This window comes from Blautia sp. MSJ-36, assembly GCF_018917985.1.
GTDB lineage: Bacteria > Bacillota > Clostridia > Lachnospirales > Lachnospiraceae > Blautia_A.
This window is the reverse complement of record NZ_JAHLPQ010000015.1, coordinates 1-57,671: the sequence shown is the minus strand read 5'-3', so window position 1 is coordinate 57,671 and position 57,671 is coordinate 1. Positions and strand designations below refer to the sequence as shown.

Genomic DNA, 57,671 nt, shown 5'->3' with positions numbered 1-57,671 from the left:
CTTCTGCGATTTTTACATTTTTATAGTTCATTTTTTTTCTCCCTGAATCTGCTTAACCCATATTATATTTCGTCCGGATCACAATGTCCGTATACTGATATTCCTTCTCCGGTGTTTTGTTGTCAAAAAGGAGCTGGAACAGAATGGTCACCGGGGAATGCCCCTGTACAGCCGCATCCTGTCCGATAAGAAAATTGATGGTTCCTTCCTTCAGCCATTTCAAATTTTCTTCCAGGAAATCATTGGCGATCACATGCATGGTTTTGTCTTTTCCAAGCTTCTGTAGCGTCTGGCAGACACCCTTTACGCCATGACCCGTAATATAGATACCGGTCAGTTCCGGATAAAGTTCCAGAAGTTCTTCCACGATCTTGGATGCCACCCACTCATCATCATAGGAATATCTTGTATCCACAACCTCAATTCCCGGGAAACTTTCCTTGATCTCTGTTGAAAATCCCTTCTGCCTGCTGATCAGGCCAGGATTGGCAACCTGTCCGGAAATGATGGCAACCTGTCCGCTTCCTCCTGTCATTTCCCCCATCAGGCCTGCTGCTGTACGACCGGCCTGAAACGTATCCTGTCCCACAAAACATAATCGCTTCGTATCTTCCAGATCTGCATTAAAGGTAACTACCGGAATTCCATACTCTTCCTGATACTGATCGATCCTCGCTCTTAATAACTGATCTTCCGATGGTGTCAGCGCAATCCCGTTAAAACCTTCTTCCCGGAGTTCTTCCATTGCAGCCATTACTTTTTCCGGCTCCACACCCTCGATCTCATAGATCTTTACCGTTCCGCCAAAACTCTCCACTTCTTCTTTTGCTTCCAGAACTCCTTTTAAAACCTGCTGCATAAAAGGCGTCGTCATATACTGAAGGATCACACCGATACGGATCTTCCGCTTTGCCATAGCAAGGGCACGACCTGCACGGCTGGGTTGATACCCCATCTCCTGAGCGATCTTTTTGATCTTTTCCTCTACTTCCGGGCGGATACGGCCTCTGTTGTTCAGTGCCCTGTCCACGGTGCCCCTTGAAACCCCGGCCGCTTCCGCGATCTGCTGTAACGTTACTGCCATATTTTACCCTCCAAAACATCTCCTGTGCTTTTCGTGTTCACGTGCACATGTTTTTATTTCATTATACCCATTTACGTGTTCTCAGGCAATCCCTGATTTGATTATTTTTATAATTTACAGGCAAGTCCCCACCCACTGCTTATCTCTTTTCGCACCCCCACAAGAGACTTACTTGATTTTGTAAAAAAATGCTTCCGAAAATTTTTCCGGAAGCATTCTTATTTATCATTCTAAAACAAATTTCTGCGTCAGTCCAGAAGCTCCTGTACCATCTCCGGGGTAAAGGTCACGGCTTTCACATGATCCACCTCGATCTGATACAGCGCATTGGCCGCGATATGCTCCGCAGCCTGCTCCAGATCACGGATTCCTGTGGTGTCCTCAAATTTCCTGATCACTGCATCCAGCGCCTCATCGGTTACAATACATTCTTCCGGCTTCAGGCTCATACGTTTCAGAACCTTCGGAAGTGCAAATCTGGAGAAGATGATCTTCTTTTCCTCCGGTGTGTAATCCGGAATGTCGATCACTGCAAAACGTGACATCAGAGGAGCACTGATCTGTGCCTTGTCATTGGCTGTGGCAATCGGATAGACACCAACGGTCGGAACCATACATTCCATATAGTTATCTGTGAAACCAAGGTTATCCAGAAGTGTCAGAAGCACATCTGCCGGATTTCCGTTGCCTTTCCCTGATGCAGCCTTGTCAAGCTCGTTGATGATAAATACCAGATTGGATTCTCCTGCCATGGAAAAAGCCTCCATGATGATTCCAGGCTTGGCATTTGCGTAGACACGGGAACTTCCGGTCAGCTGTTCCGGATCGTTAATGGAACTCATATCCAGAGTTGTCCACGGCATTTTCAGGATCCTTGCAACTGCATAGGCGATCTGAGATTTACCGGTACCTGCCGGTCCTACAAGAAGCAGTCCGTAAGCAGGAAGTGTATGGGTACGGTTGATCTGGATGATCGTTTCAATGATTCTCTGTTTTACACGTTCCATTCCATAAAGTTCCTCATCCAGGATACGACGTGCTTCCTTGGGATCAATAGACTCAAAATAATTATGTTTCCACTGAATGTTCATCATAATGGAGAGTGCTCTCTGAGCATGGCGTCTTTCCTCCTGGGAAACTTCATGGGAGCGGGCAACTGCCAGGTTTCTTCTCGCCCAGAGACGGATATTATCCGGCATGGTCTTTCCGGCACAGGTCATAAAGTCGGTGATACTCTGAATGCTGGTGAGCTTCATGTCATCACCGTCTTCTTCCTCCTCATCGTCCTGATTTACTTCTGCCGGCGCACTGCTTGCAAACAGACGCTCGATCATGAACTGAAGAAATCCATCCTCTGCAGAAAGCTTGGTACCGCCGCCAAAAGCGATCTCACGGATCTTGTAAACTGCATATCCCTCTTCTGTATTCTGTCCTGAAAGACGGATGTTGATATGATTTTCTCCGAGCCATTTGATCAGACTTGTAAAACGAGAATCGATCTTCAGGATATCTGCCGGAAAAACACCGTCCTCTTCCTTGAACTCAAATGCTGTCTGCTTTGCAGGGTTGGAAAAATATCCGCAGGAATGATGTTTCCACTCTCTTTTGCTGTTATCCAGGATCAGCACCGGTTTCTCCGGTGTGGCTTTTGTCTCATTGGAACGAAACGTTGTATATGTGCACTGGCTCTTTGTCTCATTTTTGTCTGCCGGTGCTGCACTGAAATCAAAAACTGGCATGTGCTTTACTCCTCTTTCTCTGAAAATATCTTTCGCAAGGCGGATTTTTCTATTCCACTTCGCTGTATGTTCATGAACACGATTGTTTCACGGTTTGCATTCAGTGTATCACGGATTGGAAATCTCAACAACTGGTGATCTGATTTTTTATGCATTTTTTTGCATAAAATCATGATGTTTCCTCTGCGGACTTGGCTTCGTCATTTTCCCATAAGTTGTTTAAACAATTTCGCAGTTTGCCGATTGACACTGTCTGTAAACTGTGTTATCGTGCAATTATGTTTGCTTTATATTTTTTACAAAAGCTGACACAATTACAGTACCTGTGGATTTCCTGTTTGTAAAACATGCACTCCCATTACTGTAGTTGTATTTTTTTGGAGGAGGAAATGAGAAATCAACTTTCACAGCGGGATGACTTTTATCCGCAGATCGTTAAGCTTGTCATCCCTATTATCATTCAGAACCTGCTCAGTGCAGCGGTCAATTCTGCTGACGTTATCATGCTGAACTTTGTAGGTCAGTCATCCATCTCCGCAGTTTCCCTGGCAGCGAACTATTCCAATGTCCTGTTTATGGTATACTACGGTCTTGGTACAGGTGCTACCCTGCTTTGTGCCCAGTATTATGGAAAAGGGGATTACAAAGCCATTCAGATCATTGAGGGAATTGCACTTCGTTTTTCCATGATCATCTCTATTCTTGTGGCTCTGGTTGCATTTACCATGCCGCAGATGATGATGAAACTGTTCACCAACGATCCAGAACTTCTGGCCATAGGTTCTTCTTATATACGCATTATGGGTATCACCTATATCTGCTGGGGTATGACGGAGGTTTATCTGGCCGTCCTTCGAAGTATCGGGCGGGTAACTGTCAGCATGGCCATGAATATGCTGGCTTTTGGATTGAATATCCTTTTAAACGCCACTTTTATCTTTGGCCTTTTCGGAGTTCCAAAACTTGGAGCCACCGGTGTTGCCATTGCTACCGCGCTTTCCAGAACCGTGGAACTGATCGCATGTTTTATCGTTTCCGCCTTCAGTAAAAATGTACGGCTGGATCTTCGATATATGTTTATTAAAAATAAGCTATTGTTCAGCGATTTTGTACGGCTTTCCCTGCCGGCTCTTGGCAATGATATTTCCTGGAGTGTTGGCTTTTCCATGTATTCGGTAATCCTCGGGCATCTTGGTACGGATGCGGTTGCTGCCAATTCTCTGGTTGTAGTTGTCCGTAATATCGGTACGGTTTTCTGTTTTGGTATTGCAAGCGCAGGTGGTATCCTTCTTGGAAATGTGATGGGCCAGGGAGATCTGGAGCGTTCCAAGCGTTATGCTTCCAAAACTTTGAAACTTACAGTGATCGCCGGTGCTTTTGGCGGCCTGATCGTTCTTGCTATTACACCTTTTATTATGAAGTTTGCTTCTCTGACTCCTACGGCTATACATTATCTGAAGTATATGCTTCTGATCAACTGTTATTACGTTATGGGAACTGCAGTAAATACAACCTTGATCGCCGGTGTATTCCGTGCAGGCGGTGATACGAAGTTTGGCCTGATCTGTGATACGATCGATATGTGGGTATATGCAGTGCCCCTTGGATTCTTCGCCGCGTTTGTACTGAAGCTGCCGGTTATGTGGGTGTATTTTCTGCTCTGTACAGATGAGTTTGTGAAGTGGCCTTGGGTTATTAAGAGGTATCTTAGTGGAAAATGGGCTAAGAATATTACCCGTGAGGATATATTTGAGAATAATAAATAGAATATTGGGTGGATGTGGAATATTGACTTTTACTGACAAACGTACGCAGGAGAGCGCCCACGTTCGCCTCCGTCCCCTTCCAGTTTGAAATGCCAGCCCGGGAGACAGTATCTGGCTGGCTCTGCTTCTGCAGGAGGGGTGCGTTTCTTAGACGGTGGGAATCTGCGTTGTTTTTCAAAAGTTCGCTGTTTGAGCGAAGCGAGTTCGGACTTTTGGAAAACGGTTTTAGCAGATTTCCGGCGTCTTAGAAGCCAGCCCCCGACGAAGCCGCAGAGCCGGACAGATACTGTCTCCCGGGCGTCCGTTCATCCGCCAATACTACCGCAGCCGCCCAACTATCCGTTCCGTCAACTGCTCCACCGCCATCTGCACCTCCCGGATCTCCTCCGCAGAAATCCCATTTTTATGAAATCCCCCAGTACAAACCACTCTCTTTCCAAGCTCCTTCGAAATCTTCTCCGCCATCCACCGGCAGACAACCTCATCCTTATGCCCCGGAAAATTCAAAACCGAAGAAGTCGCACTCACACTACCATCTCCTGAAAGGGATTCCCTTGGTTCCGTCTGCACCACACACCCCAGATGCGGCCTCTCTCCGCCCTGCAGACAAAGAAGCACATCCTCACCGATCAATGCAGCACTGATCTCCAGCTGGCATCCAGCAGCCACCACACACTCCGTCACAATCCATTCCATCTACGATACTCCTTCGCTTCAATCCCAAACGGCTCCAGAAGCTTCGCCGCAATATGATAAACCATATCATCAATACACTCCGGCCTATGATAAAACGTCATCATCGGCGGAATGATCCTCACCCCCGGGAGCATAGAAAGCTCATAAAGATTCCGAAGATGAATTCCGCTTAAAGGCGTTTCCCTGGCAGCCAGTACCAGCGTTCTCTGTTCTTTGATCGTCACATCCGCCGCACGCAGGATCAGATTATCCGCATAACCACTGTGGATACCAGCAATCGTTTTCATACTGCAGGGCACGATCAGCATCCCCTCTGTTTTAAAAGAACCACTGGCCGGTTTTGCCCCGATCTCCTCCGGTGCACACACATGATCTGCCAGCCGTTTCACATCATCCACTTCCAGCTCTGTCTCCTGCCGGAGAGTCAGCTCTGCGCTGGAACTCATGATCAGATAAGACTCAAAATCCGGATCTTCCCGGATAATCTCCAGACATTTTACAAGGAGCGGCAGGCCACTTGCACCTGTCGCACCAACTATAATTCTCTTTTTCATTTTTTCAGCCATTTCTCCGGATCCAGTTCCATAAAACGTGCTCTGTGGAAACGATCTTTCAGATCATACGGCACAGTGCAGTCAAAGATTGTTTTGCACGCAATTCCATGATCCCGGATGCTTGGTGAAAACGCCGGATCATTGGACGGATCAAGGGGATGGCATCGAACACCCGGAATGGTGATCACATCCACATCCCCCTGGAATCTTGTGTTCATCGCCCAGAGCACATCATTCATATCAAAGCAATCCACATCTTCATCTACAAGGAACACATTTTTCAGCTCACTGAATGCGGAAAAGGCAAGAAGTGCAGCCTGCCGCTGTCTGCCCTCATCACTGGGTGAAAGCTTCTTAAACTGAAGAACAGCCATGTATTTTCCGCCACCGGCACTGCAGCAGTATACATTCTGAAGTCTTCCCGGCATCGCCTTTTCCACCATGCCATAGATGCTGGCCTCTGTAGGGATTCCTGCCATGGAAACATGTTCCTCACTTGGTCCGATACAGGTCTGCATGATCGGAGCCCCACGATGAGTTACAGCAGTTACTTTGATCAGCCAGCACTGGTCACTTGCAGGTCCGGTATATCCAGGAAACTCCGGCATAGCGTATCCGGTGTTGCTGTTCTGATCTTCTTTTACACGCACACCAGGGATCACTTCTCCCTCAATTACATATTCCGCATTGGCAATGGCTCTCTCATTAACTGTCACACATTTACAAAGTTCCACCGGCTCTCCACGCAGCGCACCGGCTACAGACAGTTCATCATATCCCAGTGGTGTTGTAGGCGGCTCAAAGCAGGAACCGATCTCAATAGCAGGATCAACTCCGATACTGATAGAGATCGGAAGCTTCTGTCCCAGTTCCTCAGCACGCTCCGCCATAGCTCCGATATGTCTTGCTCCCGGTGTAAAGAAAATGGAAAGCTCATCTTTTCCCTGAATGCAGAGACGGTGAATCGTTACATCATGAACTCCTGTATCCGGGTGTGTGGCATAGCACATGCCAAGTGTGATATACGGACCTGCATCATCCGGCGTATTGGTTGGTGCTGGAACCAGTTTATAAAGGTCAAAATCCGGATCTGTTGCCTTATGCACTACCTGCTGGCACGGTGCATCCCCTTTAAAATCTACCGGTGGAATAGGATTCTCCACACTTTTACAGAGCATCTTTCCAAGATTTTCCGGCCGGGTATCAAGCAAAGCGGCAACTCTCTTTCTACTTGCCAGAAGACCGATGGCCACCTTTGCATCCGGATGTCCTTTCACATGATTAAAGATCATGGCAGGACCTTCTTTTGTAGGACGCTTTACCGTTCCGCCGGCTCCTACATAGCGGTATACCCCTGCAAGTTCTGCCATCGGATCTACTTCCACATCTGTCTCGATCAGCTGATCCGGCATCTGTTCCAGAAGTGCCAGGGCACTTCTTAAATCTCTTACTTTCTCTGCCATAAAAAACCTCCTGCATTCTCTTTATTTTCTGAAGTTATTTTATCTCTTTTTCACATGGTGAATCAATTCTTTCTATGGTATAATTGTTTCCAATATGGAATGATTAATTAAAAGGCAGGTGTTATCATGACTCTTGAACAGATCGACTATTTTATCTGTGCAGCCCAGTCCCGGACTTTTTTTGATGCAGCGGAAACCATGCATATCTCCCAATCCTCCCTTTCCAAACAGATCATGAAACTGGAAAAAGAACTGGAACTTACCCTGTGGGACCGCAGCAAACGCACAGCTGTGCTTACTCCTGCAGGAGAGTTTTTTTACAAAGAAGCACTTAAAATTTCCAGACAGTACCATCGTTCCATGGAAGCAGTGTCCCATTTTAAGGACAGTGAATCCCTGACCCTTCATATCGGAACACTTCCTTTTCTCTCCCAGTACCATCTTACTTCTGTGATCCACAGTTTCTGCGCCGCACATCCGGAGCTTTCTTTCTCTCTGAAGGAGGTGGAAGATCAGGAACTTCTCTCCGGTCTTGAAAAAAATCTTTTCGATCTGATTTTTGTACGGAAGCACATGCTGGATCTGAAACTTTATACTTTTCACGTTCTCACAGAAGACCGGTTGGTTGCCGTACTTCCCAAAAATCATCCTTCTGCGTCCAAAAAAACGGTCTCTCTTACTGAACTGAAAAGGGAAATTTTTATCCTGATGCCCCCACACACTTCCATTTACCGTTTCTGCATGCAAAGTTTTCATGATGCAGGGATCCATCCTCAGATCCTGCGTACTGCCCGTGCAGAATCCATCGTCAGCGCAGTGGAAATTGGTGAAGGAATCAGTCTTCTTACAGAAAGCAGCTTTCAGCTTTTCCGTCAGCCTTCTCTTGCTGCAGTCCCGATTAACGGACTGGAAAAATTATCCGTTGGAGTTGCCCATAAAAAAAATATGGCTCTCACATCTTCCGCAGAATGTTTTCTGCAGTATGTGAAAAGCCATATATAAAATATTTTTTCTATAATCCAAGCATCATTCCCACACCATGTACAACAAATGCAACGATCCATGCAGTGGCACACTGCATCAGTGCAATACCTGCTGCGGCCCTTACGGTTCCCATCTCTCTCCGCACAGTTGCAATAGCTGCAACACAAGGTGTATAGAGCAAAGTAAAGATCAAAAATACATAAGCAGTAAACGGAGTAAACAAAGTCTGAAGCAATGCCGTCTTTCCGCCCAGAAGAACTGTCAGCGTTGACACAACACTCTCTTTTGCCATAAAGCCGGTAATCAATGCTGTGGATACTCTCCAGTCACCAAAGCCCAGTGGGGCAAAAAGTGGTGCCACAATACTTCCGATCTTTGCCAGAAGGCTCTGATCTGCACTGGAAACCAGATGCAGGCCTGCATCAAAGTTCTGCAGGAACCATACGATCAGCGTTGCCGCAAAAATAATGGTAAATGCTTTCTGAATGAAACCCTTTGCTTTCTCCCAGATCAGCTGTCCCACACTTTTTGCAGAGGGAAGACGATAGTTTGGGAGCTCCATGACAAATGGTACCGGCTCACCTTTATATTTGGTTTTCTTCAGGATCAGCGCATACAGAATACCACAAAGGATACCTGCAAAATAAAGACTGATCATCACAACGCCTCTCCACTGTTTCGGGAAAAAAGCACTGGTAAGAAGTCCGTAAATTGGAAGCTTGGCACTGCAGCTCATAAAAGGAGTCAGCAAAATCGTCATCTTCCGGTCACGTTCACTGGACAGTGTTCTTGTTGCCATAATAGCAGGTACGGAACATCCAAATCCGATCAGCATCGGCACAAAACTTCTTCCGGAAAGTCCGATCTTTCGAAGAAGTTTGTCCATAACAAAAGCCACCCTGGCCATATATCCGGTATCTTCCAAAATTGACAGGAAGAAAAACAAAGTAACAATGGTGGGAAGAAATCCAATTACACTTCCGATACCACTTAAAATTCCATCTACAACCAGGGACTGCAGTACTGAGCTGACACCTGCTGCTGCCAGTCCCTTGCCGATAAGAGCAATTACCCAGTCCACAGCCATGGTCATTCCATCCGAAAGCCAGGCTCCCAGATAATTAAACGTCATCACAAATACAAAAGCCATAATTCCCACGAAACAGGGAATCGCTGTATATTTTCCGGTGAGGATACGATCTATGGCTACACTTCGTTTATGTTCCCGGCTTTCTGCCGGTTTTACCACAGTTTTTTCACAGAGCTTTTCAATAAAATCAAAGCGCATGTTCGCAAGCGCTGCCTCACGGTCCAGGCCCCCATCTTTTTCCATGACATGTACCAGCTCACCAAGGACCTTTTTTTCCCCTTCAGGCAAAGCCAGACGTTCTTCGATGAGCGGATCTTTCTCCACGATCTTTGTAGCTGCAAAACGCACAGGGAGTCCTGCTTTTTTTACATAGGGTTCGATCAGATGAACGGTTGCATGGATACATCTGTGAAGCGCACCTACCGGATCCTTCGGTGACTGATTGTCCGTACAGAAATCAATTCTTCCCGGTGCTTCTCTATATCTTGCAACATGAATCGCATGATCGATCAGCTCATCGATTCCCTCATTCTTTACTGCTGAGATTGGAACAACCGGTATACCCAGGATCTCCTCCAACTCATTGATCCGGACAGAGCCTCCATTTGCCCTTACCTCATCCATCATATTTAACGCCAGCACCATTGGAATTCCGAGTTCCATCAGCTGCATGGTAAGATAAAGATTTCTTTCAATATTGGAAGCATCTACTATATTAATGATTCCTGTAGGTTTCTCATTCAGCAGAAAATCCCTTGTTACGATCTCCTCGCTGGAATACGGAGAAAGTGAATAAATTCCGGGAAGATCCGTCACTGTCGCCTCCGGATGTCTCCGGATACTGCCTTCTTTCTTGTCAACAGTTACACCTGGAAAGTTTCCAACATGCTGATTGGAACCAGTCAGCTGATTAAAAAGTGTTGTCTTTCCACAGTTCTGATTACCTGCCAGGGCAAACGTGATCGGTTCTCCCTTGGGGATCGTGTCCCCAATCCGGTTCTTACGGTAATCACGGGCCTTTCCAAGCTCTCCAACGCCAGGATGGGCAATTGGCTGATGCCGTTCGCTCTCTTTCTTCGTTTCTGTCATCGATTCGATCCCAACGATCTCAATCTTTGCAGCTTCTGCCAGCCGCAATGTCAGCTCATATCCACGCAGCACAAGCTGTACCGGATCTCCCATAGGAGCGGTTTTACGAAGGGACACCTCTGTCCCTGGTGTAAGCCCCATGTCCAGAAGATGATGTCTCAGCTCCCCCTCGCCACGAACACTGATAATTCTGCCACATTCTCCAGTCTTTAATTTGTCCAGTGTCATATCGTCACCTCATCATAAGTACAATTTATATGGTAATACAGCTGTCTGTATTATCCACTGGTATAAATGTAACACACTTCAAGTTGTTTGACAATAACTGATTAATCTGATAAGTTTTATATAAATAACATTAATTTATGAGTTATTTATCATTAACATTTTTATTTTTTCTCATTTTAATTTAATTTAAATTTAACAGACAAGAAACTGTATCTTTTCAGCAAACATCTTCTAACATATTCTCCTCACTAAAAAAGCACAAACGACATATTACCTGTCGTCTGTGCTCTCTTATTACTTTGAATTTGTTTCAAAAAATTCTTACTCACCGATCAGCCAGTTATACATCTCTTCATACTGACGTGCGGAATTATTCCAGGAGAAGTCTGCTGCCATGGCACGATCTACCAGTTTATTCCACTCGCGCTTCTTATCGTAATATACACTCTCCGCATAACGGATCGTAGCAAGCATCTCATGTGCATTGTAATTTACGAAGGAAAATCCGGTTCCTGTTCCCTCAAATTCATTGTACGGAACAACGGTATCTTTCAGACCGCCGGTCTCTCTGACGATCGGAAGGGTTCCATAACGAAGGCTCATCAGCTGGCTTAAACCGCATGGCTCAAACAGTGACGGCATCAGGAATGCATCAGATGCTGCATAAATTCTGTGAGACATTGCCTCATCATAGTAGATCTGTGCGGAAACCTTGCCATGGTATTTCCAGTCAAAGTGGCGGAACATATTCTCATAACGTTCCTCACCGGTACCAAGAGCAACGATCTGAACTGCATCCTGGCACAGCTCGTCCATGATATAAGCGATCAGGTCAAATCCCTTCTGGTCTGTAAGACGGGATACGATACCGATCATCATGGCCTTCGGATCCTGCTCAAGTCCAAGATCTTTCTGAAGCTGGATCTTGTTCTTGATCTTCTCCTTGCGGAAATTCTTGGCATTGTAATTTCTGGTGATGTTCGGATCTGTCTCCGGATTAAATTCATTGTAATCAATACCATTTACAATACCGCGCAGGCTGTTGGCTCTCGCATTGAGAAGACCATCCAGCTTCTCACCGTAGAACGGTGTCTTGATCTCTTCCGCATAAGTATTACTTACTGTGGTGATGGCATCTGCAAATACCATACCGCCTTTCAGGAAGTTTGCATCCTTGTATGCTTCCAGTTTATCCGGTGCAAAGTAGTAATCAGAAAGTCCTGTAATATCCTTAACAGTCTTAACATCCCATACACCCTGGAATTTCAGGTTATGTATTGTCATAACAGTCTTGATTCCGCGGAAGAATTCATTTTCCTGGAAAGAATCGTGAAGATAAACCGGAACAAGTCCTGTCTGCCAGTCATGACAGTGAATGATATCCGGTCTGAATCCGATCACCGGAAGAACGGATAACACAGCCTTGGAAAAGAAAGCAAATTTCTCAAGATCCCATGGTGCGCTGTCATATGGTTTCGGACCGCTGAAATAATATTCATTGTCAATAAAGTAGAACTGAATTCCGTCGTACTGCATCTGCATGATTCCCACATAGCAGTTCTTGAATCCCAGATCCATATAAAAATGGGTCACATACTCCATTTTATCTTTCCATTCCTGTTTCATGCAGGCATATTTCGGTAAGATTACGCGGATATCAAAATATTTTTTGTCAAAGCACTTAGGCAGTGAGCCGGCAACATCAGCAAGTCCTCCTGTTTTAATAAAAGGTACTGCTTCTGATGTAGCAAACAGAATTTTTTTCATCTGTATTCCCCTCCCTGGGTACACCCGTTTTTATTTATAATTATACTCCAAAATTCATTCAATTTAAAGACCGATTTTTATATTCCAGTCTGATTTTATCCGCGATCAGTGCTATGAATTCTGAATTCGTGGGTTTCCCTTTTCCGGTGCTTACGGTATATCCAAATAATTCATCAATTGTATCCATTTTTCCACGGCTCCACGCCACCTCAATTGCATGGCGGATAGCCCGTTCCACTCTGCTTGGCGTCGTCTGGTGACGCTTGGCAATGGTCGGATACAGTATTTTGGTAATGGAGTTCAGCATTTCCATATCATTTACAGATAAAATAATCGCATCTCTGAGATACTGATAACCTTTAATATGCGCCGGAACACCAATTTCGTGAATAATATTTGTCACATCGGTTTCCAGATTTCTCTCCGGTTTCCGTTCTCTCTTTTCTGCGATATTCGGTCTGCTGATCTCCCGAATTCTTCTGTCTCCAGCTCTCCGGATATGTTTAATCCGGTTCAGAAGCATGGTGTTATCAAAAGGCTTCAGCACGTAATAGTCTGCTCCCAGACTGAATGCATCCTCCGTGATCCTTTCCTGTCCAACTGCGGATACTACGATAAACACAGGAACTTTACTGCCACTGGTGTCATGGGAGAATTTCTCCATCACGGACAACCCGTCCATTTTCGGCATGATAATATCCAATATCACCACGTCCGGTTCCTTATCTTTTATAATGTTACAGATTTCTTCTCCGTTGTGTGCTTTTCCGACCAGTTCAAGGTCTTTATCTTCTTCGATCATCTGACCCAGCATATCTGCCATTTTTGTGTTATCGTCTGCAATTGCTACATTTAATTTGTCCATGAGGACATTCCCTCCTAACTTCTATCTCCTTCAATTTCCAGACCTACCCCGTATGACCGTCTGCAGAAATTAATATTCTACCCTTTTCACCCTTGTTTTCTGCCTACGGTTTCTTTTTCCCCTCTGCTGGCGACAAAATTATTATAGTGGAAATCCTATGCCGAAATCAAGATAAAAGTTGGTACTTTTCCTTATTTTCGTACGATATTTTTCGACATTTTATTTGGTTTATATCACAAAATTCACTTTACAGACACTTTTCCTCACAATGATCTACTTTTTTCTTACATAAAAAAGAGGCACTTTTCCTGTGTTTTTACAGCATTTTTCCGCGCCTCTTTTTCTGATTATGCCACATCCATCATATTTTCAATAAAAATTCCATACCCACTCGTGGAATCCTGTACAAAAACATGTGTTACCGCACCAAAGAGCTTTCCATTCTGAAGCACAGGGCTACCGGACATTCCCTGGACAATCCCGCCTGTTTTTTCCAGAAGTTCTTTGTCCGTAATCTGAATCACGAAGCTTTTGTTGGAATCTTCATGATTCAGATCGATCCTGGTGATCTCTGCCGCATACTCTTTTACCTCGCCATCTGTGCAGCAGAAAACAGATGCAGGTCCGGTTTTCAGATCCTGCTTGTACCCTATGGGAACTTTCTCCAGATTCATATTTTTCAGCTGACTGGCCTCCATCGTTCCAAAAATACCGTTTTTTCTGTTTTCAGAAATCTCTCCCAGGATATTGCCGGCTTCGTATCGAATCAACCCGGAAAGTTCTCCGGGATTTCCTTTTTCTCCTTTCCGGATTCCAAGGATCTGAGCATCATACAGATTTCCGTCTGCGATACTTAAGAGTTCGCCTGTGTCCACATCGCTGATCCCATGACCAAGAGCACCGAATCTTCCCTCTTCATCCACATAAGTTAATGTTCCGATTCCCTGCGTATCATCCCTCACCCAGATCCCCAATTTGTATTTCCCCTCCTCATCTTTCACCGGAGTTAAAGACAGAGGGATCGTTTCTTTTCCCCGACGAACCTTCAGTGTCACAGATTCCCCGTCAAGATCAGCCAGATCTTCCAGAAGATCCTGCTTACACTGGATCCGGTTCTGATTAAAAGCCACAATATAATCTCCCGGTTTTACAATGTCCCGGGCAGGTTCTTCCGTCTCGCCGCTTTCTGAGAGGATCTCACCTGTATCAATGATCAGAACGCCTTTTGTCTGCATATAAATGCCCACTGCAGTTCCACTTACGTATACTTCTTTTGCAGTTGTATGTTTTACTTTCACATCCTTAAAAGGAATCACTCCCAACACTCTGCAGTGCAAAGTATAGCTGTCTTTTCCTGAGACTGCAATGGCATCATCAAAGCTGACAAAAGGGCGCTTAAGAAGGCTGGCCACCTCCCGGCTGTTCTCGTGCTCCACCAGGATCTGATCCGGAATCTTCCGGTCCAGAATCCGGTAGCCCAGCCATCCCATCAGCATCAGATCCAGTGCAAGAAATGCCAGGATCAGATAACGGTACTTCCTTTTTCTGTTCATCATACGTCACATCCTTTGTATTTTTTTAACAAGGGGCTATTTGCAATCCACATTCGGTTAAAAAAGAGGACTGACCTTCCGGCCGTCCTCTCTTAGTATGTAACGTATGAATTATTTCAGTCTTGTATTTTTTTGTTGCTGTGCCAATTCCTTCATTTCTCTCGCATTTTCAAGAACAGCCGGTGTGATCTGGGCGCCACCCAGAAGTCTTGCAAGCTCACGAACAGATTCCTCTCCTTCAAGAGGATGGATCTGGGTGATGGTCTCTGTTCCTTCCACATGTTTCTCAATCTCAAAATGGGTATCCGCCATTGCCGCAATCTGTGGAAGATGGGTGATACAAAGCACCTGTCTGTGCTGTCCGATCACAGCCATTTTTTCGGATACTTTCTGTGCGGTACGGCCGCTGATTCCTGTATCGATCTCATCGAAGATCAGCGTATCAATCTGATCCTTATCTGCAAGGATCGCCTTGATGGCAAGCATAATCCTGGAAAGCTCTCCACCGGATACGATCTGCCCCAGCGGTTTTCTGCTCTCACCCGGGTTTGTGGAAATCTCGTATTCTACCGTATCATAACCATTGTCTGTATAATTTTTTCTGCGGTCAAAACGGATGGAAAAATCCACATCCTCAAAATTCAGCTCCTTCAGTCCGTCGATGATTTTTTCATCCAGCTGTTTACTGTATTCTTTCCGGATTTCTGAAAGTTCATGCGAAACTTCTTCGAGAACCTTTTCTGCCTGTACAAGTTTTTCTTTCAGAAACTGGAAATTTTCTTCAAATTTTTGAAGTTTTTCCAGTTTTTCCTGCTGTTCCTTCTGATAAGACAAAATTTCCGGGATCGTCTGGCCGTATTTTGTCTTCAGGCCATTGATCAAATCCAGACGTTTTTCTGTTTCAAAAAAAGTTTCTTCATCAAAAGTAAGGCTGTCCATATAAGAGGACAGATCCCGGCAGAAGTCACTGAGAAGAGAATCGATCTCTCCAAGGGCTTCCTGTAAAGGTGCAAGTTCCTTATCGTAATCCACAATTCTGGAAAACTCTTTCAATGCGTTTCCGGTCATGTCCGCGGCACCCTGTTCATATCCGGTCAGCCCGTGAACCATCTGTGCGGTTTCCATGATCCTTCTGGCATTGCTCAGTTTCCGGTAACGGTCTTCCAACATTTCATCCTCGCCCGGAACAAGAGCTGCTTCTTCGATCTCGTTGATCTCAAATTCCAGAAAGGCTTTTTCCCGGTTACGCTGTTCCTCATCCATGTCCAGCGCTTTCAGCTGATCCATACAGTTCCGATACTCCCGGTAAGCTTCCCGGACCTTCTCCCTAGCCGGAAGGATCCGTTCTTTTCCGTATACATCCAGGATCGCCAGCTGGCGGTCACCGTAAAGAAGGGACTGATGCTCATGCTGTCCGTGAATGTCCAGAAGGCAGGCTGCTGCCGCTTTCATCTGGCTGACTGTGCTTGTCTCTCCGTTGATCTTGTTGATACTTCTGCCGTCCATGATCTTACGGGACATCAGCACCTGTCCGTCCTCCGGATAGATGTCAAGCGCCGCAAGGGACTCTCTGGCTTTCGTGTTTTCAACCTGAAATAACAGCTCTACCAGGGCATAGGAAGCATTTTCGCGGATCATGCTTCTGGAAGTTTTTCCGCCCAGGATGAGCTGTATGGATCCTAACAGGATGGATTTTCCGGCTCCGGTCTCACCGGTTAAAATGTTTAATCCCGGTCCGAATTCCACCTCTGTTTCCTCTATCAGTGCAAGATTTTTTACATGCAGATGTACTAACATTGGTTTCCTTTCTGGTATAAAGTGTCTACATATTCTGTCATTTTATTTTCCACGGGATAAGATCCCGCCAAGCTTCTGTACTACTCCCGGTGCCTGCTCGGAAGTTTTTACCACACACATGATGGTATCATCTCCGGCAATGCACCCCAGAATCTCCGGCCATTTCATGGCATCAAGAGCTGCTGCCGCTGCCATGGCCATTCCGGGAATCGTTTTTACCACTACGATATTCTGTCCGATATTCATGGAAATTACTGCATCTTTCAGGACTCTGGAATATTTATCACTTAACACATCCGGTGTGTGTTCTTCCAGGATCGCATATCTGGATTTTCCGTTGCTGCCTGCAACTTTTGTCATCTTCAGAGCCCGGATGTCTCTGGATACGGTAGCCTGTGTAACCTTGAAACCGGCCTCATTCAGTCTTGCCGCAAGTTCTTCCTGTGTATCGATCTCGTACTGACGGATCAGTTCGATAATTTTTTCATGTCTTGCTACTTTCAAAATTGAACCTCCTGCATCAGCTGTTACTCATTTTCTGTCTCAGAACCTCCACAAAGCTCAGATGGTTCAGCTTGAGGATCTTTGTCCTGACTGTGGCTTTCCGGATGACGATCCGGTCACCGGTGACCATGGATATCTGCGTATCCCCGTCAAAAGATGCCACCGCTTTCTCAATGGTATTATGTCTTCCCTCGCCGATCTCCACAGTAACCGCCTCTTCCCCGGAGAGAATGATACTTCGGGTATTCATGGTGTGGGGTGCAATGGGTGTCATGATCATCATACTGGCACTTGGGGAAACCACCGGGCCTCCTGCTGACAGGCTGTATCCGGTGGAACCGGTTGGCGTGGAGATGATGATTCCATCCGCATTATAGGAATTCATATATGAATCATCGACATAATTTTTGAAACGAATCACACGGAGATGTCCCTCTCTTCCGATCACAATATCGTTTAACGCGATATCTTTTCCGATCAGCTCTTCTCCCCGATAGATCTTTCCTTCCAGCATCATTCGCTCTTCCAACTCATAATCGTCAGTCAGAAGTCGATCCAGCGCCGGATATACGGAATTTTTGTCCACCTCTGCAAGAAATCCCAGAGTTCCCAGATTGATTCCGAGAAGAGGGATATCCAGATGCACCACATCCCTTGCAGCCTGCAAAAGCGTTCCGTCTCCGCCCAGTACGATAATACACTGTGTATCCTGTGGGATCCCATCCGGATCTGTATAATGATACGGTCCTTCCATTTTTTCGGTAATTTTCTGCACGTGGCACCTGGCACCATGTTCTTCCAGATAGTCGATGATCATATTGGAAAATGTCAGTTCCGGATCCTTGGCACTGTTTGGAATTATATAAAATCTGTCCATATTGCTTCAGTCCTTTCCAAACATCAGTCCAGCTGTCCGTGGGCTTCCTTTACCACATCCTCTACGGATACGTCAAGACTCATAGGCACTTCGGTTCCTTCCGGATGTTTTTTGAGGTGAAGGAGATATTCAATATTTCCCTCCGGTCCCTTGATCGGGGAAAAAGAAAGATGACAGGGTTCCATGGCAATGCTCATGGCATAATCCCGTACCTTTTCAATGACTTCCTCATGGACTTTCGGATCACGGACAACACCTTTTTTTCCAACTTTTTCTCTGCCTGCCTCAAACTGCGGTTTGATGAGACATACGATCTCTCCGTCTTCTGTGAGAAGATTTCTTACAGGAAGAAGAACTTTTGTCAGGGAGATGAAAGAAACATCGATGGAAGAAAATGCTGCCGGTACCTCCAGATCTTCCGGTACCACATAACGGATGTTTGTCTTTTCCATGCATACGACTCTCGGATCATTCCGGAGTTTCCAGTCCAGCTGTCCGTATCCCACATCAATGGAATAGACTTTGACTGCTCCGTTCTGAAGCATACAGTCTGTGAAACCACCGGTGGATGCTCCTACATCCATACATACTTTATCATTCAGCGTTACGCCGAAATTTTTCATGGCTTTCTCAAGTTTCAGTCCGCCTCTGCTGACATAGGGAAGCGTTTTTCCTCTTACCTCCAGCTTGGCAGTTTCCGCAAACATGGAGCCTGCCTTGTCCTCTTTCTGGCCGTTAACGTATACTTCTCCGGCCATAATATAAGCTTTTGCTTTTTCCCGTGACGGTGCAAGTCCCTGTTCCACCATCATGATATCCAGTCTTTTTTTCATGTTATCCTCCAACAGCCCGGCTTTTTATGTGCCGGGCTGTAAAATGCCCCGCAGGTCCTTATTCCCCCACAAAGGCTGTCTCTTTTATTTTCTGTTATTCCCAAGATCTTCCCAGCTCTGCTCTATGGCATCCAGGATTCCCTGTACATTTAAACCGGTTTTTACCCGCTGGCTGTTTACGGTTCCGTGCTCGATAAAATGATCCGGGATCGCCAACGGAAGCACTCTTACTTCCGGATGACAGGCTTCCATATAAGCAGATACGTGTTCTCCAAATCCGCCGCTTTTTACATTCTCCTCTACAGTCACAAAAAGACTGTGATTCTGTGAAAGACGGTCAAGAAGGCTGGTATCCAGCGGTTTTACAAAACGTACATTGACAAATGTAGCTCTTGCAATTCTGTGATCTCTTATCTCCTCACAGACTTTCTGACAGACAGAAACCATACTTCCAACACCAAGGACAGCAATCTCACTGCCCGAGGTGATCACTTCACTTCTGCCCTTCTCAAGTGGCTCATCACGCTCTTCCATATCTGTACATGCTGTTCCCTTCGGATAACGGATCGCACAGGGACCATCCAGCTCTTCTACTGCAAATTTCAGCATCTGCTCCAGTTCTTTTCCATTCTTGGGAGCCATAACTGTCATATTAGGGATCATAGACAGATAGGAAAGATCAAAGCATCCATGATGGGTTTCTCCGTCTGCTCCCACAAAACCTGCCCGATCAATAGCAAAGATCACATGAAGATTCTGCATGCACACATCGTGGAGGATCTGATCAATTCCTCTCTGCAGGAACGAAGAATAGACCGCAAAAACCGGAATCATTCCTCCAAGAGCCAGCCCTGCCGCAAAGGTTACCGCATGCTCTTCTGCAATACCCACGTCAAAAAATCGTTCCGGGAATTTCTTACAGAACCGGTTCAGTCCGGTTCCATCGGGCATGGCAGCCGTAATGGCAACTACTTTCTGGTTCTTCTCTGCCACAGAACATATTGCGCTGGAAAAACAGTCCGTATATGTGGGCGCTGTTTTTTCTGCAAGAGGTCTGCCGCTTTTGATCTCAAAAGGACCGGTTCCATGAAAACGCTCCGGATGGGAAGATGCCGGTCCATAACCTCTGCCCTTTTCCGTAAGGACATGGACAACCACCGGTCCCTCCACTCTTTTTGCCTCATTAAAAAGCTTCATCATCTGACGCATATTATGGCCGTCTACTGGCCCCAGATAAGTCAGACCCATATTTTCAAAAAGCATTCCGGGAATGATCAGCTGCTTAATACTGCTCTTGGTTTTGCGGACCGTATCCACCACGGCTGTTCCAACATGTGGAATTTTTTTGAGCGTTTTTGTCACGCCGATTTTCATTCCCGTGTAAGTCTCCGCTGTACGCAAGGCACTTAAATAGGTGGACATTCCTCCAACATTCTTGGAAATGGACATGTTGTTATCATTGATGATGATAATAAAATTCGTCTTCAGCTCAGCTGCATTGTTTAATGCTTCATATGCCATTCCACCGGTAAGCGCACCATCTCCGATGACAGAAACCACATGATGTTTCTCTCCCCGCAGATCTCTGGCACGGACATAACCAAGTCCTGCGGAAATGGAATTGGAACTGTGTCCGGTATCAAAAGAATCACAGTCACTTTCATTTCTCTTCGGGAAGCCACTTAAGCCTCCCTCTTTACGAAGATCCTTAAAGCCGTCTTTCCTGCCTGTAAGAATCTTATGCGTATAAGCCTGATGTCCCACATCCCAGATCAGTTTATCCTGTGGAAAATCAAGCACATTATGCAGAGCAAGGGTCAGCTCCACCACACCCAGATTGGATGCCAGATGGCCGCCTGTCTCACTTACACTCTGGATCAAAAAGCTCCTGATTTCCTCGGCAAGGCGCGGAAAATCCTCCAATGAAACTTTATGAATATCATTTGGCTTTTTAATTTTTTCCAGAATCATTCGTATCCTTCCTTCGTTCTTTCTATTTCCTGCGGCTTACCAGACTTTCCACAAGAAGATCCAGAAATTCGTTCTTCCTGTCAAGACTGTTTAAAAGCTCTACCGCATGTTCAGAAAGTTCTTTAACCTTGCCGGCTGCTGCCGGGGCTCCCATGAGGCTTACATAGGTAACCTTATTGTTCTTCTCATCACTGTGGATCGGTTTTCCCAGTTCCTCCTGGGTACTGGTCACATCAAGGATATCATCCTGGATCTGAAAAGCCAGCCCGATGTTCTCTGCAGCCTGCTCCACAACTTCAAGTTCTTCCTCCGATGCCCCTACCAGCACGGCACCGGCCATCATGGAAGCCTCGATCAGTGCGGAGGTCTTGTTCTTGTAAATATAATCCAGCATCTCACGTTCCAGAGGTTTGCCGTCATTCTCCACGTCCACACTCTGTCCTCCAAGCATACCGTTGATGCCGGTCTTATCTGCCATAATCCTCATGGCAGATATCACACGTTCTTTATCTTCAGTCAGGTCGAAAGCGGAAAGCATCACCTCATAGGCTCTGTTCAAAAGTGCCACACCGCTTAAAACACCCATAGCCTCTCCATATACCTTATGTGTGGTCAGCCTTCCTCTCCTGTAATCGTCGTTATCCAGTGCCGGAAGATCGTCATGGATCAGCGAATGCGTATGGATCATCTCCATCGCCGCCATAAAAGGCTCACAGAGCGCGCCCTCTCCTCCGAATAAACGATATGTTTCCATAATCAGAATCGGGCGGAGTCTCTTTCCGCCTGCCGTCATACTGTAATTCATGGCCTCTGCCATGGTTTTTGCAAAACCGGATTCTTCCGGAAGATATTTCCGGATCACCCGTTCCGCTTCTTCTGTTCTTTTTTTCAGTTCTTCATTAAAATTCACGAAATGTCCCATCCTCATTCATTTGAAGCATCTTTTTTTCTACAGTATCCAGTCTTCCGTTTAAATCTTTAAGAAGCTCCATCCCCTGCCTGTAAAGGCAAAAGGATTCTTCCAGAGATGTTTCTCTGTCTTCCAGCTTCCGGGCAAGCAGATCAAGCTCTCCGAAAGTCTCCTCTATGGATTTTCCTTCTTTCTTTTCTTCTGTTTCTGCCATTATCGTTCTTCCTCCCTGATGCTGTCCACAACTGCTTCTATTACACCATCTGTTACTGCAACAGAAAGTCTTTCTCCTTTTTTAACCTGACTGATTTCCGTAACTGCATGTCCGTCTGTGTCGGACACAAACGCATATCCGCCATTCAGCTTCTTCAGTGGAGAAAGTCCTTCAAACCGTTGAATCCATACTGCCAGTTCATGACGTTTTTCTGTCAGTTTATGCTCCATGGAAGAGCGCAGACGTTCTTCCAGATCTGCGGCATGTTGTCTTTTCTCTCTCAGCACAGATTCCGGGTTTAAATATTTCAGCTTCGTTTCATATGCTTTCAGCCTTTCGGCAAAAAGTTCTGTTTTGCTGTTCATGGCACTCTGCAGACGTTCTCTGTATATTCGAAAACTCTCCATCACGCTGCGAAAATCATCTACCGCAAGCTCTGCCGCAGCCGAAGGTGTGGGAGCCCTCAGATCCGCCACAAAATCCGCGATAGTAAAATCGGTTTCATGGCCTACCGCCGAAATCACAGGTGTTTTACACTCAAAAATAGCACGGGCTACGATCTCCTCATTAAAAGCCCAGAGATCTTCAATAGAACCACCTCCACGGCCGACAATGATCACGTCCACCCCTGCTTCATCCAGCATTTGGATTCCTTTTACAATACTCTGTGCCGCACCTTCTCCCTGCACAAGTGCCGGATAAAGGATAATCTGCAGATAGGGATTTCTTCTTCCCGCAATATTTCGGATATCCTGCACAGCCGCACCGGTAGGCGCTGTCACCACACCAAGAGTATGAATAAAATGAGGTATGGGCTGCTTATATTCCCGGGCAAACATCCCCATATCCTCAAGTTCCTGTTTCAATGCCAGATACCGCTCATAGAGAGCACCGGCGCCCTCCAGAGTAATCTCTTTCGCATAAAGCTGATAACGCCCGTCTCGCTCATATACATCTACAGCGCCGCCTACAACCACCTTATCTCCGTCCTTCATGCGAAAGGCAAGGCCACGACGGTGTCCCGCAAACATCACACAGCTTAATGTACCCGTCTCATCCTTCAGGGAAAAATAGATATGTCCACTGGTATGATATTTACAGTTGGATACTTCTCCCTTTACATAGACTTTCCGGAGAAAGTAGTCCTGGGTAAACATATTTTTGACATAATGGTTTACCTGGCCGACAGAATAGACATTTCTCATGCGTTCTCTTCAGGAACTTCCGCTGCTTTCTCTTCTGTGTCAGCAGCTTTCTCCTCGTTCTTCTCTTCTTTTTCGGATGCGATCTTTCCGAGGACTCCGTTTACAAAAGAACCGGAAGCATCGCCGCCAAATCTCTTGGCAAGTTCTACAGCCTCATTGATGGCTACTCCTGTCGGTACATCCTCATCATATTCCATCTCGTATACTGCCAGGCGAAGTGCTGCGAGATCCACACGGCTCATACGTTTGGTCTTCCATCCACGGCTTGCACTGTTCAGCTGTGCATCGATATCTTCCAGATGCTCCCTTACATGTGCATATTTCTTCTTCATATATTCCTGGTCCTGCTCTGAAAGTTCTCCAAGACCTTCAAAATAAAGAGAGAGCTGTTCTGTCATCTCTTCTTCTGAATTAAACTCTGTCATAAACATAAGTTTAAATACATGTTCTCTCTGTTCTCTTCTTCTCATAATTTCCTCCTAAGACGGAAAAAAGGAAAGGTTTACTTTCCTTTTTCGTTCTCCATATCCACGCTGGCAATATGAATATTTACATCTGCAACCTCAAGTCCTGTCATATTCTCGATAGCGGATTTTACTTTTTCCTGGACCTTCTTGCTTGTCTCAAGAATGTTTCTGCCATACTCGATATTCAGTGACAGATCCACGGTAACGACGCCTTCCAGAATGGTTACTCGTACACCCTTGGACAGGTTCTTCTTTCCAAGTTTACTTACCAGCTCATTGGTGATATTTCCTGCCATGGAAGCAACTCCGTCCACATCTGTTGCTGCAAGTCCTGCAACGATTGCAACAACCTCATCTGCAATGTGAACTTCACCGATTCCGCCCAGATCCTGTATCTTATATGTTGTTCTTTTTTCTGCCATGGGAAACCCTCCTACGGATATAATATTTTTGTTCGTAATTTTATACTATTATACCAAAAAATGTTATGAAATAAAAGGGCTTATTTACTGAATTCTGTCAGTACCAGATCCGGGTTTCTGTCCTCAACCATGCCGACGCTCCATGCATTGACAAAAAGAAGCAGCGGATTTCCCTTAAGATCTGTAACTTTCTTCATATCTGAAGTTCCCACGATCTTGTCTACCTTCACAGCTTCCTTGTTGGCGATCCAGCGGATATGCTCATATGGAAGTGTTTCCAGACGGATATCCACATTATACTCATTCTCCAGACGATATTTAAGGACATCGAACTGCAGAATACCGACAACACCCACAATGATCTCTTCCATACCAGTATTAAACTCCTGGAAGATCTGGATTGCACCTTCCTGGGCGATCTGATTGATACCTTTTACGAACTGTTTTCTCTTCATGGTATCGATCTGACGCACACGTGCAAAATGCTCCGGTGCGAAAGTCGGGATTCCCTCAAAGGCAAATTTCTTTCCAGGTGCACAGATAGTATCTCCAATGGAAAAGATACCCGGGTCAAAGACACCGATGATATCCCCTGCATAAGCCTCATCCACAACATGACGGGACTCCGCCATCATCTGCTGCGGCTGAAGAAGACGCATTTTCTTGTCGCCCTGTACATGGTAAACTTCCTTGGTCGCATCAAACTTGCCGGAACAGATTCTCATAAATGCGATACGGTCTCTGTGAGCCTTGTTCATATTTGCCTGGATCTTAAATACAAAGGCTGAAAAATCATCACTCATCGGATCTATTGGTCCACAGTCTGCAGTTCTCGGAAGCGGAGAGGTGGTCATCTTCAGGAAATGCTCCAGGAATGTCTCCACACCGAAGTTGGTAAGAGCAGAACCGAAAAATACCGGTGTCAGATGTCCTTTGCTGACTTCTTCCTGAGAAAACTCCGCACTTGCGCCATCCAGAAGCTCGATCTCTTCCATCAGCTGTTCTTTCTGTTCCGGATCCATGACCTCATCTGCATGAGGATCATCAATATCGATCTCTTCGATCACACCTTCCTTGGTACCTTTCTGTGTATCAGAGAAGGTAAGGATCTTCTTTGTATTACGGTCAAAAACGCCTCGGAATTTCTTACCGGAACCGATTGGCCAGTTGATCGGACAGGTAGCAATGCCAAGCTCTTTTTCGATCTCATCCAGAAGATCAAACGTATCATTGGCATCTCTGTCCATCTTGTTGATAAATGTAAAGATCGGGATGTGTCTCATAACACAGACTTTGAAAAGTTTACGGGTCTGTGCCTCAACACCTTTGGAACCATCGATGACCATGACCGCGGAATCCGCTGCCATCAGGGTACGGTAGGTATCCTCGGAGAAATCCTGATGTCCCGGTGTATCCAGAATGTTGATACAATATCCGTCGTAATGGAACTGAAGAACGGAAGAGGTGACGGAAATACCTCTCTCCTTCTCGATCTCCATCCAGTCTGATACTGCATGGCGGGCCGTAGCCTTACCTTTTACGCTTCCGGCCAGATTGATGGCCCCTCCATACAGCAGAAATTTTTCTGTCAATGTTGTTTTACCGGCATCCGGATGGGAGATGATGGCAAAAGTTCTTCTTTTTTCTATTTCTTTCGTATACTTCGACACGTGAGCCTCCTGTATATTCTCTAATATCTCTATTTTACTATAACCTTACCTATTCTAGTATAGACAAGGCTTTGCTGTCAAGGCAATTCAGTCGTAAATTCCCTCTGTATCAATGGTGGAATCATTCTGGGCTTCTGCGGATGTCTCTGTATCTTTCTCCGACGCGGAATCTGCAGAATCATTTTCCACAGATGCTGCGGTATCCTGTGCTTCATCGCCTGTACTCTCCTCTGTATTTTCTGTACCTGCAGCATCCGATGCACTTTCATCTGCTGCTTCTTTGCTCTGGCTCAAAGGTGTAATCACAATACTCTCTGCCGCCACACCGGTTTTCCTTTTTACAATATCCTCGATCTGTGCACGTTTTGCATCTTCAAGATCCGCATCCGGCACTACCACATCCGCAGTTTCCCCGGTCAGATTTACGATCACATTCTCAAATCCCTTTGCTTCCAGAAGAAGCTCTGCTGCCGCCTCTTTTTCTGTAAGATCTGTCATGGAAACCATGGTATTGATGGCATTCTGCTTCTCCTCATCGCTGATATCCTTGTTGCTGATGATCGCCTGCAGGTCCGCTTTGTTCTGGGAGCGTACCTGTTCTCTGCTGATTTTTGCCTGCGCCGCAAAATCCGACGCACCGGTAAGTACGGCTTCACCCGGAGATGCGGTATCCATCACCTCCGACTGGGTTGTGCCATCTGCCCCGTTCTCATCCAGAAGGGCTGTTTCATCGGTCAGGTCATAATTCACATCGTCCAGGATACTGCTGCTGTCGGTGCTTGCCTCCTTATCTTTAAATCCCAGATCCACATCTGCGAAATTCAGATACCCGGCCACAGCGATCAGAATGGCCAGCGAGGTGATGATTACCTGGTTTTTCTTCATGATCTTTTTCACTTCTACTCTCCTCATTTCATTTTCATTATTCTAATTTTATTAGCGTCGATCTGAAATAATGCCATAATTGCCTGCTGAATATTCTGAACTGTCACTGCGCTGCCCGCTCCCTGAGCAGCTACCAGAACACCGGTAACTTCATTTTTGCTGCTTATGGAAAAACTGTCCGTATTTCCCTCATCCCCGGTCATGATGATCACTTCCACCTTCCCGACTCCTTCCACATTGGAAAGCAGTTCCTCCAAGCGGCTTTCCAGTCTTGTTTTTTCGGCCGCCTGGGTATTGATGTTCTTATTGCTTTTCTGAGTTACCGGAAGTCCTGCCACCAGAAGAAGGATCCCCAGAAGAAGGACGATCCCCCACTCCTTCCACCCCATCGCCAGGATCCAGGATCTGATACTGATCTTTTCCGAGTCCGCAGATCCTTTCACACCCATCTTGTACCGCCTCCTTCTGCTTTTCTGTGATCTTCTCAGAAAGCCTTATGATGACCCGGAGATTTTTCTTCATATCCACTTCAATTTCCCTGCAAAAAATCTTCTGTTCATTTAAAATCTCCTCCACCTGTTTTTTCAGCTCACTTTCATAAGCTTCCTTCAGAAAGGTTTCCCGGATCCCCTGTGCTTCCACTTCCATCCGCTCCTGTTCTTCCTGGCTGTAATTTTTCCGGAACCCTTCCAGAAGTTCCTGACTTTTTCCCACAACAGCAAAAACTGGCGTACAGATAAGAAGTATCAGGAGAAGGCCCATAAACAGACGGACATACTGTTCATACCGCTTATCCGGCAGAATATGCAGGATTGCCGTAGTAAGCACATGAAAAAAAGCCAGATTTTTCATCCACTGATAAATTTCCTGCCTCATGATCAGATTCCTCCTGCCATCAAGATCAGAAATGTCAGCATGCACAAAACTTCCGCTGTAAACAGGATCCGCATCAGAAGAGCGCACCCTTCTCCCATAGTACTGAACACTTCCACAAGCCGTTTGTCAGACACCGGCTGTGCCACTGCTGCCAGAAACCTGTATACAAGTGCCAGCAGTCCGTAGCGGATCACAGGACCGGCTCCAGCCACCAGGAGCACAAGAAGAAACACCACTCCCAAACTGTTTCTTACAAGAACTGCTGTTGTAAGCACCAGTTCCGTCACTGCATTAACTGCATTTCCTACCCCAGGAAGTGCACCGGCGGTTTTTCCGATGGCACTTCTTTTCAGAGAATCCATCACCGGAGTTACCAGTCCCCGCACTACCTGAAGCCCTGCGACAACTCCCAGCAGTGTCCGAAGGCCCCAGGAAATCAGCGTCTCGATCAGTTCTGCCATTTTTCCCAGCATCTCTTCCCTGGAAAGATGATTCACAAACTTAAGAAGTATATACAAACTGACTCCAGGAAGCAAAATACTCTCCAGTATCCACTGAAACAGCCATACCAGAAGAAGCACGCCTTGATAAAAAACAGTGGCTGTAGATGCTCCGGATGCGGCAGCCACTGCCATAAAGTACACCGGCGACATCTCTTTCATAAATTCCGTGATCCACCGCAGCATAGAAAGTAGAGATGTACTTAACCCAGAAAAACTGTTCATCAGCAACGTAAAAACAAGAAGATACACAACATAAAAACTGATCTCCCCGATCTGTCCATTGTCAAAAGCACCTGCAAATCCGGAAAAAACTGCCGCAAATAAAAGAAGTAGCAGCAATTTTACGATCAGTCCTTTCTCTTTTTCAAGGCCGGAAAAAAGGAGACTGTGCAGAAATTCCCGCACACTCTCCTCCGAAAGCACTTCTTCACCGGACAACAACCTGTGGAAAGCTTCTGTGACAGAAAAGCTGTTCTCACCAAGCATTTCATCCACCATGGACTGCAGATCTGTAAGTTCCAGCTGATCGGTGAGCTGTTCTTCTGCTGCCGCATAAACAGGCTGTCCTGACAAAAAACATGCCCAGAATATTCCTGCAATCCAGATTGTTATCAGCAACACTACTGTTCGTTTTTTCTGCCTTTTATTCATGCCAGAAATCCCTGTATTGTATCCAGAAGTGCCAGCAGCACCGGCATGCTCAGAACCATCACAGACAATCTGCAAAACAGATCGATCTGTGCTCCTGTGGAAGCATACCCTGCATCTTTGCATATACCGGATGAAAAATGTCCAATATAAGTGATCCCAATCATTTTTAACAAGGTAGTGACGTAACTTCCATCAACCGGAAGACTTTCCTTCAGTTTTTCAAGAGACTGAAAAAGATATCCGATCTTTCCTACTGCCAGACCCAGGATCACCAGACCGATTCCCATAGTAATCAGACTTGTATATTCAGGAGCCCGTGATTTCAGAAGGATTCCCAGAAGCACACCAACTGTTCCCAGAATGGAAATTCTTAAAATATCCACGTTTTCTCCCTCCTTTACAGAACAAAAAGCTGCTGGATATTTTCAAAGAGTTCATAGATATACGGTACGATCCAGAACAGCACAATCAGAAGTCCCGAAAGACTTACAAGAAATGCCTGTTCTTCTCTTCCGCTGTGCTTCAGGATCTGGGAAAGAACTGAGACCAGGATCCCTACTGCTCCGATCTTAAATATGATACTGACCTCCAAAAGCTCCCTCCTTTTTCTTCAAAAGCCCGTCCCATCTTATCTGTCCAGACAGAATCTTTACACCAAAAGCACTGCCAGAAGCAATCCTCCCAGAATTCCCAGACTCCGGTACAGTCTCTTTTTTCCGGAGGCTTCTTCTTTCAGCCGGGAAATCTCCTCTTCCAGATTTTTCTCATACAGAGAAAGCTGCTTTATCTGCATTTCCAGATCCATATATCCAAGATATTCTCCGACAGAAAAAAAAGCGTCCTTTTCCCCATGGGTAAGGCAGCTTTTTTTCAGGGAATTTTCCGCACATTCCCTGCATATCTGTGAGAGTTTTTCTCCTTTTCCCGCTTTCATTCTGTCAGCGGCAGTTATGAGAAATTCTCTGTATTTTCCATTCATTCTTCCGGCGGCTCCATAAAAAGCATCCGGCAGCGATGCATTCCCGCAGCGGATCTCCCCTTTCAGGCAGATCACCATCCTAAGCAGCATCTCCAGGGTATATATTCTTTCCGAAACCCTTATGCTTTCAGAAACTCCCAGCCCGGCTCCTGCAGCTACCACCAGAATACATCCTACAATCCGGTACATATGCATTTTCCGTTTTCATCATAAATTGCTTCCACAATTCCCGCACGGTCATGTTTCCCAAGAAAAATATATCTCTGGAAAACCCGCGCCTCCCACAATTTCCGGAAAAACGGCTGTGCCAGTGTTTCTTCCATAGAATCTCCATGTGCAGTTGCAATCAGACGACATCCACAGTGGATGACAGATTCCACAGCTTTAAAATCTTCCTCTTTTCCAAGCTCATCTACAGCTACCACAACCGGCGACATGGACCGGATCAGCATCTGCATTCCTTCTGCCTTGGGACATCCGTCCAGAATATCCGTACGCATTCCCAGATCATTCTGCGGAATTCCCTGATAACAGCCGGCAAGCTCGCTGCGTTCATCTACCACTCCTACCGTAACACCGGAAATGTTCCCCCAGCCATTGCTCATCTGGCGGATGATATCCCGAAGAAGCGTCGTTTTCCCGCATCTGGGTGGGGAAACGATCAATGTGTGCATGGTCTGCTCTCTTGTCTGAATATAAGGCATCACACTTTGGGCACATCCCTGGATCTCATGAGCCAGCCGTACATTGATGCAGGAAATATATTTCATTCCCCGGATCCGATTTCCGTCCAGGATTACTTTTCCGGTAACTCCTACACGATGTCCGCCCTGTACACTTAAGAATCCCTGACGTATTTCATCTTCATAGGCATACAGAGAGTACCCGCTGACATACTCCAGTGTCTCCTTCAGATCCTCCCGTGTCACCAGATAAGGCTCTGTGTCTTTCTGCCGCAGAAAACATTCTCCCCCATCGTAGGTAAGAAACAGGGGCCTTCCCACACGGAGACGTATCTCATATAATTTATCATAATCAAGGTCTGCATCCACCAGAAGCTGGCGGACATTACTGGCAAACAGGTTCTGAATCTGGTTTGCGTCCATTTTTTCACCTCTTACACTTAAATATATTGCGGACGTGCCGGATTTAGTACCCCTTGTCTCCTTCGAAAAAGATCTGTTTCTCCCTTATTCCGACAGGAAAAACAGACTTTCTTCCTCATCATAGGCTTCCATCTTCGGAAGACTCAGCTTCAGTACACGGTCCACAATATTTACGGAGGACGCACGGTATGCATAGGCGCAGGATTCAAACATTACATAGAGATTGTCACCTTCCACCACGATCTGTTCCAGTCTCTCCGGAAAACGGTAAGTTCTGGCCGAATTTTCGTTTACATACAGACGCTTGTCGGACTGTTCATAAAATACCAGTCTGGATGGCAGGATTCCAAAAGAATGGGAGATCAGCAGTTTGTCATTGTAAAAAGCGATCCCCTGAACCTGCTCCGATATAGTAGAATAATCCAGCGGAACTGCCATTTCAAAATCCATGCCCAGTTCCTCATCCATGGTATTGATCAGATTTCCATCTGCGTCAACTCCGTATCGTGCAATTACACTTTCGTTATATTTTTCAAAGCAGCCTACATACAGACACCCTTCGTAAAAAGTCATAAACGAGTCCCTTACAATTCCATAAAGGCTGACTGTCTGGAAAGTATCCACCGGCAGGTGACTGTCATCATAATCATAGGCTTCTATTGTATCCATCTTTATACTTACTGCCTGTGCGATTCCGTTGATATTGGAAGAATACCACAGAATCTTATGCTCCGGGTCGTAGGCAAGGCCTCCCACATGAGGCTGTCCAGGCAGTATTATTTCTTTTATAAAATTATGCTTTTCTTTATCGATCACATAGATGACCGAATTATGTTTCTGTGTGCTGCAGTAGGCACTGACCAGCACATAATCATCGGTAACTGCCAGTCCCTGAGGAGTCATGGACGTACACATGGCCGGTGTCGCACCTTTTTCCGTAAGCAACGTCCTTGTATTTTTCAGTCCGGGAATGACATAAGTTCCATATTCTTTCTCTTTTTCTCTCCCGTCAAAGGCAAAATAGGAAAATGCCTCTTTCTGGGAAAGCATCTGTTTCTGGCCCCGCAGCGTATACACCGCAGCACCTCTGTTTGTCACCACAGCTTTTGTGGGCAGTTCTGTCTTTGCCCTGTAAACAAACGCATATAAAAAATAACACATGCACAGCACAAAAACAACTGCCAGAATCTTCAGAAGGAAGATCCGGAAGCTGCGTTTCATCTCTTTGTTCATTTCATCGTCTCTATTCGCTATCTCAAAATGATGTCTTCGTATTCAAACCGTAATTCCAGGCTGTCTCTGGACCAGATCGCTCCACTGTATCCTGGCTCCATCTCAAGCATGATGTAATTTCCCTTATCCATGGGAATGGTTCTCAGATCTCTGGACAGACCCTCTCCAGTCCATTTGATATAGGCCTCCCTCAAAACCCACTGGGTAAAAAAGGCCTTTTCCATATCATCCGCATCCAGAATTTCCCTCACCATATCTGCAGGCACCATTCTTTCAAGAATTCTTTCGTAATTTACTTTCTTGTGAATCTGCACATCAATGCCCACTTCTTCTCCTGCAAACAGGCACATCACATATTTTCCGGAATGGGTGATATTATAATGAATTCTGGGAAGCAGGGTAAAAAACGGTTTCCCATGCTCCCCTTTTGCACGGGGTTCAAAGACAAGTTTCCGGCCAAACTCTTTCTCGAGCCCGATCTCAAGAAGCTTTTCTCCGATCATGTGCTCCATGTTCTTGTTGTCATATTCGTCTTTTATTTTTGTATAATATATGATCCCGTTCATAATCCGGCCTCCTCAAGGAACCGGGAAGGCTCCCGTTCCTTCTCATACTGCTGTCTCACATAACACAGGGAAAGTTTTTTCTTTGCCCGCGTCATCCCAACGTAGAAAAGTCTCCGTTCTTCCTCAAGGTGTGCCTCCAGAACTGCCTTCCGGTAAGGCATACTGCCCTCATTGACATTCATAATATATACCCTGTCATACTCCAGGCCTTTTACTGCGTGAAGGGTAGATATCACACATCCTTCCCTTTTTACGTCCTGTTTCTTCGCCTGTTCTTCCAGTTTTCTGGTATATTCATCCATATAGGCCAGCCATTCTTCCAGTGTTTTCATTCCTCTGGCACTTTCGTGTATCCGGTTTAAGGTTTCCCAGAGCTCTTCTGGTTTTATTTTACGATACCTTGCGTATTCCTGCAAGTATTCTTCATATCCCATACCATTTCGGATAAAATTAATGGCAGCATAAGGGGCCATTGTTTTCAGGATACGGAGATGTGTTTCCAGCGTTGTGATCCGGTCACACATCCAGTCCTTATCTTTATAAAATTCTCCAAGAACTTTAAAATCTATATTTTTTTCGGTAAGAGCCTCTCTGGCTATGTAGCGGTTGGGACGATTCATAATTTCCAGAAATGTACTTCTGCTCCGGTCCCCCTGTGCCATCTTCAGATAGGCGATCATATTCTTGCAGATCCAGTGTCGGAACAGATTGGGCAATTTCTCTTTCATGGTAAAAGGAACCCCGTATTCCATCAGAGCAGCAACCAGTCCCTCTGCTTCCTGGTTGGTCCGAAAAAGAAAGGCCGTATCTTCAATATCTTCCCCTTTTTCCATCCGGTTTTTTAAGGCTCCTGCTGCTGCCATATACTCATCCCTGGGGTTTTTAAACTCTTTTACCACTACAGGTTCTCCCGGTTCATTGGGCGTGGAAAGTTTCTTTACATAACGGTTTTCATTATGATCAATTACCTTCATAGCTGTATTTAAAATATTTCCGCTGCACCGGTAATTAATATTCAGAAGCACTGTTTCCGCATTTTTAAAATCTTCCGGAAAATTCAGCATAATCTCCGGACGTGCCCCACGGAAATGATAGATAGACTGGTCATCGTCTCCCACCACAAACAGGTTATTTTCCGGAGCTGCCAGCATTTTTACAATATCATACTGAAGATGATTGATATCCTGAAACTCATCCACCAGAATATACTGAAATTTTTTCTGCCATGCAGCCAGGATATCTTTTCTTTTACGCAGAAGTTCATAGCAGCTTAAAAGCATGTCATCAAAGTCAAGCTTTCTTCTTTCGTTCAGAACTTTCCTATATCCTTTAAAAATCTGCCGGAACACTTCATCCGGACAGCAGGAAGAATAATAATGTTCCAGCGAAATTCTTCCCCCTTTGACAACGCTGATCTCTTTTGCCAGATCTTCCACAAAATCCCCCTCTTGGGACTGTTCTGTGGCACAGTTTACTGCCAGCTCTCTTAAGATCGCATATTTTTCCTCTTCAGAGAGAATATTGCTTCCATTGAGACCATATGCCTGTTTCAGGATTCCGTAAAATACACCATGAAAAGTTCCAAATGTAACGCCTGTCCTCGGAACTCCGGTAAATTTCAGAAACCGTTCTTTCATTTCTACAGCTGCTGCCCTGGAAAAAGTCACAACAAGAACAGAGGAAGCCGGTATCTTCCCTTCATGAATCATATGTGCTGTTCTTTCTACTATGACGGAAGTTTTCCCCGAACCGGGGCCTGCCAGAACCATCATCGGTCCTGACAGGTGGGCGATCGCCCTTTTCTGAGATGGATTTCGTTTCATAACTGGATGATTGACCACGCACTTATTCGCGCTCAAGTTTTTCGATTGCCGCATGTACACGTTTCAGTGTCTCGTCCTTGCCAATGATTTCCATGATCTCTGTTGCACCGGCCGGTGTCATCTGCTTGCCGGATACTGCTGTACGAAGCGGCCACATTACATAACCGTTCTTATAGCCATGCTCCTTTACAAAAGCACTTAAAGATGCATACAGCGGATCGTTGGTGTAATCCTCCTGTGCTTCCAGTACAGGAAGTACTTCTTTGAGAACTGCAAGGGAAGTCTCCTCTGTTGTTTTCATTTTTTTGTGACGGTACATTGCACTGTCATACTCCGGAACTTCCTCAAAGAAGTCTACAAGGTCCGGAATATCCGGGAATACTTCGATTCTGGTCTGAACCATACCTGCGATCTTCCTGAGATCAAAGTCTTTCTTCAGTACTTCTTTCAGATATGGAAGTGCTCTCTCATAGAATGCATCCGGATCCATCTTCTTGATGTACTCACCATTCATCCATTTCAGCTTGGCAATATCGAAAACTGCCGGTGATTTGTTGATATGGTGATAGTCAAATGCTTCCACAAGTTCCGGAAGTGTAAAGATCTCACGGTTATCTGCCGGGCTCCATCCAAGGAGTGCAACATAGTTGATCACTGCCTCTGTAACGAATCCCTGGTCGATCAGATCCTCATAGGAAGAATGGCCACATCTCTTGGAAAGTTTCTGATGTGTCTCATCTGTGATCAGCGGACAGTGAACATAGGTCGGAATATCCCATCCGAATGCTTCGTAAATACGGTTGTATTTCGGTGAAGAGGAAAGATACTCATTACCTCTTACCACATGTGTGATTCCCATAAGATGGTCATCAATAACGTTTGCGAAGTTGTATGTGGGATATCCGTCGGATTTAATCAGGATCAGATCTTCCATCTCCTCATTGTTGACTGTGATATCGCCGTAAATAACATCGTGGAATGTTGTAGTTCCCTCTGTCGGCATATTGAAACGGATAACATGAGGCTCACCTGCATCCAGACGGCGCTGAACCTCTTCTTTGGAAAGGTGAAGACATCTCTTGTCGTAGATGGAGATCTCCTTACCTGCAACTGTACGTTTCATGCTCTCCAGCTCTTCCTTGCCACAGAAGCAGTAGTATGCATCTCCCTGCTCGATAAGCTGTTTCGCATATTTCAGGTACATACCGGTTGCCTGACGCTCGCTCTGTACATACGGACCGAAACCGCCGTCTTTATCCGGTCCCTCATCATGGAGAAGTCCGGTTTTCTCAAGGGTACGGTAAATGATATCTACTGCTCCCTCCACATAACGTTCCTGGTCTGTATCTTCAATACGGAGGATAAAATCTCCGCCTTCATGTTTTGTGATCAAATAAGCATAAAGAGCTGTTCTTAAGTTACCCACATGCATTCTTCCTGTAGGACTCGGTGCAAATCTTGTTCTGATCTTTGTCATTTCTTTTCTCCTCGTTTTGTTGTTTCTCATTATAAGTGATATTATATACCTAAATCCTTCAAAATGTCCATAGGTTTTCCGACGGAATCCCCCCGTCTTCCCTGTACACAGAAAAATCCCCTGAGACACCATTGTCCCAGAGGATCTCTTAATTCCTGCTTATGCTTCCACGCCTTTGTTTTTAAGGTACTCGATTACGTCTCCGACTGTATTCAGATCTGTAAGCTCCTCTGCCGGGATCTCAACGTTGTACTCATCCTCAAGAGCCATAACCAGCTCAAACAGATCAAGAGAATCTGCTCCAAGATCATCCTTAAAAGATGTCTCCGGTGTAATTATAGACGCCTCACAATTTAACTGCTCTGCAAGCATTTCTTTCATTTTTTCTAACATGTCTTATTTTCTCCTTTAATCGTTACAGATCGAATCTGTTTCCTCTTTTTGAGCAAAGTATATAGTCTGCAAAAACAGTTGTCAAGAGGATTTTCCCAAAAAATGGCTCCAGAGCAAAAATATTTTGATTTTAAAACTATTTTACTCTTGAAATTTTATCTGACGGGCCACACTGAGGGCAATTGCCATCTCCGACATCAGGAATACGATCGATGTTCCTCCGTAGCTGATAAAGGGCAATGTAACACCTGTATTCGGCATCAGATTCAGCACAACGGCAATGTTTAAGATTACCTGAAGTGCAATATGTATAAAAATTCCCGTAACGATCAGAGAGCCGAACAGATCCGGGGCATTCTGTGCAATAAAGAACAGTCTGTACAGAAGATACCCGAACAGGATCAACACAAAAATACCTCCGAAAATCCCAAGTTCCTCACAGATAATGGAAAAGATCATATCGTTCTGAGCCTCAGGAACGCTTCCCAGTTTCTGGATACTGTTTCCAAGTCCCCTTCCGAAAAAGCCACCGGAGCCGATCGCATACAGTGCCTGTAACGTCTGATATCCGCCTTCATCGGAATATTTCTCAGGCTGAAGCCATACCAGTACTCGCATAATACGGAAGCTGTTACTGCTCTTGGTTGTCGCAACCAGAAACAGCACCCCAATCACGATCAAAACGATACCGACGATTCCTATAATGATAAAGGGGCGCATTTTCGGATGTGCCACAAACACCATTCCCACCGTAATTCCCAGAATGATCATGGCGGTACTTAAGTTATCGGTAAGCACATATGCAGCCAGCGCAAGTCCTGCTCCCGGAAGGCCCAGAATCATACAACTTTTCAGGGTTTTTACCTTTCGTCCCATCTTCCCGATCATGTAGGCCATCATGATGATGACCGCAATTTTGGCCACCTCGGCAGGCTGAAAGTTAATCGGTCCGATATACAGCCATCTGGTTGCACCATGAGAAGAACGTCCCAGCGGAGTACGAACCAGGCCCATAAGGATCAGCGAAGCTACATACAGTGCGGTTGTAAAAGGAAGAAGGATATGATAATCCAGTATTTTTGAAATAAACAGCGCTCCGATCAGACATGCAGCACTGATCAGTGCCTGTTTCTTAAAATAAAACATATCATTGCCGTAATTCACTTCTGCCATATAAGAACTGGTACTGTACAGCATCACCAGTCCAAAACATACCAGAAGCACAATAACAGCAACAAGATTATAATCATAGTAATCCGATTTTGTATTCTGCTTTTTTAAATTGAGCAGAGGATTTTTCATTTTATCACCATCGCTTTCTGTATCTGCGAAGAAATTTCTGATATCGTAAAAAAGAAAGTAAAAAAAATTCCCGGAAAGCCGCATAAATGCTGTCTTTCCGGGACGTTCCATAAATGGACCTGAGGGGAATCGAACCCCTGTCCGAAAGCCTATCCCTTAAGGCATCTCCCATCACAGTCGCTGATTTAACATTCCCTCGGCAGCACGCCCACCGACAGGCTTACTGCTTCAGTAGCTTCATAATACATCTACCGGGGCAAAGCTTACCCGGCAAGGTTTCTCACATGGTCGACGCCAGATTCCCGATGTGTGAGTGCAACGGGGCTGACGAGCAGCTTAGGCTGCTAACGCTAACTTTTCGTCTGCGTTTATATTTAGTTCCCGGTTGGTACGCAGTCCAGGAGTCTGCGGATGGCTTCCCTAACTTCAAAGCCCCCGTCGAAACCAGTACAAGCCCTTGTATAAAAAAGACTTCTGATGACTTCATTCTCTTCAAGTCATCTCTGGTGGACAGACGAACTCTAAGCCAGTTGTTTTTTGACTGGATTTAATTATACCAGAATGTTTTTTCGTGTCAAGGATATTTGCAAAAAAGGTTCCGGGCTGTGCACGGTTTTTCTTACCCTCACAGCCTGGAACCCAAGTCTGAAACTGTCAGCCTTATATGCTCTGCATCATATTCATTCGCCGTCTTTTACTTTCAGACAGATGATATGTTTCTCTTTGTCATATCCGTTAATACGGACCTTCATTCCCTCTTTTGTCTCTTCGCACTGTACATTAAGTGTTGAATCCAGTGTCTCTGCACTTCCTTTTACGCCCGGAATCAGCACTGTATTCTCTTCCTGGGAAAGTCCCTCTATAAATACATAAAGATCTTTTTCTTTTGCTGTAAAAAACAGCTGTACACCATCTCCTGCTGTTTCCGGAAGATGTGCGGAACAACTGGTATCATAAATACCTTCTCCGTTGATCTCCAGCCATTTTCCAAGCGCAAGAAGACGTTTTTCCTGCTCAGCCGGAATAGTTCCGTCTGGTTTCGGGCCGATATTGAGAAGCAGGTTTCCGTTATCAGATACTGTTGCAACCAGAAGATGAATCAGATCCGGAACACTGATCAGCTGATCATCTCCTTCATTTTCATTGTATCCGAAAGAAAGTCCCATACCGCGGCACATTTCCCACTTTTCCTTGCGATTAGCTTCGCCCTGTTTGTATTCTTTTGTGCTGAAGTCATGATACAGTCCATTAAACCGGTCATTGACCACGCCTTCCTCCACCACATTATAATAATGTGCCAGGAAATACGGCATCATATGCTCACTCTGCTTTGGCCATCCAATATCATTCCAGAATACGGACGGGTGATATTTGTCTACCAGCTCTTTCATCTGGTTGTAAGAATAGTCTGCATACTCAAAAGTCGGGCAGGCATTTCCGAAATTGTCCTCTTCCTTGAAAATCGGATCATTGGCAAACTGCCAGTCGATCAGCCCTGAATAATAAAGTCCCATTTTCAGACCTTCACTGCGCACAGCATCTGTCAGCTCTCCTGTGATATCTCTCTTCGGACCAAGTTCTTCACAGTTGAAATCTGTATATTCACTGGGATACAGGCAGAAACCATCATGATGCTTCGTTGTCAGCACAACATATTTTGCCCCTGATTTGCGGAAAAGTTCTGCCCACTTCTGTGGCTGCCAGTTCTCAGCCTTCCACATTGGCAGGAAATCTTCATAAGAAAAATCCTTGCCGTATTTCTCAATGTGATGTTCATAAGAAGGTCCTTTTCCAACATTTATGGAATTATAATACCACTCCGCATAAGGATTGTTGCAGAACCATTCTTCATTGGTCTCCACCGCACCAAGCTCCCATGTTCTTGGCGCGAAGGCAGGAACTGAATAGATTCCCCAGTGGATAAAAATTCCGAATTTACAGCCGTCATACCATTTCGGTACCTCATGCTCATTTACAGAATTCCATGTTCCTGTATATTTTTTTGACATTTTTCATATCCTCCTTGATATTATCCGCATCAGCCCTTTACAGCACCGGCTGTCATACCTGCGATCACCCATTTCTGTGCAAAAATGTATACCAGGATTACCGGCAAAGAAACCAGTACAACGTCTGCGCATACAAGATTCCAGCTTCTGCTGAACTGTCCGTAGAAATTGTATACAGAAAGAGGCAGCGTCCACTTGGAAGAAGAATTCAGAAGATACATCGGAATCTGAAGCTCATTCCATACCCACATAAAATTCAGAACGCCTGTTGTTGCAAGAACCGGTTTCAGAAGCGGCATGATCACTGTGCAGAACAGTCTTCCGCCTACCGCACCGTCCATAACTGCTGCCTCATCCAGTTCTTTCGGGATTCCTTTAATAAATCCGCTGAACATCATTGTTGTAAACGGCATGTACAGAGAAGAATATACAAGACAGAGACCGATTCTTGATCCGTAAATTCCCATTTTCTGCATCAGCTGGATAGTTGGAAGTGCAGCAAAAGGTGCAATGATTCCAAGAGTGATGATCTTATACCCGATCCTGCATCCTTTTGTATCTCTTCGTACAATGATAAAGCTTAAGAATGCAGAAAGAGAAACGATCAGTGCCACTGATATAAAGGTGATAAACACACTGTTCCCGAGAGAACGCATAAAATCTTTTTCCAGAACTGTTATGTAGTTTTCCGGATGCCACTCACTTGGCAGGCTGATATTCATATAAGCAGCTTCGCCTTTGTTTTTAAAGGAAGTGAGAAGCACCATCAGCATCGGATAGATCGTCACGATGCTCACAAGCCAGAGAATGATCTCCAGTATCAGATTGATCCTAGTTTTTTTCTTATTCATATTATAACACCGTCTCCCATCTTGATGAAAACTTCTGATATACAACTGAAACAATGACCAGAAGCACTGTGAATACAAGGTTGACAGCTACAGATTGTGAATAACGTCCTGCAGACATTTCATTCATCATCAGCGTTCCGAAACTCTCAGTCGCATTTCCTGGGCCGCCGCCTGTCATAACGTAAATCAGATCGAACATTTTCAATCCATAAATCAGACTGAACAGAATATTAACGTTTACAGTAGGCATGATCAGCGGAAGTGTGATATGGCGGAAAAGCTGCCACTCAGATGCACCGTCAAGCTTACCTGCCTCCAGATAATCAGAAGAAACTGACTGCAGACCCGCAAGTGTGATGATGATCGCATATCCCACATTTCTCCATACCTCAGCTACGCAGATAGCAAAAACTGCTGTGCCTCGTTTTCCCAGCCACTGTATATTTGCAATTCCCATAAGGTTCAGGATATTATTGATCGTACCGTGACGTGTCTGGAATACAGCACTGAAGATAAGGCCTACAACAAGGCAGGAAAAGATAGACGGGATAAAATAAACCGTTCTCAGAGCAGTCCGTGTTTTGATCTCACGGTTCAGGATATAGGCAAATACAAAGCCCAGAAGTGTTACGGTAATGGTTTTTACGCCTGCGTAGATCAGGGTATTTACAAAGGCTACCGGCACTTTCGTACTCGTAAGAACTGACATGATATTTTCAAATCCCACAAATTTCAGATTGGTTGTTCTGGCTGCACTCCAGTTGGTAAATGCATAGTAATAACCCACAGTGGACGGTACAATAAAGAAGATAAAAAATACCACAGCAGGGATCAGTGCCAGATACAGCGGATATATTTTTTTTCGATTCATGAATTTCCTCCTTAAACAATTTCAGGTTTGAAGTTTTACCCTCAAACCTGAAACCATCTTTAAAACGGATGTTTATTTACTGGGCAAAAGACTCAAGTGTTGCAACTCTGTCATCATCGATCAGTTTTACACATTCTTCTACGCTGATGTCTCCGTTCATAAGCTGAAGCAGAGCCTTGCCACCTTCCTGCTGGTTGAAACCAACGATCTTCGGCTGTGCGGAAGATGCACGGATCAGTTTATCTACGCTGTCTTTGTTTCCATCATACTGAGTGGAATTTACATTGGTTGTCTCCTGTTTGAATACTGCTGCTGTGGAAACACCATCAAATGCCTGGTTGTAATTCTCCGGATCTGCCATAAAGTTTACGAAATCGCTGGCAGCCTCTACATTATCACCATTTTTGTTTACAAGCATCAGGTTTACATTTCCGCCTTCATAGGTTCCCTCATCGCAGGTTCCCATAAATACAGGCATGATTCCGAAATCATCACCTACATAATCATAAGATTCACTGTCATAATCTGTGTCAAACCAGGTATCCCAGCAGAAGAGCATTGCAGCTTCACCTGTTCCAAGAACCTCACTTGTGTAATCCCATGTATCAGATGCAAAGTTCTTTCCAAAGTATCCTTTATCTGCTGCTTCTTTAAACCAGGTACACATATCTGTGAATTCCGGGATATCTGCGTAGGACATTTCTCCTGCATTCAGTTTTTCGATATATTCCGGATGCTCCTCAAGTACAGGATCCAGTGCGAACTGATAAAGGATTGGCCATGCATCAGCTGCTGCAAGGTAAATCGGCTGTACTCCGTTCTCCAGAAGTGTATCACAGGCTGCATTGAATTCTTCCTGTGTTGTAGGCTGCTCAATTCCCAGTTCCTCGAAGATCTTTGTGTTATAGAAGCAGCCGGAGTTGGATGCTTCCCAGAACGGAAGTCCGATCACTTTGTCATTGTAGGTTGCCTGTGGAAGAACTGAGTCCTGAATATCGGACACCCAGTCAGCATCGGACCAGTCTACAAAATTCTCTTCCGGATTAAAGTTTTTCAGGTTGCTGTTTCCGAAATGAATGTAAAGATCCGGGATATCACCTGTTGTAAATTTTGTCAGTGCAATGGTCTCTGCATTATCTGTATCAAGACCCTGCTGGTCAATCTTGTTTCCGGAAGACTCTTCCCACAGAGAAATGATCTTCTGCATGTACGGTTTTGCAAGGTCATCTGCATTTCCGTAAAGTGTCAGTGTTACTCCATCTGCTGCGCTGGCGGTTACCACGCTCCCGAATACAGATACCGTCATGCACGCTGCCATAAGTGCTGCAAACATTTTTTTCTTCATTGTAAATTTCCTCCCTTTGTTTGTTTTTCCGTTCTTAATATGGTCATATTATATAAAACTGCCTTCGGAAAATCCATGGACTTTTGTTTAATCCAACATGTACTTTTTTCCTTTTTTACATTCTTCCATCTATTTGTACAATTTTCCTTGTTTCTTTTTCGCTGTTCATATAAAATAGATACAAGAAATCTTCCGGAGGAACGATCATGAAATTCCATGAATTTTCTTTTCAAAAAAAGCTGTTCATTTCCTGCATCCTGCTAAACTCCCTTCTGCTTGTCGGTTTTTCGCTGTTTTTCTATTATTATTCGGCAAATTCCCTGCGGGAGAACATGCGCAGTACATTAAGCGGCAGTGCATCCATGATACAGAACAATCTGGACACCCTTCTCAATGATGCAGATAATACGCTGAAAGAGCTGCAGCTAAACGCCTCACTCCTTGATACTGCCAGAAATATCCCTGAGGGCGAAAACAACTACCTGCCTACCCATATCACAGCCAGATCTGCTTTTCAGGACCGGTTCCGCACTACCTTGATGTCTTCAGACCTGGATATATCCCTTAATTATGTCAGCAAATATTACGACCATCTGGGAACTTCTTCCCCAAACGGTACCAGTTATACAAAAAAAACCGTTCTGGAGAACAATCCCTATCTTACAGACGTTATGGATAACATTAATTATGTTTTATATGTCCCTCCTCACAAGGATTACTGGAAAAACAACCGAACTGTAATTTCTGTTGTACGTTCCATGCGGGATATTTATCATCAGTACGGACTTCTTATTGCTGATTTTGATATGGATACCCTGACCAGACAACTTCTCTCCGGTTTTGATACTCCTGAAGATTATGATATCACCATTCTGGATGATGCTGATAATCTGGTTTACACAAGTGCATCCTCACTGAACCGCAGGACTTTTCTGGCCAGCTGGCGTTCCGCTTCCGAGATTTCTCCTGACAGTGGCAGCTTTTCCTACGGAAATCTTTCTGTTTCCAGCTATCACCTTTCCGATAAGACCGGATGGACGGTGATCCTCAGTGAGAATTCTTCCATATTTGCAGCCTCCATAAAACGGCTTCTCATAATCAGCACATTGCTTTTTGTAATCATGTTCATAATTATGTCCACCTTCCTTATGGTACTGACGCGAAACCTCACACAGCCACTTCGACAGCTGACAGATAAGCTGACAGTTCTTGATCCCGGGGAAAATATTTCTGCTATTCCCGGAAGCAGCGATAATGAGATCATCTTTCTCACCAATGCGATCCAGGGATATCTTTCTGAAATTTACGACCAGAACCAGCGTCTTACAGAACAACGGAAACGGACATTGATTGCCCACTATGACGCCATGGAAGCGCAGCTGAACCCGCATTTTCTGTACAATACTCTTTCTGTCATCGGAATGACAGGGCTGGCCTCTGGAAATATGGATGTTTCCAACATGTGCACAGAGCTTTCCCAGCTTCTTCGCTATTCCCTCTCCTACACAGGGCAGTCCGTTATTTTGTCCCAAGAGATCGACAATGCAAGACATTACCTCTATATTATGAAGATACGCTACGAAGACGATCTGGAATACGAATGGCAGCTTGATGAGTCCCTGAATTCCATTACTGTGCCAAAGCTGATTCTTCAGCCTCTTATTGAAAACTGTTTTCAGCATGGCTTCCACCAGGCCGGCGTGGAGATTCCTCCTCCCTGGAAGATTTCCATACGTTCCCACTGTGACGACACCCGGTGGTATCTGTCCATCTCCAACAACGGAGCTCCGTTTCCTGAAGAAAAGCTTACTGCTCTTCACCAGAAACTCTCCGGCTTCACCTTTACCGGAAACCAGGATATGGATTACGAAAACACCTTTCGCCATCAGGGCTATGGCCTGGAAAATACCATTCTCCGTTTTCATATTTATTACCGCGGCGAAGAATATTTCCATGTTTCCAGAAATGATTCTGACAACCTTACGACCGTCACCATCGGCGGCCCGTTAAAGCCCGAAAAATTATTCAGCCGGAGCACTTCCTGACAGGGAAGCCTCCGGCTTTTTTCCTTAAACTTTATTTACTCCTGATCTGATAGATCGCGTCTTTCTCTGTATCAAATACGTATCTTTCTTTTTCATCTATGATCACAGGAACTTTTATTCCATCTTTGGATATCTCCAGTTCCTCTCTGCATCTGAGAACTGCTTTTTCCCCATGTTTCGAAAGAAGCCACCCATGAGAAAATCTGCCCTTTTCCCAGGTCATATCCACCTCAAAACCGCCTTCTGCACAAATACCTGTGACGCTTCCCTCCTGCCAGTTTTTCGGAAGAGCCGGAAGCAGGAATATCTCATCCAGATGGCTCTGGAGCAGCACCTGGGCAATTCCGCACGCTCCGCCGAAATTTCCGTCTATCTGGAATACCCACGGAATACCTGAAATCCGCTCAAGTGGCGGATGCAGATCAAACATATTCGGTGCTGTCAGTTTATTGAGAAGATAATCGATATATTCCTCTGCTTTATCTCCATTTTGAAGTCTTGCATACAGATTGATCAGCCATGCACAGCTCCAGCCTGTGTGACCGCCACCAAATTTCATTCGTCTCTCCAGAGATTTCTCACATGCTTTTACCAGCTCCGGATTCTCATATTCATTAATCTGGTTTGCCGGAAACAGGGGATATAAATGCGAAAAATGTCTGTGCCCAAGTTCCCACTCCTCATAATCTTCTCTCCATTCCAACAGCTGACCGTATTTTCCAACCTTGTACAAAGGGAGCTTATCAAGAGTTTCATGCACCCAGTCTTCCTGAGATGCTTTTTTCCCAAGGATCCTGTTTCCTTCCAGATAGGCATGAAAAATATCTCTCAGGATTCCGGTATCCATGGTACAGCCTGCGCAGGCACTTCCCGTTGTTCCATCTGCCTGATAATAGGTATTCTCCGGAGAAACAGAAGGACACACCACCATTTCACCCTGATCTTCGATCATGAAATCTTTAAAAAACAACACGCACTCTTCCAGAACCGGCATCATCCTCTCCAGAAAAGCCTGGTCCATGGTATAGCGGTAATGCTTCCAGATATGTGCTGCCAGCCATGCGCCGCCCATTACCCAGTATGACGCTGCCAGTGCCAGATCCTGCGGTGCTGTGTCTGCCCAGATATCTGTGTTATGATGTGCCACAAAACCTCTGCATCCATACATTTCCCTCGCTGTTTTCTTTCCATTCTCCACCATTCGTTCCAGCAGGTCAAAAAGCGGCTCATGACACATGGAAAGATTACAGATCTCTGCTGGCCAGTAATTCATTTCTGTGTTGATATTGATGGTATATTTGGAATCCCAGGTAGGCTCCAGCTTCTCACACCAGATTCCCTGAAGATTGGCAGGAAGTCCTCCCGGGCGGCTGCTCGCCATAAGAAGATATCTTCCGTATCCATAATAAAGAGCTGCCAGCCCTTTGTCTTTTTTACCTTCCCGGAGTCGTTTCAGGCGTTGATCTGTTGGAAGTCCGGACAGACCTTCATCCTCTTTCAGTTTCAGAACAGAACGGTCAAACACCTTGCTGTGTTGCTCCACATGTTCTGCCAGTATTCGGTCAAAATCCTCTGCTGTGTAAGAAGCCAGCTGTTCTTTGAGGTAGCTGTATGGATCCTCGACCTTCTTTTTTCGGTAAGGGAAAGTAGTCACTCCGTTTACATAAAAAATCACCCTGGAAGCATTTTGGATCACCAGGTGTTCTCCGATCACCTGTACACTTCCGCCTTCTGACACCGCGCGGGCCTGAATGCAGAATTCACTTCCACCCTTTCCCAGATCTCCATCAATATAAATACTGTCCTCACCGGCTTTTCCTGCACAGTTGTAAAATCGTCCCCTTGTTATCAGAACAGACATGGCAAGACCTTCTTCTCTGTCTGTGGAAAACTCCGCTGCCATCAAATCTTCTTTTTCAGAGATCAGACATCGCATTCTGTACTGTGCTCCATTATGTACAAACGAAGTACTTGCAACACCTTTTTCCAGATCCAGCTCTCTTCTGTAATTCTGGATCTCTCCCTCTTCGTGATCTATGCTGTAATTCACATCACACATGGTCTGATACGGCCGTTCGCTCTGAGGTGTTCCAGACAATGCAAAAAGTTCCAGTTTCTGAGCTTCCCGGATCTTTCCTTCCAGCACCAGTTTCCGGATTTCCGGGAAATACTTCGCCGCGTCCGGATTGATGCGGTCAAGCGGTCCTCCATAGACAATACTCTCCTCATTCATCTGGATCTGTCCGCAAAAAGGTTCACCGGATATCATAGCTCCCATCCGGCCATTACCAAGAGGCAATGCTTCGATCCAGCTTTTTGCTGCTTCTGTATACCATAAACAGTTCATATTCTTCCTCCCTGTTTTTTTTCCTATCATATCATACCTTCTGTATATACAACATGGAGAAAAAGCGACTTTCGTATGGACTTTTTTCTTGTTTTCAGGTCTATTCATGCTATAATTAGAACATATGCAAAAAATTTCTTTCACATATAAAGGAGAAATTATGATACACGTACTTATCATCGAAGATGAACCGGCCATTGCCAGGGGGCTTTCTCTTCTCATCACCAAAAATTACCCGGATTTTCAGATTTCCGGTATCTGCAAAAACGGCAGGGACGGTCTTCAGAAAATTCTGGAACTGAAACCGGAACTGGTTTTCACAGACATTACCATGCCTGTGATGAACGGACTGGATATGATCGAAGAAGTGCAGAGGAACCACCTTCACACCCGCTTTGTGATCCTCACCGGATATGCTGATTTTGAATATGCCAGAAAAGCCATCCATCTTGGCGTCTCTGATTATCTGCTTAAACCTATTGACCTCAAAACTCTGGATGACATCCTTCTCTCCTGCCTGGAACAGCAAAAATCCGAAACCCGGCTGCTTCAGAAAGAATATCTGCAATGTGCTGTCCGAAGTGACAAACTTTCCGCAGGTGATCCTGATTTTATGAATGGTTTTCACTGTTCTTTTGTATTTGTTTTTCAAGGCCCGCTGTGTTCCAGTGTTTACGGTGAAACTATCCCCGATTCCAGGTTCCGTCCTCTTTCCCCGGAGATCCTTTTCCAGCTGGAGCAGGAATACCCTGTTTACATTCATCTTCTCTACGGACGGCACCAGAACGAACAGGTTTATGCGCTGGTCTATGCATCTTCCGATCAGCCGGATCTTTTATCCCTTGCAGAAAAGATCCAACATTTATTATCCGCAAACACAGAAGACCAGGAATCAGATATCTGGCTGAATACTATCCTGGCACGAGCCTCTGACGGATCTTCTGTAACAGATCTTATCAAAGATACATACCTTTTTGCCCTGTTCCACAACTGTTTCGGAAGCAGTTCCATAAAAATCTGCAGCTCCGTTTCAGATCAGAAGATACTTATTTCCCAGGAAGTCAAGCAGCTTTGTGCAGGGATTTCTTCCAGCTCTGACCAGGATTGTTTCTACCATATGATCCATTCTCTGATCACTCTGGAAAACAGAAAAAATATCTCCCAATTCCAGCTGGCTGCTGATCTCAGGTACTACATCTCTGCTGTGATCCAGAACTGCCACAGGGACATTGTCTATCCTGATGTTGCAGAGATCGTTTCCACCTGCTATTCTTACGAAGAACTGGAACGGGAACTTCAATATGAAACTGACAAGATCTGCGGTTTCCACAGCAAAACACCAGGTGAAGAACTCCCTTCTCTTGCACGCCAGGTACGGAACTATCTGGACCGGAATTTCACTCAGCAGATCACAACGAAATCCTTTCAGGATATTTTTGGTTACAATGAAAAATATATCTCCACACTTTTTAAATCAGAATTCGGGATCTCTCCCAGCAAATATATCAGTGAACTGCGCCTGAAAATGGCAAAGACATTAATGCAGAACAACCCGGATATCCTCACCAAAGATGTGGCTGAAATGGTAGGATTCTCCGATGCTTTTTATTTCAGCCGGGTATTTAAATCCCACGAAGGAATGTCACCCAGCCAGTTTCTGAAAAATCTCAGAAAAGATTAAATGTATTAAAAAAACCCGCTTGCGCGGGTTTTTTTATTGTATCGCATTATACACGGGAGAGGTACTCTCCTGTTCTTGTATCGATTTTCAGTTTATCGCCCTGGTTTACGAACAGCGGAACCTGAACCTGTGCACCTGTTTCAACAGTTGCCGGTTTGGTAGCACCCTGTGCTGTATTTCCTGCAAATCCTGGCTCTGTCTCAATAACCTCAAGCTCTACGAAAAGAGGAGGCTCGATTGCGAATACCTCGCCGTTATGAGAGCAAACCTTAACCATTTCGTTATCTTTAACGAATTTCAGAGAATCGCCAACCTGATCTTTTGTAAGACCAACCTGATCATATGTCTCTGTATTCATAAAGTAGTATAAATCACCATCCTGATACAGATACTGCATATCTACACGCTCGATACGTGCAGCCGGGAATTTCTCTGTAGGACGGAAAGATTTCTCCACTACAGATCCTGTGATAATGTTTTTGTATTTTGTTCTTACAAAGGCTGCGCCTTTTCCTGGTTTTACATGCTGGAATTCAACGATCTGACATACGTTTCCATCAATTTCAAGTGTGATACCATTTTTGAAATCACCTGCTGAAATCATAAATATTTCCTCCTTAATATATGCGGTTCTTTTTCGCTATGGATTATTCTATAATACCTTTTGTCATTTTTCAACTGTTTTTTTATTTAAGCCTTTAATTTTTCTTCAATTTCTGCAATCAGTTCGTCAAAAGGCTTCACTCCTGTGACAACTTTAATGTCTGCAAACTTCTCATAAACAGGATCTCTCTGCTTGAGAAGTTTCTTGATCTTGTCCTCTTTGTTCTCAGCTCCCTCCAGTGTTGGATTGTTGCTTCCTTCCAGACGTTTGATCAGTGTTGCCGCAGATCCCTTCAGATAGATGATCGTCCCCATATTCTGAAGATATTTCTGGTTCTGCTCCTGCAGAGGCAGTCCAGCGCTGACAGAGATTACCTTACGCTCACCATCTGTAGACAGCTCTTTAACTGCCATTGTCTCCAGTGCACGATAAAACGGCTCTCCAAAGCGTTCAAATACCTCCTTTACCGACATGTTCATTTTCTTCACGATCAGTCTGTCCACGTCAATAAACGGAAGTCCCAGGTCCTTCGCCAGCCTCTTTCCAACTCGTGTCTTTCCTGAACCCATAAAGCCGATAATTACAATATGGTTCATGAATTCTTCCCCTCCTCTTTTTGGTAAAAATATAGTACTATTTTTTCCAGATAGCGTTTCAGCACAATCTGAATTTCCTCTTTTGGATGAATCGGTTTTACAAGAATCGTACGGATCCCCGCCCGCTTCGCTCCGTAAATATCCGTAAACAGCTGATCCCCCACAAAAATTGTCCGGTCAGGTTCTGTCTGGATCACCTGACAGGCTTTTTTGTAATTCTTCACAGCCGGTTTATGGGCATTTTCTATAAAATTTCCCTCTACGGCCCTGGCAAAAGGCTCTACGCGGGGTTTCTGGTTGTTGGATACAAAACAGTATCGAAACCCGATCCCCCTCAGCTTTTCAAACAGTTTCCTTGCCCGTTCATCTGCCGGTGCACCGTGCGGGACAATGGTATTATCAATATCAAAAAGAAGCCCTCTGTATCCTTCTCTGTAAAGCTTCTCATAGTCAATTACATACGCAGAATCCAGATATTCATCCGGAAAAAAACTTCTGAACATCTATTCCACCTCAGTTTTCTTTTTCCAGGTAATCATAAAGTTCACCCAGACGGTCTTTCATTACTTCATACCCATGCTTGTAAAATCCGCTTAATGCTTCCGCATTCTGTTCCGTACGGGAAACGGTCTCGATTTCCGGTCGGATCACAAAAATATGACCTTCTTTTTCCCATTTTTCAATCAGTTCCAGGGTCTTATTATACACCTGATAACGGTTGAGCAATGTATTTAAAAGATTCGGATACTTCTTAAAAGCAGCCACATATACGGCTTTGCTTTTACCTGGTTTTTTCTTACGGTATTCCTGATTTCTGGTAAGAATGACCACATTTTTCCGGTGGCCTTTTTTCATGGCATGGATAAGAGGTATGGAATCTGCCGCCCCTCCATCCAGATACAGCTGCCCGTCTATCGTTACCATCGGGCTCATTCCCGGAATGCTGCTGGACGCTCTGCAGATATCCATAAGTCTCTGTCTGTCCTGCTTTTCGGACAGATACTCTGCTTCTCCTGTAAGACAGTTCGTCACAACCATCTCACATTCAATATCCGATTTAAAGTACTCGTCAAAATCAAATGGGAAAATCTCATTGGGATACCTGTCAAAGATCATATCCATGTCAAACAGACTTTTCTTATCCAGAATATTTTTCAGACTGATATAACGGTATTCCTTATTTTCCACGATCATACATCTTCTGGTACGCCCTACCTGCCCGGATACATAATCCATGGCATTGCAGGCGCCCGCTGATACTCCCACTACATATGGGAATTCCACTTTCTGTTCCATCAGGTAATCCAGTACTCCTGCAGTAAAAACACCTCTGTTTCCACCGCCTTCCAGTACCAGTGCTGTCTCATTATATTCTGTCATTTTCCATTGCCTTTCCTATCGCTCACCAAGAGGAATATACTCTGCTTCCGGAAGAACATTCTTATATGCAGGACGGATAATTTTATCCACATTGATAAGCTCTTCCATACGATGTGCACTCCAGCCTACAATACGTGCAATGGCAAACATCGGTGTGTAGAGTTCCAGGGGCAGATCCAGCATACTGTAAACAAATCCACTGTAAAAGTCCACATTGGCACTGACACCTTTATAGATCTTACGCTCCTCTGCAATAACCTTTGGCGCAAGGCGCTCTACCGTAGCATACAGCTGATAATCCTTCATTCTGCCTTTTTCTCTTGCAAGCTGCTCCACATACCCCTTAAATACTTCTGCACGTGGATCGGAAACAGAATAGATCGCATGTCCCATACCATAGATCAGCCCACGTTTATCAAAGGCCTCTTTGTGAAGAAGTTTCTTAAGGTAAACACTGACTTCCTCTTCATCACTGTAATCATGCACATGCTTACGCATATCGTTGAACATTTTTACAACTTTGATGTTGGCGCCACCGTGTTTCGGGCCTTTCAGAGAACCCAGGGCTGCCGCAATTGCGGAATACGTATCGGTTCCGGAAGAAGAAACCACATGTGTAGTAAAGGTAGAGTTGTTACCACCGCCATGCTCCATGTGAAGAATCAGGGCAATATCCAGAATCTCCGCCTCCAGTGCCGTGTATTTCTTATCCGGTCTTAAAAGGCGCAGAATATTTTCTGCTGTGGAAAGTTCCTTCTTCGGCTGATGGATATAAAGGCTCTTACCTTTCTCATAATGATTATAGGCCTGATACGCATAAACAGATAACAGCGGAAAAACACTGATCAGATTAATACACTGACGGAGCACATTCTCCAGTTCAATATTATCCGGGTCTTTGTCGTAGGAATAAAGTGTCAGCACACTTCTTGACAGAGCATTCATAATATCTCTGGATGGCGCCTTCATAATGACATCCCTTACAAAATTCCGCGGCAGCTGGCGCTGATTCGCAAGAATCCCGGAAAATTCATTCAGTTCTTCCTGATTCGGAAGTTTTCCGAAAAGAAGCAGATAGGTTACTTCCTCAAAACCAAAACGCCGGTCATTGATGAAGCCTTTTGTCAGATCCTTGATATCATATCCCCGGTAAGAAAGCTTACCTGCACAGGGAACCTCTTTCCCATCCACGATCTTGGTTGCCTGGACATTGGAAATCTGGGTAAGTCCCGCAAGGACACCCTTTCCATTAAGGTCACGCAAACCTCGCTTGACATCGTACTTGCCATATAAAGACAGATCCAGTTTATCATTCTCACGACAGATCTGCGTAAGTTTCTCAATCTCAGGTGTCACTTTCATGTTGAATTTGCTCATCCGTTATTTCCCCTTTCGATTTCTGTTTTATTGCTATCCGATAACGGTCCCTCCTCATTCCCCTCTCAAGCAATTCTGGTCTTATTTCATATATCCCGGCCCTGATGACCGGGATATTTCAGATATGATTATAGCATTTTTTTCCGTTTTGGTCTATGCCGAAAATATTTGTATTGGTGATCAGACCTGCTTATATGTAGCAAAGAACTCTTTCATCTTCTTCATTGCCTTATCCAGCTGACGGATATCCGGCAGATAAACAATACGGAAATGATCCGGCTGGTTCCAGTTAAAGCCTTTACCCGGAACGATGAGAACCTGCTTGTCATGAAGGAAATCCAGGGCAAACTGCTCATCATTATAGATATTGAATTTCTCGGTATCGATCTTCGGGAATATGTAAAATGCCGCACGCGGCTTTACAGCGGAAATTCCCGGAATATCATTCAGAGCCTTATAGATAAAATCTCTCTGCTCGTAAACACGTCCGCCTGGCTGGATATACTCATTGACACTCTGATATCCGCCCAGTGCAGTCTGTACAATCGACTGTGCCGGAACATTGGAGCAAAGGCGCATGGAAGAAAGCATGTTGATTCCTTCTATATAACCTTTGGCCTTGTTCTTGGCTCCGCTTAAGATCATCCATCCGATACGGAAACCTGCGATCATATGAGACTTTGACAGTCCTGAAAATGTCACGCAGAATACGTCCGGTGCAAGAGAAGCGATGGAAGTATGTTTGTATCCATCCATAACAAGGCGGTCATAGATCTCATCGGAAAAGATGATCAGCTCATGCTCTCTTGCAATGTCCGCGATCTGCTCCAGGATCTCCTTCGGATATACGGCACCTGTCGGGTTATTTGGATTGATGATAACGATCGCTTTGGTCCTTGGTGTGATCTTACTCTTGATATCCTCGATATCCGGATACCAGTCAGACTGTTCATCACAGATATAATGAACCACATTTCCACCTGCCAGTGTTGCAGTTGCCGTCCACAGCGGATAATCCGGAGCCGGGATCAGGATTTCATCCCCGTTATCCAGAAGTGCCTGCATACAGAGATTGATCAGCTCACTGACACCATTACCAGTATAAATATCATTAATGGTAACTCCCGGGATCCCACGAAGCTGGGCATACTGCATGATCGCCTTTCTTGCGGAAAAAATACCCTTGGAATCGGAATATCCCTGCGAAGTACGTACATTACTAAGCATATCCAGGATCACTTCCTGCGGTGCGGAAAATCCAAACGGATACGGGTTACCGATATTCAGTTTCAGGATCTCCATCCCGTCTTCTTCCATTCTGGCAGCCTCATCCACAACCGGTCCACGTACGTCATATAATACATTATCAAGCTTTGATGATTTCCCGAATGTTCTCATAAAAACCACTCCTCTTCTAATTTTCACTATTATTTAACCATTTTAATTTCATAGTCAAAAAATATCTATTTCTATATCTTCTCACATTTGGGCTTTCAACGCAAGAAATAAAAATTTAAAAAAATTTAATTTAGCACTTCCCTTTTTTAGCATGTTAATGTATAATAGCACTCGAATTTAGTTTTCAATGCAATTTAATATGTGATGAGGAGGAAACAACAATGTCTTACACAGAAGAAGTTTATGAAAGAGTTGTAGCACAGAATCCTGGCGAGCCAGAATTCCATCAGGCAGTTAAGGAAGTTCTCGATTCCCTTAAAGTCGTAATTGACAAAAATGAGGAAGAGTATCGTAAGCTTTCCATTCTTGAGCGTCTTGTAGAGCCAGAGAGAATCATCTCCTTCAAAGTACCGTGGATCGATGACAACGGAACTGTACAGGTTAACAAAGGATACCGTGTTCAGTTCAACAGTGCTATCGGACCATACAAGGGCGGCTTAAGATTCCATCCTTCTGTAAATCAGGGTATCCTGAAATTCCTTGGTTTTGAGCAGATCTTCAAAAACTCTCTTACAGGCCTTCCGATCGGCGGTGGAAAAGGTGGCTCCAACTTCGATCCTAAGGGTAAATCTGACAGAGAGGTTATGGCATTCTGCCAGAGCTTTATGACAGAGCTTTGCAAATATATCGGCGCAGATACAGATGTTCCGGCTGGTGATATCGGTGTCGGCGGACGTGAGATCGGTTATCTCTTCGGACAGTACAAGAGAATCCGTGGTCTTTATGAGGGTGTCCTCACAGGTAAAGGCCTCTCCTTCGGCGGTTCCCTGATCCGTACAGAGGCTACTGGTTACGGTGTTGTATACATGCTCAACGAGATCGCAAAAGCACACAACGACTCCGTAGCAGGAAAAACAATTGTTGTAACAGGTTCTGGTAACGTAGCTATTTACGCTGTTGAGAAAGCTACTCAGCTTGGTGCCAAAGTTGTTGCAATGAACGACTCCAACGGATATATCTACGATCCGAACGGAATCAACCTTGACGTTGTAAAAGACATCAAAGAAGTTAAACGTGGACGTATCAAAGAGTACGCTGACCGTGTTGAGGGTGCTACTTACACAGAGGGACTTGGCATCTGGAACATCAAATGTGATATCTATCTTCCATGTGCTACTCAGAACGAGCTTGGTCTTGACGGAGCTAAAACACTGGTTGCAAACGGCTGCAAATATGTCGTTGAGGGTGCTAACATGCCTACTACTCTTGATGCAACAACATACCTTCAGGAGAACGGTGTTCTCTTCATGCCTGGTAAAGCCGCAAACGCTGGCGGTGTTGCCACATCCGCACTGGAGATGAGCCAGAACTCCATGAGACTTTCCTGGACAAGAGAAGAGGTTGATGAGAAACTTCACAACATCATGATCGACATCTTCCACAAAGCTGATGACGCTGCTAAACGTTACGGTATGGAAGACAACTATGTTGTAGGTGCAAACATCGCCGGCTTCGAAAAAGTTGTTGACGCTATGAAAGCTCAGGGTATTGTTTAATTTAAGTTTCCTGAATCATTAACGTAAGTTATAACAGGGACCGCAGAGGAATTTTCCCATGCGGTCCCTGTTTTTATATCCTGCTTTACTGTCTGTGATAACTCATAAATTGAAATCCATATTAAAAATCGTACAAAAAAAGACCGGCTGCCCTTTGACAATCGGTCTTAAATATTCAACATTCATTTTTCTAGTTGATCAGTTTCTTCAGCTCGTCCATAAAGGTACTGACATCTTTAAATTCCCTGTATACAGACGCAAAACGTACATATGCCACAGCATCCAGATCCTTCAGATGCTCCATGACGATCTCTCCGATCTTGGTGCTGCTGATCTCACGATCTTCTGACCGGAAAATATCCCCTTCTATGGAATCGATCATCTCTTCCACTCTCTCAATGGGAATGGGGCGTTTATAGCAGGCACGAAGAACACCATCCTGGATCTTGGAACGTTTATAGCTCTCCCGGTTCTGATCCTTCTTGATCACAGTCAGTGGAATCGTTTCCACCTTCTCATAAGTTGTAAAACGCTTTCCGCAGGCATCACAGAGACGGCGGCGGCGGATAGAATTGGTATCCTCTACAGGTCTGGAATCTACAACTCTTGTATTATCCTGGTTACAGAACGGACATCTCACGGAACTCTCCCCCTTTCCGGATCAAAAAATCATTACTAAATTTGTTTTTATTATAGAATAAATGCATATAATGTGTCAATAATCGGACTTGCATAAATTTTACAGATTTTCCATAAAATCATATCAGGTGATGAATTTTATGCGTATCTGCGAACTGAAACAGAAAGAAGTGATCAATATCCACACCTGCCGTAGCCTTGGCTGTCCTCTTGATGTGGAATTCTGCTGTGAAACCGCCCGGCTGAAAGCCCTGATCATGCCGGAACCCGGGAAATTCTGCTGGTGTTTTTCAAGAGAAAGTGAATGCATCATCCCCTGGGACTGCATCCGCCAGATTGGTGAAGATATCATCCTTGTTGATTTCCGTGATGAAAAACGGCTGGGAGGAGACTGAACCGACTACATTTGTCAAGGCCCTTTATTTTTTATATTTTCCCCGGAAAAGTATATTTCAACCGCCCTCTGAGAATCATCTTAATGTACTGACAAGACAAGGAGGATTCTAAGATGGCACTGAATAAAGTTGAAATCTGCGGAGTAAATACCTCAATGCTTCCTGTTCTCAACCAGGAAGAAAAAGAGGAGCTCTTCAAAAGAATCAAAGCTGGCGATGAAGAAGCCAGAGAATTGTACATCAAAGGCAATCTGCGGCTTGTTTTAAGCGTGATCCGCCGTTTTCAGAACAGCAGTGAAAATCCAGATGACCTTTTTCAGATCGGCTGTATCGGCCTGATCAAAGCAATCGATAATTTTGATACCACCCTTCAGGTAAAGTTTTCTACCTATGCAGTTCCTATGATCGTCGGTGAGATCCGAAGATATCTCCGGGATAACAACAGCATACGGGTCAGCCGCTCTCTGCGGGATATCGCCTACAAAACCATCTACACCAGGGAAAACTATATGCGGCAGCATCTCAAAGAGCCTACCATCGCGGAGATCGCTGATGAGATCGGCATTGACAAGGAAATGATCGTCTATGCCATGGATGCGATCCAGAGCCCGGTGAGCCTTTTTGAGCCGGTGTATTCCGAAGGAGGAGATACTCTCTATGTCATGGATCAGATCAGCGACAAAAAGAACCGGGAGGAAAACTGGGTGGAAGATATTTCTCTCCGGGACGCCATGAACCGGCTGGGAGAACGGGAACGACACATTATTGATCTCCGCTTCTACGAAGGAAAAACCCAGATGGAAGTGGCCGATGAGATCGGCATTTCCCAGGCCCAGGTCAGTCGCCTGGAAAAACATGCCCTTCGCAGTATGCGAAATTATCTCAGAAATTGATTCATAAATATCTTCAAACAAAAAGGGGCTGTTGCAAAATAGATGAGTAATCATCTATGGAGCAATGGCTCCTTTTTTGTGTTCAAATGAAAAAGCAGGCTCCGAAGAACCTGCCATTCATGGTATAATAAATTATGACTAG

The 57,671-nt window shown here is 44.9% G+C and carries 54 protein-coding genes and 1 other RNA gene (1 of these 55 running past the window's edge); 7 read left to right on the top strand and 48 right to left on the bottom strand.

What is annotated here, in order from left to right; translation table 11 throughout:
- From KQI39_RS11310 to KQI39_RS11300, 3 genes are all read right to left on the bottom strand, one after another.
- A protein-coding gene (locus tag KQI39_RS11310; protein WP_216418438.1) for a gamma carbonic anhydrase family protein crosses the window boundary here: on the bottom strand, positions 1-31 show its start. 473 nt of this gene lie to the left of the window's left edge; 31 of the gene's 504 nt are visible here — the first part of the coding sequence; it begins with the start codon at positions 29-31; its stop codon lies off the left edge, out of view.
- 21 nt (positions 32-52) lie between these two features.
- Positions 53-1,084 (bottom strand): LacI family DNA-binding transcriptional regulator, encoded by a 1,032-nt coding sequence (locus KQI39_RS11305; RefSeq protein ID WP_216418437.1) that lies wholly within the window; start codon positions 1,082-1,084, stop codon positions 53-55.
- 248 nt (positions 1,085-1,332) lie between these two features.
- Positions 1,333-2,823 (bottom strand): AAA family ATPase, encoded by a 1,491-nt coding sequence (locus KQI39_RS11300; protein ID WP_216418435.1) that lies wholly within the window; start codon positions 2,821-2,823, stop codon positions 1,333-1,335.
- A 389-nt stretch (positions 2,824-3,212) separates the two neighbouring features.
- On the opposite strand from KQI39_RS11300, the gene KQI39_RS11295 reads away from it, so the two are divergent.
- Positions 3,213-4,589, top strand: a complete 1,377-nt coding sequence (locus KQI39_RS11295) for an MATE family efflux transporter (RefSeq protein ID WP_216418433.1) — start codon at positions 3,213-3,215, stop codon at positions 4,587-4,589.
- Between the two features lie 318 nt (positions 4,590-4,907).
- On the opposite strand, the gene KQI39_RS11290 is transcribed toward KQI39_RS11295, so the two are convergent.
- The 3 genes from KQI39_RS11290 to KQI39_RS11280 are packed head-to-tail and all read right to left on the bottom strand — an operon-like array spanning position 4,908 to position 7,302.
- The gene (locus KQI39_RS11290) at positions 4,908-5,285 is read right to left on the bottom strand and encodes a prenylated flavin chaperone LpdD (RefSeq protein ID WP_148446618.1); all 378 of its coding nucleotides are present in this window, start codon (positions 5,283-5,285) and stop codon (positions 4,908-4,910) included.
- Positions 5,270-5,839: a UbiX family flavin prenyltransferase gene (locus KQI39_RS11285; protein WP_173761945.1), complete on the bottom strand. Its 570-nt coding sequence runs from the start codon at positions 5,837-5,839 to the stop codon at positions 5,270-5,272. The genes KQI39_RS11290 and KQI39_RS11285 overlap by 16 nt, the downstream gene beginning before the upstream one ends.
- Complete coding sequence (locus KQI39_RS11280; RefSeq protein WP_216418431.1) at positions 5,836-7,302, bottom strand: UbiD family decarboxylase; 1,467 nt, start codon at positions 7,300-7,302, stop codon at positions 5,836-5,838. Before KQI39_RS11280 ends, KQI39_RS11285 begins: the two co-directional genes overlap by 4 nt.
- A 126-nt stretch (positions 7,303-7,428) precedes the next feature.
- Here KQI39_RS11280 and KQI39_RS11275 point away from each other — a divergent pair, with 126 nt between their 5' ends.
- The gene (locus tag KQI39_RS11275; protein ID WP_216418429.1) at positions 7,429-8,304 is read left to right on the top strand and encodes a LysR family transcriptional regulator; all 876 of its coding nucleotides are present in this window, start codon (positions 7,429-7,431) and stop codon (positions 8,302-8,304) included.
- A 10-nt stretch (positions 8,305-8,314) separates the two neighbouring features.
- Here the strand turns inward: KQI39_RS11275 and feoB are convergent, their stop codons facing one another.
- The 34 genes from feoB to KQI39_RS11105 form a co-directional block, all read right to left on the bottom strand.
- A complete protein-coding gene (gene feoB, locus KQI39_RS11270) occupies positions 8,315-10,693 on the bottom strand; it encodes a ferrous iron transport protein B (protein WP_216418426.1) in 2,379 nt (792 codons plus the stop codon).
- Between the two features lie 321 nt (positions 10,694-11,014).
- Positions 11,015-12,460, bottom strand: coding sequence for a glycogen synthase GlgA (glgA, locus tag KQI39_RS11265; RefSeq protein WP_216418424.1), 1,446 nt, complete (start codon positions 12,458-12,460; stop codon positions 11,015-11,017).
- A gap of 58 nt (positions 12,461-12,518) precedes the next feature.
- On the bottom strand, positions 12,519-13,325 hold the full coding sequence (spo0A, locus tag KQI39_RS11260; protein WP_148446629.1) for a sporulation transcription factor Spo0A: 807 nt from the start codon (positions 13,323-13,325) through the stop codon (positions 12,519-12,521).
- 347 nt (positions 13,326-13,672) lie between these two features.
- On the bottom strand, positions 13,673-14,881 hold the full coding sequence (spoIVB, locus tag KQI39_RS11255) for a SpoIVB peptidase (protein ID WP_253293152.1): 1,209 nt from the start codon (positions 14,879-14,881) through the stop codon (positions 13,673-13,675).
- A gap of 108 nt (positions 14,882-14,989) precedes the next feature.
- A complete protein-coding gene (gene recN / locus KQI39_RS11250; RefSeq protein WP_216418422.1) occupies positions 14,990-16,675 on the bottom strand; it encodes a DNA repair protein RecN in 1,686 nt (561 codons plus the stop codon).
- Between the two features lie 42 nt (positions 16,676-16,717).
- Complete coding sequence (gene argR, locus KQI39_RS11245) at positions 16,718-17,179, bottom strand: arginine repressor (RefSeq protein WP_118063042.1); 462 nt, start codon at positions 17,177-17,179, stop codon at positions 16,718-16,720.
- Positions 17,180-17,195: 16 nt separating this feature from the next.
- A complete protein-coding gene (locus KQI39_RS11240; protein ID WP_216418419.1) occupies positions 17,196-18,056 on the bottom strand; it encodes an NAD(+)/NADH kinase in 861 nt (286 codons plus the stop codon).
- Positions 18,057-18,079: 23 nt separating this feature from the next.
- Positions 18,080-18,889: a TlyA family RNA methyltransferase gene (locus tag KQI39_RS11235; RefSeq protein ID WP_216418417.1), complete on the bottom strand. Its 810-nt coding sequence runs from the start codon at positions 18,887-18,889 to the stop codon at positions 18,080-18,082.
- A gap of 84 nt (positions 18,890-18,973) precedes the next feature.
- Positions 18,974-20,860, bottom strand: coding sequence for a 1-deoxy-D-xylulose-5-phosphate synthase (gene dxs / locus KQI39_RS11230; protein ID WP_216418415.1), 1,887 nt, complete (start codon positions 20,858-20,860; stop codon positions 18,974-18,976).
- A gap of 22 nt (positions 20,861-20,882) precedes the next feature.
- A complete protein-coding gene (locus KQI39_RS11225; RefSeq protein ID WP_216418413.1) occupies positions 20,883-21,770 on the bottom strand; it encodes a polyprenyl synthetase family protein in 888 nt (295 codons plus the stop codon).
- Entirely contained in the window at positions 21,760-21,984 is a 225-nt protein-coding gene (gene xseB, locus KQI39_RS11220; RefSeq protein ID WP_148446639.1) for an exodeoxyribonuclease VII small subunit, read from the bottom strand. Before xseB ends, KQI39_RS11225 begins: the two co-directional genes overlap by 11 nt.
- The gene (gene xseA, locus KQI39_RS11215; RefSeq protein WP_148446641.1) at positions 21,984-23,189 is read right to left on the bottom strand and encodes an exodeoxyribonuclease VII large subunit; all 1,206 of its coding nucleotides are present in this window, start codon (positions 23,187-23,189) and stop codon (positions 21,984-21,986) included. Before xseA ends, xseB begins: the two co-directional genes overlap by 1 nt.
- A complete protein-coding gene (gene nusB / locus KQI39_RS11210; RefSeq protein WP_148446643.1) occupies positions 23,186-23,659 on the bottom strand; it encodes a transcription antitermination factor NusB in 474 nt (157 codons plus the stop codon). The genes xseA and nusB overlap by 4 nt, the downstream gene beginning before the upstream one ends.
- A 32-nt stretch (positions 23,660-23,691) precedes the next feature.
- Positions 23,692-24,078, bottom strand: a complete 387-nt coding sequence (locus KQI39_RS11205; protein WP_015524453.1) for an Asp23/Gls24 family envelope stress response protein — start codon at positions 24,076-24,078, stop codon at positions 23,692-23,694.
- An 80-nt stretch (positions 24,079-24,158) separates the two neighbouring features.
- Complete coding sequence (locus KQI39_RS11200; RefSeq protein ID WP_216418411.1) at positions 24,159-25,748, bottom strand: peptide chain release factor 3; 1,590 nt, start codon at positions 25,746-25,748, stop codon at positions 24,159-24,161.
- Between the two features lie 87 nt (positions 25,749-25,835).
- Positions 25,836-26,645 (bottom strand): SpoIIIAH-like family protein, encoded by an 810-nt coding sequence (locus KQI39_RS11195; protein ID WP_148446645.1) that lies wholly within the window; start codon positions 26,643-26,645, stop codon positions 25,836-25,838.
- Between the two features lie 11 nt (positions 26,646-26,656).
- A complete protein-coding gene (locus KQI39_RS11190; protein ID WP_177290918.1) occupies positions 26,657-26,971 on the bottom strand; it encodes a hypothetical protein in 315 nt (104 codons plus the stop codon).
- Positions 26,937-27,509 carry a stage III sporulation protein AF gene (locus KQI39_RS11185; RefSeq protein WP_216418409.1) on the bottom strand — a complete coding sequence of 191 codons (573 nt, stop codon included), beginning with the start codon at positions 27,507-27,509 and terminating at the stop codon, positions 26,937-26,939. The genes KQI39_RS11190 and KQI39_RS11185 overlap by 35 nt, the downstream gene beginning before the upstream one ends.
- A gap of 2 nt (positions 27,510-27,511) precedes the next feature.
- Positions 27,512-28,663 carry a stage III sporulation protein AE gene (locus tag KQI39_RS11180; RefSeq protein ID WP_216418407.1) on the bottom strand — a complete coding sequence of 384 codons (1,152 nt, stop codon included), beginning with the start codon at positions 28,661-28,663 and terminating at the stop codon, positions 27,512-27,514.
- The gene (locus KQI39_RS17735; RefSeq protein ID WP_216418405.1) at positions 28,660-29,046 is read right to left on the bottom strand and encodes a SpoIIIAC/SpoIIIAD family protein; all 387 of its coding nucleotides are present in this window, start codon (positions 29,044-29,046) and stop codon (positions 28,660-28,662) included. The genes KQI39_RS11180 and KQI39_RS17735 overlap by 4 nt, the downstream gene beginning before the upstream one ends.
- 14 nt (positions 29,047-29,060) lie before the next feature.
- Positions 29,061-29,255, bottom strand: a complete 195-nt coding sequence (gene spoIIIAC, locus KQI39_RS11170) for a stage III sporulation protein AC (RefSeq protein ID WP_021976821.1) — start codon at positions 29,253-29,255, stop codon at positions 29,061-29,063.
- 57 nt (positions 29,256-29,312) lie between these two features.
- Positions 29,313-29,831 (bottom strand): stage III sporulation protein AB, encoded by a 519-nt coding sequence (locus KQI39_RS11165; protein WP_173761939.1) that lies wholly within the window; start codon positions 29,829-29,831, stop codon positions 29,313-29,315.
- Complete coding sequence (gene spoIIIAA / locus KQI39_RS11160) at positions 29,816-30,748, bottom strand: stage III sporulation protein AA (RefSeq protein ID WP_216418403.1); 933 nt, start codon at positions 30,746-30,748, stop codon at positions 29,816-29,818. Before spoIIIAA ends, KQI39_RS11165 begins: the two co-directional genes overlap by 16 nt.
- Positions 30,749-30,832: 84 nt before the next feature.
- A complete protein-coding gene (locus KQI39_RS11155) occupies positions 30,833-31,981 on the bottom strand; it encodes a YncE family protein (protein ID WP_148446657.1) in 1,149 nt (382 codons plus the stop codon).
- Positions 31,982-31,998: 17 nt separating this feature from the next.
- Entirely contained in the window at positions 31,999-32,547 is a 549-nt protein-coding gene (locus KQI39_RS11150; RefSeq protein ID WP_216418401.1) for a 4'-phosphopantetheinyl transferase family protein, read from the bottom strand.
- Positions 32,544-34,370, bottom strand: a complete 1,827-nt coding sequence (locus tag KQI39_RS11145; protein WP_216418399.1) for an ATP-dependent helicase — start codon at positions 34,368-34,370, stop codon at positions 32,544-32,546. The genes KQI39_RS11150 and KQI39_RS11145 overlap by 4 nt, the downstream gene beginning before the upstream one ends.
- 22 nt (positions 34,371-34,392) lie before the next feature.
- Positions 34,393-35,847: a glutamate--tRNA ligase gene (gene gltX / locus KQI39_RS11140; protein WP_148446663.1), complete on the bottom strand. Its 1,455-nt coding sequence runs from the start codon at positions 35,845-35,847 to the stop codon at positions 34,393-34,395.
- 159 nt (positions 35,848-36,006) lie between these two features.
- Positions 36,007-36,240, bottom strand: coding sequence for an acyl carrier protein (acpP, locus tag KQI39_RS11135; protein WP_021976814.1), 234 nt, complete (start codon positions 36,238-36,240; stop codon positions 36,007-36,009).
- 141 nt (positions 36,241-36,381) lie between these two features.
- Positions 36,382-37,542, bottom strand: coding sequence for an FtsW/RodA/SpoVE family cell cycle protein (locus KQI39_RS11130; protein WP_173761937.1), 1,161 nt, complete (start codon positions 37,540-37,542; stop codon positions 36,382-36,384).
- A 111-nt stretch (positions 37,543-37,653) separates the two neighbouring features.
- Positions 37,654-37,999, bottom strand: a transfer-messenger RNA (tmRNA) gene (ssrA, locus tag KQI39_RS11125).
- A 223-nt stretch (positions 38,000-38,222) separates the two neighbouring features.
- The gene (locus KQI39_RS11120) at positions 38,223-39,551 is read right to left on the bottom strand and encodes an alpha-L-fucosidase (protein ID WP_148446667.1); all 1,329 of its coding nucleotides are present in this window, start codon (positions 39,549-39,551) and stop codon (positions 38,223-38,225) included.
- Positions 39,552-39,580: 29 nt separating this feature from the next.
- Entirely contained in the window at positions 39,581-40,402 is an 822-nt protein-coding gene (locus KQI39_RS11115; protein ID WP_148446669.1) for a carbohydrate ABC transporter permease, read from the bottom strand.
- A 1-nt stretch (position 40,403) separates the two neighbouring features.
- Complete coding sequence (locus KQI39_RS11110; RefSeq protein ID WP_148446671.1) at positions 40,404-41,273, bottom strand: carbohydrate ABC transporter permease; 870 nt, start codon at positions 41,271-41,273, stop codon at positions 40,404-40,406.
- Positions 41,274-41,349: 76 nt separating this feature from the next.
- Complete coding sequence (locus KQI39_RS11105; RefSeq protein WP_148446673.1) at positions 41,350-42,618, bottom strand: ABC transporter substrate-binding protein; 1,269 nt, start codon at positions 42,616-42,618, stop codon at positions 41,350-41,352.
- A 206-nt stretch (positions 42,619-42,824) separates the two neighbouring features.
- Here KQI39_RS11105 and KQI39_RS11100 point away from each other — a divergent pair, with 206 nt between their 5' ends.
- Positions 42,825-44,663 carry a cache domain-containing sensor histidine kinase gene (locus tag KQI39_RS11100; protein WP_216418397.1) on the top strand — a complete coding sequence of 613 codons (1,839 nt, stop codon included), beginning with the start codon at positions 42,825-42,827 and terminating at the stop codon, positions 44,661-44,663.
- Positions 44,664-44,694: 31 nt separating this feature from the next.
- Here the strand turns inward: KQI39_RS11100 and KQI39_RS11095 are convergent, their stop codons facing one another.
- Entirely contained in the window at positions 44,695-47,010 is a 2,316-nt protein-coding gene (locus tag KQI39_RS11095; RefSeq protein ID WP_148446677.1) for a glycoside hydrolase family 95 protein, read from the bottom strand.
- A 160-nt stretch (positions 47,011-47,170) separates the two neighbouring features.
- On the opposite strand from KQI39_RS11095, the gene KQI39_RS11090 reads away from it, so the two are divergent.
- Positions 47,171-48,691: a response regulator transcription factor gene (locus tag KQI39_RS11090; RefSeq protein ID WP_216418395.1), complete on the top strand. Its 1,521-nt coding sequence runs from the start codon at positions 47,171-47,173 to the stop codon at positions 48,689-48,691.
- A gap of 46 nt (positions 48,692-48,737) precedes the next feature.
- On the opposite strand, the gene efp is transcribed toward KQI39_RS11090, so the two are convergent.
- The 6 genes from efp to KQI39_RS11060 all read right to left on the bottom strand — a co-directional run bounded on the left by efp (position 48,738) and on the right by KQI39_RS11060 (position 54,046).
- Positions 48,738-49,295: an elongation factor P gene (gene efp, locus KQI39_RS11085; protein WP_021976812.1), complete on the bottom strand. Its 558-nt coding sequence runs from the start codon at positions 49,293-49,295 to the stop codon at positions 48,738-48,740.
- 86 nt (positions 49,296-49,381) lie between these two features.
- On the bottom strand, positions 49,382-49,891 hold the full coding sequence (locus KQI39_RS11080) for a shikimate kinase (RefSeq protein ID WP_021976811.1): 510 nt from the start codon (positions 49,889-49,891) through the stop codon (positions 49,382-49,384).
- Entirely contained in the window at positions 49,888-50,394 is a 507-nt protein-coding gene (locus tag KQI39_RS11075) for a YqeG family HAD IIIA-type phosphatase (RefSeq protein ID WP_148446683.1), read from the bottom strand. The genes KQI39_RS11080 and KQI39_RS11075 overlap by 4 nt, the downstream gene beginning before the upstream one ends.
- A gap of 10 nt (positions 50,395-50,404) precedes the next feature.
- Positions 50,405-51,271 (bottom strand): patatin-like phospholipase family protein, encoded by an 867-nt coding sequence (locus KQI39_RS11070; RefSeq protein WP_216418393.1) that lies wholly within the window; start codon positions 51,269-51,271, stop codon positions 50,405-50,407.
- 15 nt (positions 51,272-51,286) lie between these two features.
- Entirely contained in the window at positions 51,287-52,648 is a 1,362-nt protein-coding gene (locus tag KQI39_RS11065) for a citrate/2-methylcitrate synthase (protein WP_148446687.1), read from the bottom strand.
- Positions 52,649-52,828: 180 nt separating this feature from the next.
- On the bottom strand, positions 52,829-54,046 hold the full coding sequence (locus tag KQI39_RS11060) for an aminotransferase class I/II-fold pyridoxal phosphate-dependent enzyme (RefSeq protein WP_021976807.1): 1,218 nt from the start codon (positions 54,044-54,046) through the stop codon (positions 52,829-52,831).
- 221 nt (positions 54,047-54,267) lie between these two features.
- On the opposite strand from KQI39_RS11060, the gene gdhA reads away from it, so the two are divergent.
- Positions 54,268-55,602, top strand: coding sequence for an NADP-specific glutamate dehydrogenase (gene gdhA / locus KQI39_RS11055; RefSeq protein WP_173761932.1), 1,335 nt, complete (start codon positions 54,268-54,270; stop codon positions 55,600-55,602).
- A 190-nt stretch (positions 55,603-55,792) separates the two neighbouring features.
- Here gdhA and nrdR read toward each other — a convergent pair whose 3' ends face one another.
- Positions 55,793-56,242, bottom strand: a complete 450-nt coding sequence (gene nrdR, locus KQI39_RS11050; RefSeq protein WP_021976805.1) for a transcriptional regulator NrdR — start codon at positions 56,240-56,242, stop codon at positions 55,793-55,795.
- Positions 56,243-56,381: 139 nt separating this feature from the next.
- Between nrdR and KQI39_RS11045 the strand changes: the two genes are divergently transcribed.
- Positions 56,382-56,636 (top strand): YlmC/YmxH family sporulation protein, encoded by a 255-nt coding sequence (locus tag KQI39_RS11045; protein WP_118063059.1) that lies wholly within the window; start codon positions 56,382-56,384, stop codon positions 56,634-56,636.
- Positions 56,637-56,749: 113 nt separating this feature from the next.
- On the top strand, positions 56,750-57,529 hold the full coding sequence (gene sigG / locus KQI39_RS11040; protein ID WP_216418391.1) for an RNA polymerase sporulation sigma factor SigG: 780 nt from the start codon (positions 56,750-56,752) through the stop codon (positions 57,527-57,529).
- Positions 57,530-57,671: the final 142 nt, after the last annotated feature.

Coding starts and splice junctions, on each gene's coding strand:
- KQI39_RS11305 (WP_216418437.1), bottom strand. CDS start 1,084: ATGGCAGTAACGTTACAGCAGATCGCGGAAGCGGCCGGGGTTTCAAGG.
- KQI39_RS11300 (WP_216418435.1), bottom strand. CDS start 2,823: ATGCCAGTTTTTGATTTCAGTGCAGCACCGGCAGACAAAAATGAGACA.
- KQI39_RS11295 (WP_216418433.1), top strand. CDS start 3,213: ATGAGAAATCAACTTTCACAGCGGGATGACTTTTATCCGCAGATCGTT.
- KQI39_RS11290 (WP_148446618.1), bottom strand. CDS start 5,285: ATGGAATGGATTGTGACGGAGTGTGTGGTGGCTGCTGGATGCCAGCTG.
- KQI39_RS11285 (WP_173761945.1), bottom strand. CDS start 5,839: ATGAAAAAGAGAATTATAGTTGGTGCGACAGGTGCAAGTGGCCTGCCG.
- KQI39_RS11280 (WP_216418431.1), bottom strand. CDS start 7,302: ATGGCAGAGAAAGTAAGAGATTTAAGAAGTGCCCTGGCACTTCTGGAA.
- KQI39_RS11275 (WP_216418429.1), top strand. CDS start 7,429: ATGACTCTTGAACAGATCGACTATTTTATCTGTGCAGCCCAGTCCCGG.
- feoB (WP_216418426.1), bottom strand. CDS start 10,693: ATGACACTGGACAAATTAAAGACTGGAGAATGTGGCAGAATTATCAGT.
- glgA (WP_216418424.1), bottom strand. CDS start 12,460: ATGAAAAAAATTCTGTTTGCTACATCAGAAGCAGTACCTTTTATTAAA.
- spo0A (WP_148446629.1), bottom strand. CDS start 13,325: ATGGACAAATTAAATGTAGCAATTGCAGACGATAACACAAAAATGGCA.
- spoIVB (WP_253293152.1), bottom strand. CDS start 14,881: ATGATGAACAGAAAAAGGAAGTACCGTTATCTGATCCTGGCATTTCTT.
- recN (WP_216418422.1), bottom strand. CDS start 16,675: ATGTTAGTACATCTGCATGTAAAAAATCTTGCACTGATAGAGGAAACA.
- KQI39_RS11240 (WP_216418419.1), bottom strand. CDS start 18,056: ATGGACAGATTTTATATAATTCCAAACAGTGCCAAGGATCCGGAACTG.
- KQI39_RS11235 (WP_216418417.1), bottom strand. CDS start 18,889: ATGAAAAAAAGACTGGATATCATGATGGTGGAACAGGGACTTGCACCG.
- dxs (WP_216418415.1), bottom strand. CDS start 20,860: ATGATTCTGGAAAAAATTAAAAAGCCAAATGATATTCATAAAGTTTCA.
- xseB (WP_148446639.1), bottom strand. CDS start 21,984: ATGGCAGAAACAGAAGAAAAGAAAGAAGGAAAATCCATAGAGGAGACT.
- xseA (WP_148446641.1), bottom strand. CDS start 23,189: ATGAGAAATGTCTATTCTGTCGGCCAGGTAAACCATTATGTCAAAAAT.
- nusB (WP_148446643.1), bottom strand. CDS start 23,659: ATGAGAAGAAGAGAACAGAGAGAACATGTATTTAAACTTATGTTTATG.
- KQI39_RS11205 (WP_015524453.1), bottom strand. CDS start 24,078: ATGGCAGAAAAAAGAACAACATATAAGATACAGGATCTGGGCGGAATC.
- KQI39_RS11185 (WP_216418409.1), bottom strand. CDS start 27,509: ATGAGGCAGGAAATTTATCAGTGGATGAAAAATCTGGCTTTTTTTCAT.
- KQI39_RS11180 (WP_216418407.1), bottom strand. CDS start 28,663: ATGAATAAAAGGCAGAAAAAACGAACAGTAGTGTTGCTGATAACAATC.
- KQI39_RS11165 (WP_173761939.1), bottom strand. CDS start 29,831: ATGTACCGGATTGTAGGATGTATTCTGGTGGTAGCTGCAGGAGCCGGG.
- spoIIIAA (WP_216418403.1), bottom strand. CDS start 30,748: ATGGACGCAAACCAGATTCAGAACCTGTTTGCCAGTAATGTCCGCCAG.
- KQI39_RS11155 (WP_148446657.1), bottom strand. CDS start 31,981: ATGAACAAAGAGATGAAACGCAGCTTCCGGATCTTCCTTCTGAAGATT.
- KQI39_RS11150 (WP_216418401.1), bottom strand. CDS start 32,547: ATGAACGGGATCATATATTATACAAAAATAAAAGACGAATATGACAAC.
- KQI39_RS11145 (WP_216418399.1), bottom strand. CDS start 34,370: ATGAAACGAAATCCATCTCAGAAAAGGGCGATCGCCCACCTGTCAGGA.
- gltX (WP_148446663.1), bottom strand. CDS start 35,847: ATGACAAAGATCAGAACAAGATTTGCACCGAGTCCTACAGGAAGAATG.
- acpP (WP_021976814.1), bottom strand. CDS start 36,240: ATGTTAGAAAAAATGAAAGAAATGCTTGCAGAGCAGTTAAATTGTGAG.
- KQI39_RS11130 (WP_173761937.1), bottom strand. CDS start 37,542: ATGAAAAATCCTCTGCTCAATTTAAAAAAGCAGAATACAAAATCGGAT.
- KQI39_RS11120 (WP_148446667.1), bottom strand. CDS start 39,551: ATGTCAAAAAAATATACAGGAACATGGAATTCTGTAAATGAGCATGAG.
- KQI39_RS11115 (WP_148446669.1), bottom strand. CDS start 40,402: ATGAATAAGAAAAAAACTAGGATCAATCTGATACTGGAGATCATTCTC.
- KQI39_RS11110 (WP_148446671.1), bottom strand. CDS start 41,273: ATGAATCGAAAAAAAATATATCCGCTGTATCTGGCACTGATCCCTGCT.
- KQI39_RS11105 (WP_148446673.1), bottom strand. CDS start 42,618: ATGAAGAAAAAAATGTTTGCAGCACTTATGGCAGCGTGCATGACGGTA.
- KQI39_RS11100 (WP_216418397.1), top strand. CDS start 42,825: ATGAAATTCCATGAATTTTCTTTTCAAAAAAAGCTGTTCATTTCCTGC.
- KQI39_RS11095 (WP_148446677.1), bottom strand. CDS start 47,010: ATGAACTGTTTATGGTATACAGAAGCAGCAAAAAGCTGGATCGAAGCA.
- KQI39_RS11090 (WP_216418395.1), top strand. CDS start 47,171: ATGATACACGTACTTATCATCGAAGATGAACCGGCCATTGCCAGGGGG.
- efp (WP_021976812.1), bottom strand. CDS start 49,295: ATGATTTCAGCAGGTGATTTCAAAAATGGTATCACACTTGAAATTGAT.
- KQI39_RS11080 (WP_021976811.1), bottom strand. CDS start 49,891: ATGAACCATATTGTAATTATCGGCTTTATGGGTTCAGGAAAGACACGA.
- KQI39_RS11075 (WP_148446683.1), bottom strand. CDS start 50,394: ATGTTCAGAAGTTTTTTTCCGGATGAATATCTGGATTCTGCGTATGTA.
- KQI39_RS11070 (WP_216418393.1), bottom strand. CDS start 51,271: ATGACAGAATATAATGAGACAGCACTGGTACTGGAAGGCGGTGGAAAC.
- KQI39_RS11065 (WP_148446687.1), bottom strand. CDS start 52,648: ATGAGCAAATTCAACATGAAAGTGACACCTGAGATTGAGAAACTTACG.
- KQI39_RS11060 (WP_021976807.1), bottom strand. CDS start 54,046: ATGAGAACATTCGGGAAATCATCAAAGCTTGATAATGTATTATATGAC.
- gdhA (WP_173761932.1), top strand. CDS start 54,268: ATGTCTTACACAGAAGAAGTTTATGAAAGAGTTGTAGCACAGAATCCT.
- KQI39_RS11045 (WP_118063059.1), top strand. CDS start 56,382: ATGCGTATCTGCGAACTGAAACAGAAAGAAGTGATCAATATCCACACC.
- sigG (WP_216418391.1), top strand. CDS start 56,750: ATGGCACTGAATAAAGTTGAAATCTGCGGAGTAAATACCTCAATGCTT.